Annotated in this window: 51 protein-coding genes; 25 read left to right on the top strand and 26 right to left on the bottom strand. The window is 73.8% G+C overall.

Annotation, left to right across the window (positions count from 1 at the left end):
* Nucleotides 1-105: 105 nt before the first annotated feature.
* From ACPXCB_RS00255 to ACPXCB_RS00245, 3 genes are read right to left on the bottom strand one after another with little or no spacing between them, the layout of a single operon-like run.
* Nucleotides 106-870, bottom strand: coding sequence for a succinate dehydrogenase/fumarate reductase iron-sulfur subunit (locus ACPXCB_RS00255; protein ID WP_132235856.1), 765 nt, complete (start codon nt 868-870; stop codon nt 106-108).
* A complete protein-coding gene (locus tag ACPXCB_RS00250) occupies nt 867-2,804 on the bottom strand; it encodes a fumarate reductase/succinate dehydrogenase flavoprotein subunit (protein WP_425871067.1) in 1,938 nt (645 codons plus the stop codon). Before ACPXCB_RS00250 ends, ACPXCB_RS00255 begins: the two co-directional genes overlap by 4 nt.
* Nucleotide 2,805: 1 nt before the next feature.
* Entirely contained in the window at nt 2,806-3,537 is a 732-nt protein-coding gene (locus tag ACPXCB_RS00245) for a succinate dehydrogenase cytochrome b subunit (protein WP_151456382.1), read from the bottom strand.
* 35 nt (nt 3,538-3,572) lie between these two features.
* Here ACPXCB_RS00245 and ACPXCB_RS00240 point away from each other — a divergent pair, with 35 nt between their 5' ends.
* Entirely contained in the window at nt 3,573-4,502 is a 930-nt protein-coding gene (locus ACPXCB_RS00240) for a LysR family transcriptional regulator (protein WP_425871065.1), read from the top strand.
* 143 nt (nt 4,503-4,645) lie between these two features.
* Nucleotides 4,646-5,986 (top strand): FAD-dependent oxidoreductase, encoded by a 1,341-nt coding sequence (locus ACPXCB_RS00235; protein WP_425871063.1) that lies wholly within the window; start codon nt 4,646-4,648, stop codon nt 5,984-5,986.
* On the opposite strand, the gene hrpA is transcribed toward ACPXCB_RS00235, so the two are convergent.
* Complete coding sequence (gene hrpA, locus ACPXCB_RS00230; RefSeq protein WP_425871061.1) at nt 5,953-9,975, bottom strand: ATP-dependent RNA helicase HrpA; 4,023 nt, start codon at nt 9,973-9,975, stop codon at nt 5,953-5,955. The genes ACPXCB_RS00235 and hrpA overlap by 34 nt on opposite strands.
* Before the next feature lie 174 nt (nt 9,976-10,149).
* Here hrpA and ACPXCB_RS00225 point away from each other — a divergent pair, with 174 nt between their 5' ends.
* Entirely contained in the window at nt 10,150-10,584 is a 435-nt protein-coding gene (locus ACPXCB_RS00225) for a cytidine deaminase (protein ID WP_425871059.1), read from the top strand.
* Nucleotides 10,585-10,596: 12 nt separating this feature from the next.
* Here ACPXCB_RS00225 and ACPXCB_RS00220 read toward each other — a convergent pair whose 3' ends face one another.
* Nucleotides 10,597-10,956 (bottom strand): YciI family protein, encoded by a 360-nt coding sequence (locus ACPXCB_RS00220; RefSeq protein ID WP_132235870.1) that lies wholly within the window; start codon nt 10,954-10,956, stop codon nt 10,597-10,599.
* Nucleotides 10,957-11,110: 154 nt separating this feature from the next.
* Between ACPXCB_RS00220 and ACPXCB_RS00215 the strand changes: the two genes are divergently transcribed.
* From ACPXCB_RS00215 to ACPXCB_RS00200, 4 genes are read left to right on the top strand one after another with little or no spacing between them, the layout of a single operon-like run.
* Nucleotides 11,111-12,157: a FecCD family ABC transporter permease gene (locus tag ACPXCB_RS00215; protein WP_425871057.1), complete on the top strand. Its 1,047-nt coding sequence runs from the start codon at nt 11,111-11,113 to the stop codon at nt 12,155-12,157.
* A complete protein-coding gene (locus tag ACPXCB_RS00210; RefSeq protein WP_425871055.1) occupies nt 12,154-13,245 on the top strand; it encodes a FecCD family ABC transporter permease in 1,092 nt (363 codons plus the stop codon). Before ACPXCB_RS00215 ends, ACPXCB_RS00210 begins: the two co-directional genes overlap by 4 nt.
* 25 nt (nt 13,246-13,270) lie before the next feature.
* On the top strand, nt 13,271-14,119 hold the full coding sequence (locus ACPXCB_RS00205) for an ABC transporter ATP-binding protein (protein ID WP_121395555.1): 849 nt from the start codon (nt 13,271-13,273) through the stop codon (nt 14,117-14,119).
* On the top strand, nt 14,119-15,063 hold the full coding sequence (locus ACPXCB_RS00200; RefSeq protein WP_425871053.1) for an ABC transporter substrate-binding protein: 945 nt from the start codon (nt 14,119-14,121) through the stop codon (nt 15,061-15,063). The genes ACPXCB_RS00205 and ACPXCB_RS00200 overlap by 1 nt, the downstream gene beginning before the upstream one ends.
* Nucleotides 15,064-15,085: 22 nt before the next feature.
* On the opposite strand, the gene ACPXCB_RS00195 is transcribed toward ACPXCB_RS00200, so the two are convergent.
* From ACPXCB_RS00195 to ACPXCB_RS00185, 3 genes are all read right to left on the bottom strand, one after another.
* Nucleotides 15,086-16,177, bottom strand: a complete 1,092-nt coding sequence (locus ACPXCB_RS00195) for a glycosyltransferase family 2 protein (RefSeq protein ID WP_425871051.1) — start codon at nt 16,175-16,177, stop codon at nt 15,086-15,088.
* Between the two features lie 45 nt (nt 16,178-16,222).
* Nucleotides 16,223-18,007: a hypothetical protein gene (locus tag ACPXCB_RS00190; protein WP_425871049.1), complete on the bottom strand. Its 1,785-nt coding sequence runs from the start codon at nt 18,005-18,007 to the stop codon at nt 16,223-16,225.
* Between the two features lie 151 nt (nt 18,008-18,158).
* Nucleotides 18,159-18,803, bottom strand: a complete 645-nt coding sequence (locus ACPXCB_RS00185; protein WP_425871047.1) for a hypothetical protein — start codon at nt 18,801-18,803, stop codon at nt 18,159-18,161.
* 195 nt (nt 18,804-18,998) lie between these two features.
* Here ACPXCB_RS00185 and ACPXCB_RS00180 point away from each other — a divergent pair, with 195 nt between their 5' ends.
* Entirely contained in the window at nt 18,999-19,382 is a 384-nt protein-coding gene (locus ACPXCB_RS00180; protein WP_425871045.1) for a hypothetical protein, read from the top strand.
* 438 nt (nt 19,383-19,820) lie between these two features.
* Nucleotides 19,821-21,968 carry an RNA polymerase recycling motor ATPase HelR gene (gene helR, locus ACPXCB_RS00175; RefSeq protein ID WP_425872086.1) on the top strand — a complete coding sequence of 716 codons (2,148 nt, stop codon included), beginning with the start codon at nt 19,821-19,823 and terminating at the stop codon, nt 21,966-21,968.
* 109 nt (nt 21,969-22,077) lie between these two features.
* On the opposite strand, the gene ACPXCB_RS00170 is transcribed toward helR, so the two are convergent.
* Nucleotides 22,078-24,582, bottom strand: coding sequence for a DEAD/DEAH box helicase (locus ACPXCB_RS00170; protein WP_425871044.1), 2,505 nt, complete (start codon nt 24,580-24,582; stop codon nt 22,078-22,080).
* Nucleotides 24,583-24,694: 112 nt separating this feature from the next.
* Nucleotides 24,695-25,324: a tRNA (guanosine(46)-N7)-methyltransferase TrmB gene (trmB, locus tag ACPXCB_RS00165; protein ID WP_425872084.1), complete on the bottom strand. Its 630-nt coding sequence runs from the start codon at nt 25,322-25,324 to the stop codon at nt 24,695-24,697.
* Between the two features lie 218 nt (nt 25,325-25,542).
* On the opposite strand from trmB, the gene ACPXCB_RS00160 reads away from it, so the two are divergent.
* The 4 genes from ACPXCB_RS00160 (at nt 25,543) to ACPXCB_RS00145 (ending at nt 27,927) form a co-directional block, all read left to right on the top strand.
* Nucleotides 25,543-26,163 carry a hypothetical protein gene (locus tag ACPXCB_RS00160; RefSeq protein ID WP_425871042.1) on the top strand — a complete coding sequence of 207 codons (621 nt, stop codon included), beginning with the start codon at nt 25,543-25,545 and terminating at the stop codon, nt 26,161-26,163.
* 8 nt (nt 26,164-26,171) lie between these two features.
* Nucleotides 26,172-26,828: a class F sortase gene (locus tag ACPXCB_RS00155; RefSeq protein WP_425871040.1), complete on the top strand. Its 657-nt coding sequence runs from the start codon at nt 26,172-26,174 to the stop codon at nt 26,826-26,828.
* Between the two features lie 138 nt (nt 26,829-26,966).
* Nucleotides 26,967-27,755 (top strand): Scr1 family TA system antitoxin-like transcriptional regulator, encoded by a 789-nt coding sequence (locus ACPXCB_RS00150; RefSeq protein WP_425871038.1) that lies wholly within the window; start codon nt 26,967-26,969, stop codon nt 27,753-27,755.
* Nucleotides 27,727-27,927: a DUF397 domain-containing protein gene (locus ACPXCB_RS00145; protein WP_327027596.1), complete on the top strand. Its 201-nt coding sequence runs from the start codon at nt 27,727-27,729 to the stop codon at nt 27,925-27,927. The genes ACPXCB_RS00150 and ACPXCB_RS00145 overlap by 29 nt, the downstream gene beginning before the upstream one ends.
* A 90-nt stretch (nt 27,928-28,017) precedes the next feature.
* Here the strand turns inward: ACPXCB_RS00145 and ACPXCB_RS00140 are convergent, their stop codons facing one another.
* Genes ACPXCB_RS00140 through ACPXCB_RS00130 form a run of 3 tightly spaced genes read right to left on the bottom strand, consistent with a single transcriptional unit; the run spans nt 28,018 to nt 30,116 of the window.
* Complete coding sequence (locus ACPXCB_RS00140) at nt 28,018-28,332, bottom strand: antibiotic biosynthesis monooxygenase family protein (protein ID WP_425871036.1); 315 nt, start codon at nt 28,330-28,332, stop codon at nt 28,018-28,020.
* Nucleotides 28,333-28,360: 28 nt separating this feature from the next.
* The gene (locus tag ACPXCB_RS00135) at nt 28,361-29,158 is read right to left on the bottom strand and encodes an exodeoxyribonuclease III (protein WP_425871034.1); all 798 of its coding nucleotides are present in this window, start codon (nt 29,156-29,158) and stop codon (nt 28,361-28,363) included.
* A 37-nt stretch (nt 29,159-29,195) separates the two neighbouring features.
* Nucleotides 29,196-30,116, bottom strand: coding sequence for a proteasome assembly chaperone family protein (locus tag ACPXCB_RS00130; protein ID WP_425871032.1), 921 nt, complete (start codon nt 30,114-30,116; stop codon nt 29,196-29,198).
* Nucleotides 30,117-30,533: 417 nt separating this feature from the next.
* On the opposite strand from ACPXCB_RS00130, the gene ACPXCB_RS00125 reads away from it, so the two are divergent.
* The 3 genes from ACPXCB_RS00125 (at nt 30,534) to ACPXCB_RS00115 (ending at nt 32,414) form a co-directional block, all read left to right on the top strand.
* Nucleotides 30,534-31,370 (top strand): peptidase M23, encoded by an 837-nt coding sequence (locus tag ACPXCB_RS00125; protein WP_425871030.1) that lies wholly within the window; start codon nt 30,534-30,536, stop codon nt 31,368-31,370.
* Nucleotides 31,371-31,473: 103 nt separating this feature from the next.
* Nucleotides 31,474-31,617 (top strand): hypothetical protein, encoded by a 144-nt coding sequence (locus ACPXCB_RS00120; protein ID WP_165947802.1) that lies wholly within the window; start codon nt 31,474-31,476, stop codon nt 31,615-31,617.
* A 38-nt stretch (nt 31,618-31,655) separates the two neighbouring features.
* Nucleotides 31,656-32,414 (top strand): EcsC family protein, encoded by a 759-nt coding sequence (locus ACPXCB_RS00115; RefSeq protein ID WP_425871028.1) that lies wholly within the window; start codon nt 31,656-31,658, stop codon nt 32,412-32,414.
* Between the two features lie 70 nt (nt 32,415-32,484).
* Here the strand turns inward: ACPXCB_RS00115 and ACPXCB_RS00110 are convergent, their stop codons facing one another.
* Nucleotides 32,485-33,336, bottom strand: coding sequence for a GDSL-type esterase/lipase family protein (locus ACPXCB_RS00110; protein WP_425871026.1), 852 nt, complete (start codon nt 33,334-33,336; stop codon nt 32,485-32,487).
* 200 nt (nt 33,337-33,536) lie between these two features.
* Nucleotides 33,537-34,160: an antibiotic biosynthesis monooxygenase gene (locus ACPXCB_RS00105; RefSeq protein WP_425871024.1), complete on the bottom strand. Its 624-nt coding sequence runs from the start codon at nt 34,158-34,160 to the stop codon at nt 33,537-33,539.
* A gap of 278 nt (nt 34,161-34,438) precedes the next feature.
* Here ACPXCB_RS00105 and ACPXCB_RS00100 point away from each other — a divergent pair, with 278 nt between their 5' ends.
* Genes ACPXCB_RS00100 through ACPXCB_RS00090 form a run of 3 tightly spaced genes read left to right on the top strand, consistent with a single transcriptional unit; the run spans nt 34,439 to nt 37,148 of the window.
* Nucleotides 34,439-34,702 (top strand): DUF6343 family protein, encoded by a 264-nt coding sequence (locus tag ACPXCB_RS00100; RefSeq protein WP_089001114.1) that lies wholly within the window; start codon nt 34,439-34,441, stop codon nt 34,700-34,702.
* A gap of 12 nt (nt 34,703-34,714) precedes the next feature.
* On the top strand, nt 34,715-36,127 hold the full coding sequence (locus ACPXCB_RS00095; protein ID WP_425871022.1) for an NADP-dependent succinic semialdehyde dehydrogenase: 1,413 nt from the start codon (nt 34,715-34,717) through the stop codon (nt 36,125-36,127).
* Between the two features lie 55 nt (nt 36,128-36,182).
* Nucleotides 36,183-37,148, top strand: a complete 966-nt coding sequence (locus ACPXCB_RS00090; RefSeq protein WP_425871020.1) for a TIGR03885 family FMN-dependent LLM class oxidoreductase — start codon at nt 36,183-36,185, stop codon at nt 37,146-37,148.
* Between the two features lie 46 nt (nt 37,149-37,194).
* Here ACPXCB_RS00090 and ACPXCB_RS00085 read toward each other — a convergent pair whose 3' ends face one another.
* The 4 genes from ACPXCB_RS00085 to ACPXCB_RS00070 form a co-directional block, all read right to left on the bottom strand.
* Nucleotides 37,195-37,728, bottom strand: a complete 534-nt coding sequence (locus ACPXCB_RS00085) for a GNAT family N-acetyltransferase (RefSeq protein ID WP_425871018.1) — start codon at nt 37,726-37,728, stop codon at nt 37,195-37,197.
* Between the two features lie 126 nt (nt 37,729-37,854).
* Nucleotides 37,855-38,115 carry a hypothetical protein gene (locus ACPXCB_RS00080; protein ID WP_425871016.1) on the bottom strand — a complete coding sequence of 87 codons (261 nt, stop codon included), beginning with the start codon at nt 38,113-38,115 and terminating at the stop codon, nt 37,855-37,857.
* A gap of 51 nt (nt 38,116-38,166) precedes the next feature.
* Nucleotides 38,167-39,102 (bottom strand): hypothetical protein, encoded by a 936-nt coding sequence (locus ACPXCB_RS00075; RefSeq protein WP_425871014.1) that lies wholly within the window; start codon nt 39,100-39,102, stop codon nt 38,167-38,169.
* A 209-nt stretch (nt 39,103-39,311) separates the two neighbouring features.
* Nucleotides 39,312-41,924 carry a glycoside hydrolase family 9 protein gene (locus ACPXCB_RS00070; RefSeq protein WP_425871012.1) on the bottom strand — a complete coding sequence of 871 codons (2,613 nt, stop codon included), beginning with the start codon at nt 41,922-41,924 and terminating at the stop codon, nt 39,312-39,314.
* Between the two features lie 225 nt (nt 41,925-42,149).
* On the opposite strand from ACPXCB_RS00070, the gene ACPXCB_RS00065 reads away from it, so the two are divergent.
* Nucleotides 42,150-42,875, top strand: coding sequence for a PP2C family protein-serine/threonine phosphatase (locus ACPXCB_RS00065; protein ID WP_132235916.1), 726 nt, complete (start codon nt 42,150-42,152; stop codon nt 42,873-42,875).
* A gap of 6 nt (nt 42,876-42,881) precedes the next feature.
* Here ACPXCB_RS00065 and hrpB read toward each other — a convergent pair whose 3' ends face one another.
* The 3 genes from hrpB to ACPXCB_RS00050 are packed head-to-tail and all read right to left on the bottom strand — an operon-like array spanning nt 42,882 to nt 46,514.
* Nucleotides 42,882-45,401: an ATP-dependent helicase HrpB gene (hrpB, locus tag ACPXCB_RS00060; RefSeq protein WP_425872082.1), complete on the bottom strand. Its 2,520-nt coding sequence runs from the start codon at nt 45,399-45,401 to the stop codon at nt 42,882-42,884.
* Between the two features lie 30 nt (nt 45,402-45,431).
* Nucleotides 45,432-45,632 carry a DUF397 domain-containing protein gene (locus ACPXCB_RS00055; protein ID WP_425871010.1) on the bottom strand — a complete coding sequence of 67 codons (201 nt, stop codon included), beginning with the start codon at nt 45,630-45,632 and terminating at the stop codon, nt 45,432-45,434.
* A 39-nt stretch (nt 45,633-45,671) separates the two neighbouring features.
* Entirely contained in the window at nt 45,672-46,514 is an 843-nt protein-coding gene (locus ACPXCB_RS00050; protein WP_151456261.1) for a helix-turn-helix domain-containing protein, read from the bottom strand.
* A 126-nt stretch (nt 46,515-46,640) separates the two neighbouring features.
* Between ACPXCB_RS00050 and ACPXCB_RS00045 the strand changes: the two genes are divergently transcribed.
* Genes ACPXCB_RS00045 through ACPXCB_RS00035 form a run of 3 tightly spaced genes read left to right on the top strand, consistent with a single transcriptional unit; the run spans nt 46,641 to nt 49,463 of the window.
* Nucleotides 46,641-47,282 carry a GOLPH3/VPS74 family protein gene (locus ACPXCB_RS00045; protein WP_425871008.1) on the top strand — a complete coding sequence of 214 codons (642 nt, stop codon included), beginning with the start codon at nt 46,641-46,643 and terminating at the stop codon, nt 47,280-47,282.
* A 40-nt stretch (nt 47,283-47,322) separates the two neighbouring features.
* Nucleotides 47,323-48,849, top strand: a complete 1,527-nt coding sequence (locus tag ACPXCB_RS00040; RefSeq protein ID WP_425871006.1) for an APC family permease — start codon at nt 47,323-47,325, stop codon at nt 48,847-48,849.
* On the top strand, nt 48,846-49,463 hold the full coding sequence (locus tag ACPXCB_RS00035; protein WP_425871004.1) for a GNAT family N-acetyltransferase: 618 nt from the start codon (nt 48,846-48,848) through the stop codon (nt 49,461-49,463). The genes ACPXCB_RS00040 and ACPXCB_RS00035 overlap by 4 nt, the downstream gene beginning before the upstream one ends.
* A 150-nt stretch (nt 49,464-49,613) precedes the next feature.
* On the opposite strand, the gene ACPXCB_RS00030 is transcribed toward ACPXCB_RS00035, so the two are convergent.
* Nucleotides 49,614-50,441, bottom strand: coding sequence for a SigB/SigF/SigG family RNA polymerase sigma factor (locus tag ACPXCB_RS00030; RefSeq protein ID WP_311414262.1), 828 nt, complete (start codon nt 50,439-50,441; stop codon nt 49,614-49,616).
* A 376-nt stretch (nt 50,442-50,817) separates the two neighbouring features.
* Here ACPXCB_RS00030 and ACPXCB_RS00025 point away from each other — a divergent pair, with 376 nt between their 5' ends.
* Complete coding sequence (locus ACPXCB_RS00025; protein ID WP_425871002.1) at nt 50,818-51,567, top strand: hypothetical protein; 750 nt, start codon at nt 50,818-50,820, stop codon at nt 51,565-51,567.
* 28 nt (nt 51,568-51,595) lie between these two features.
* Here ACPXCB_RS00025 and ACPXCB_RS00020 read toward each other — a convergent pair whose 3' ends face one another.
* On the bottom strand, nt 51,596-53,185 hold the full coding sequence (locus ACPXCB_RS00020; protein ID WP_425871000.1) for a phospholipase D family protein: 1,590 nt from the start codon (nt 53,183-53,185) through the stop codon (nt 51,596-51,598).
* Nucleotides 53,186-53,327: 142 nt separating this feature from the next.
* Between ACPXCB_RS00020 and ACPXCB_RS00015 the strand changes: the two genes are divergently transcribed.
* Nucleotides 53,328-53,456 (top strand): hypothetical protein, encoded by a 129-nt coding sequence (locus tag ACPXCB_RS00015; RefSeq protein WP_255474758.1) that lies wholly within the window; start codon nt 53,328-53,330, stop codon nt 53,454-53,456.
* Between the two features lie 95 nt (nt 53,457-53,551).
* On the opposite strand, the gene ACPXCB_RS00010 is transcribed toward ACPXCB_RS00015, so the two are convergent.
* Both ACPXCB_RS00010 and ACPXCB_RS00005 read right to left on the bottom strand, forming a co-directional pair.
* Nucleotides 53,552-54,538: a pirin family protein gene (locus tag ACPXCB_RS00010; protein ID WP_425870998.1), complete on the bottom strand. Its 987-nt coding sequence runs from the start codon at nt 54,536-54,538 to the stop codon at nt 53,552-53,554.
* Between the two features lie 10 nt (nt 54,539-54,548).
* Nucleotides 54,549-55,031 carry a MarR family winged helix-turn-helix transcriptional regulator gene (locus ACPXCB_RS00005; protein ID WP_425870997.1) on the bottom strand — a complete coding sequence of 161 codons (483 nt, stop codon included), beginning with the start codon at nt 55,029-55,031 and terminating at the stop codon, nt 54,549-54,551.
* Nucleotides 55,032-55,272 lie beyond the last annotated feature (241 nt).

Genomic DNA, 55,272 nt, shown 5'->3' with positions numbered 1-55,272 from the left:
CTACGGCGAGGGTCGCCGCGATCGGGCAGGTGCTACGGCGAGGGCCGCCGCGTTCGGAAGACGCGGCGGCCCTGTGCCGACCTCGCCGGCGTGAGGTGTGCGGGCTCAGGAACCGGGGGTGTTGTCGCCCCGCTTCGAGGTGGCCATCAGGAAGTCGCGGTTGAGCCGGCCGATGGTGTTCAGTGGGATGCCCTTCGGGCAGACCACGGTGCACTCGCCGGCGTTGGTGCAGCCGCCGAAGCCGGCCTCGTCGTGCGCGTCGACCATGCCGATCACCCGGGTGTAGCGCTCCGGCTGGCCCTGCGGCAGCAGCGAGAGCTGGGTGACCTTGGCGGCGGTGAAGAGCATGGCGGAGCCGTTCGGGCAGGCCGCCACGCAGGCGCCGCAGCCGATGCACTCCGCCGCCTCGAACGCGGCGTCCGCGTTGGCCTTGGCGACCGGGGTCGAGTGCGCCTCGGGGGCGCTGCCGGTCGGCGCGGTGATGTAGCCGCCGGCCGCGATGATCTTGTCGAAGGCGCCCCGGTTGACGACCAGGTCCTTGATCACCGGGAAGGCCCGGGCCCGCCACGGCTCGATGTCGATCGTCTCGCCGTCGGAGAACTGCCGCATGTGCAGTTGGCAGGCGGTGGTGCCGCGCTGCGGCCCGTGCGCGTCGCCGTTGATCATCAGGCCGCACATGCCGCAGATGCCCTCGCGGCAGTCGTGGTCGAACGCCACCGGCTCCTCGCCGGCGAGGATCAGCCGCTCGTTGAGGACGTCGAGCATCTCCAGGAACGACATGTCCGGGGAGACGTCGTCGACCTTGTAGGTCACCATCCGACCCTTGTCCTCGGGGCCGGACTGGCGCCAGATGCGCAGGGTCAGGTTCACTTGTAGCTCCGCTGCGTGGGGTGGACGTATTCGAAGTTCAGGTCTTCCTTGTGCAGCACCGAGGGCTCGCCGGTGGCGGTGAACTCCCAGGCCGCCACGTACGCGAAGCGGTCGTCGTCGCGCTCCGCCTCGCCGTCGGGCGTCTGGTGCTCGGCCCGGAAGTGACCGCCGCAGGACTCCTCGCGGTGCAGGGCGTCGATGCACATCAGCTCCGCCAGCTCGAAGAAGTCGGCCACCCGGCCGGCCTTCTCCAGCGACTGGTTGAGCCCCTCGCCGGTGCCCGGAACCCGGACCCGCTGCCAGAACTGCTCGCGCAGGGCGCGGATCTCGTCGATCGCCTTGCGCAGCCCGGCCTCGCTGCGCTCCATGCCGCAGTGCTCCCACATGATCTGGCCCAGCTCGCGGTGGAACGAGTCCACGGTCCGGTCGCCGTCGACGGCCAGCAGCCGCTGGATCCGGTCCTCGACGTCGGCGCGGGCCTGCACGGCCGCCGGGTGCGTGGCGTCGACCTTCTCGAACGGGCCGGACGCCAGGTAGTGGGCGACGGTGTTCGGCAGCACGAAGTAGCCGTCGGCCAGGCCCTGCATGAGCGCCGAGGCGCCGAGCCGGTTCGCGCCGTGGTCGGAGAAGTTGGCCTCGCCGATCACGAACAGGCCCGGGATGGACGACTGGAGGTCGTAGTCGACCCAGAGGCCGCCCATCGTGTAGTGCACGGCGGGGTAGATCCGCATCGGCACCTCGTACGGGTCCTCGCCGGTGATCCGCTCGTACATCTCGAAGAGGTTGCCGTACTTGGCCTCGATGGCCTTGCGGCCGAGCCGGTCGATCGCGTCGGAGAAGTCCAGGTAGACGCCGAGCCCCGTCTGGCCGACGCCGCGCCCCTCGTCGCAGACGTTCTTCGCGGCGCGCGACGCGATGTCGCGGGGGACCAGGTTGCCGAAGGAGGGGTAGATCCGCTCCAGGTAGTAGTCCCGCTCGTCCTCGGGGATGTCCCGCGGGCTGCGGGTGTCGCCCTTGGTCTTGGGCACCCAGACCCGGCCGTCGTTGCGCAGCGACTCGCTCATCAGGGTCAGCTTCGACTGGTGGTCGCCGGAGACCGGGATGCAGGTCGGGTGGATCTGCGTGTAGCAGGGGTTGGCGAAGTACGCGCCCTTGCGGTGGGCTCGCCAGGTGGCGGTGACGTTGCAGCCCTTGGCGTTGGTGGAGAGGTAGAAGACGTTGCCGTAGCCGCCGGAGGCGAGCACGACCGCGTCCGCGAACTCGGTGGTGATCTCGCCGGTGACCATGTCCCGGACCACGATGCCGCGGGCCTTGCCGTCGACGACGATCAGCTCCAGCATCTCGTGCCGGGTGTTCATCTCCACGTTGCCGAGGCCGATCTGCCGCTCCAGCGCCTGGTACGCGCCGAGCAGCAGCTGCTGGCCCGTCTGGCCCCGGGCGTAGAAGGTGCGCTGCACCTGCGCGCCGCCGAAGGAGCGGGTGTCCAGCAGGCCGCCGTACTCGCGGGCGAACGGGACGCCCTGGGCGACGCACTGGTCGATGATGTTGACCGAGACCTCGGCCAGCCGGTGCACGTTGGACTCCCGGGAGCGGAAGTCGCCGCCCTTGACGGTGTCGTAGAAGAGGCGGTGCACCGAGTCGCCGTCGTTGCGGTAGTTCTTGGCGGCGTTGATGCCGCCCTGCGCGGCGATGGAGTGCGCCCGGCGCGGGCTGTCCTGGTAGCAGTAGGTCTTGACCTGGTAGCCCTGCTCGCCCAGCGTGGCGGCGGCCGAGCCGCCGGCGAGGCCGGTGCCGACCACGATCACGGTCATCTTGCGGCGGTTGGCCGGGTTGACCAGCTTGGCCTCGAAGCGGCGGCGTTCCCAGCGGGTCTCGATGGGGCCGTCGGGAGCCTTGGTGTCGGCGATCGGGTCGCCCTCGGTGTAGAGATCCATGTCAGGACACCAATCCGGTGAGTACGGCGAACGGGACCGCCAGGTAGCCGGCGCAGAGCACGACGGCGAAGCCCAGGGCCACGGCTCGGGCCCGCCGCTCGCCGCGCGGGCTCTGCTGGCCGAGGCTGCGCAGCGCGCTGAACAGGCCGTGCCGCAGGTGGAAGCCGAGGGTGACGACCGCCAGGGTGTAGAAGAGCGTGACGTACCAGCGCTCCGGGGCGAAGTCGGCCACCACGTTGGCGTACGGCCGGCTCGGGTCGCCGACCGGGTTCAGCGTGCCGGTGGTGAGGTCCAGGATGTGGTAGATCACGAAGAGCAGGATGATCACGCCACCCCAGCGCATGGTGCGGGCCGCGTAGCTGCCCTGGACCTTCTTGCGGTGGGCGTACTGCACGGGGCGGGCGGCGCGGGCGCGCACGGCGAGGGCGGTCGCGGCCCAGATGTGGCCGAGCACCGCCGCCAGCAGGCCGATCCGCAGGATCCACAGGAACCACACGCCGGGCAGGATCGGGGCGCCGATCTCGCGCAGCCAGTGCGCGTAGTGGTCGAACGAGGTCGCCCCCGTGAAGATCTTCAGGTTGCCGAGCATGTGCGCGATGAGGAACAGCACCAGGATGATGCCCGTCACCGCCATGACGGCCTTCAGGCCGACGCTGGAGCGGATGGGCGACCGAGTTCTCGTGACTACCACGCGATCGACGCTAGGAGCACTTGATTCAGTCGTCCAATGCATCGAACTCGCAGTCTTGATAGCTATAGGCTATGTAGATGCAGCTCCATCAGCTGAAGTACTTCGTTGCGGTGGCGGAAGTGCGACATTTCACCCAAGCCGCCGACATCGTGGGCATCACCCAGCCCTCGTTGAGTAAGCAAGTTCACGCCCTTGAGGACGGCCTCGGCGCCCCGCTGTTCGAGCGGGTAAGGGGCAACATCACACTCACCGCGGCCGGTGAGGTGCTGCTGCCGCTGGCCAAGCGGATCCTCGCCGACGTCGACACCGCGACCCGCGAGGTGCAGGAACTGGTCGGCCTGCGCCGGGGCCGGGTCCGGCTCGGCGCCACCCCCAGCCTCGCCACCTCGCTCGCCCCGCCGGTGCTGCGCCGCTTCCGCGACGCCCACCCCACCATCGACCTGCGGGTGGAGGAGAGCGGCTCGCAGGACCTGGTCCGCGGCCTGCTCCGCGGCGACCTCGACCTGGCACTGATCATCATGCCGGCCCAGGGCACCGATCCCGGGCTGCGCGCCGACCCCATCCTGCGGGAGAGCCTGGTGGTCGCCTCGGTCGAGGAGCTGTCGGTGACCCCGGAGACCGGTCAGCTGCGCGTCGCCGACCTGCGCGACCAGCCGATGGTGATGTTCCGGGAGGGCTACGACCTGCGCGACGCCACCCTGCAGGCCTGCCGGGAGGTCGGCTTCGAGCCGACCATCGCCGTCGACGGCGGCGAGATGGACGCGGTGCTGAGCTTCGTCGAGGCCGGGCTGGGCGTCGCGCTGGTCCCCGGCATCGTGGTGGCCCGACGTCCCGGCGTGCGCGTCACCCGGCTGGCCCCACCCGGCGTCCGGCGGACCATCGCGGTCGCCCGGCGCCGCGACGTGGTGCCCACCCACGCCGGCCGGGAGCTGCGCCGGATACTGCTGGACTACGTCCGCGACGCCACCACCGGCGGGGACCTGCCGCCGGGCGTCGAGCCCCTCTGACGCCGCCGCCCGCGCGCCCGGCCGCACTGGTCCCACGCCGCCGGACCGCGCCGGTCCCAGGCCGCCCGGCCGCGCCATCCGACGCCGCCAGGTGCGCACGACGGAAGACGACCGGGCCCCGCCGGCCTGCCTACGCTGCCCGCATGGCAACGGGCAGCGCCGTGGTGATCGGCGCGAGCATGGGCGGGCTGCTGACCGCCTGCGCACTCACCGAGGCGTACGAGCGGGTCACCCTCGTGGACCGTGACCTGCTGCCCGAGCAGGCGGAGAGCCGCCGGGGCGTACCGCAGGGGCGGCAGTTGCACGTCCTGCTGACCCGGGGCCGGCAGGCGTTCGAGGAGCTGCTGCCCGGGATCTCGGCGGAGCTCAGCGCGCGGGGCGTACCCACGGTCGACCTGCACGAGCAGGTCCACTGGTACAACAACGGCCACCGGATGCGGCGCGCGCCGTCCCCGCTGTTCGCCCTCGGGGTCAGCCGGCCGCTGCTGGAGCAGGTCGTCCGGGAGCGGGTGGCCGCCCTGCCCGGGGTGCGGATCGTGGCGGGCTGCGAGGTGGAGGGGCTGACCACCACCCTCGACCGGGGGCGGGTCACCGGCGTACGGCTGCGCCTCCGCGACGGGGACCCGACCACCGTCGCCGCCGACCTCGTCGTCGACGCCGGCGGCCGGGGCACCCGCAGCCCGGTGTGGCTGGCAGAGTTGGGCTACCGGCCGGCGCCGGAGGAGCGGGTCAAGGTCGGCGTCACCTACCTCACCCGCACCTACCGGCGGGAGCCGCACCACCTGGAGGGGCTGCTCGGCGCGCTCACCAACGCCGTGCCCGGCCAGCCCCGGGGCGGCATCGTCGCCGTGCAGGAGCAGGGCCGGTTCGCGGTGGCGCTCAGCGGCATGCTCGGCGAGGAGCCGCCGGCCGACGACGAGGGGATGACCGCCTTCGCCGAGACCCTCGCCGCCCCGCAGATCGCCGACCTGCTGCGTACGGCGCAGCCGGAGAGCCCACCGGCGACGATGAAGTTCCCGGCCAGCGTGCGGCGGCGCTACGAGCGGCTGCGCCGCTTCCCGGCGGGCTACCTGGTGGTGGCCGACGCCGTGTGCAGCTTCAACCCGGTCTACGGGCAGGGCATGACGGTGGCCGCGCTGGAGGCCCTGCTGCTGCGCCGACTGCTGCGGCGGCCGTCCGACCGGCTCGCCCGGCGGTTCTTCCGGGGCGCGGCCCGGCTGATCGACGGGCCGTGGTCCATCGCGGTCGGCACCGACCTGCGCTTCCCCGAGGTGCCCGGCCGCCGCTCGCCGCGGGTACGCCTGGTCAACGCGTACGTGGGCCGGCTGCACGAGGCGGCGACCCGGGACCCGGCGCTGGGCGCGGCGTTCCTGCGGGTGGTGAACCTCGTCGACCCGCCGACGCGGCTGCTCTCCCCGCCGGTGCTGTTCCGGGTGCTGCGCGGGTCGCCCTACCTGCCCTCGGCCTCGTCCATCGCCCGGTAGATCCGCTGCTCCGACACCGGGTACGGGGTGCCCAGCGCCTGGGCGAAGACGTTCACCCGCAGCTCCTCGACCATCCAGCGGATCTGCCGGACGGCCGTCGACTGCCGGCGCCCCGGCGGTAGCGCGGCGAGCATCTCCTGGTACTCCTTCTGCACCACCGCGACCCGGTCCTGCTGCTGCTTGTCGCGCTGCGGGTTGCCGGGCAGCCGGTCCAGCCGCCGCTCGATCGCGGTGAGGTAGCGCAGCAGGTCGGGCAGGCGCGCGTACCCGGTCTCGGTGACGAACCCCTTGTGCACCAGGCCGTTCAGCTGGGCCCGGATGTCGGCCAGCGCGGCCACCACCGCCAGGTTCCGCGTGGCGCCGAGGCGCTGCTCGACCGCGTACGCGGCGGCGAGCACCCGGCGCACCCGGTCCATGATCTCGACCACGGTGTCCACCAGGTCGGCCCGGACCTTGTCCCGCAGGGCGGCGAAGCCCTCGGCGTCCCAGGCCGGGCCGCCCGCGTCGCCGATCAGCTTGTCGATGGCCGCCCCGGCCGCGTCGGAGATCAGCTCCTGCACGCCGCCGTGCGGGTTGCGGCTCAGCGCCAGCTTCGCCTCGTTGGACAGCCGCCCCTGAAGGAACTTCGCCGGTGACGGCACGGTCAGCCGCAGCAGCCGCCGCGTGCCCGCCCAGTGCGCGGCCTCCTGCTCGGCCGGCGAGTCGAAGACCTTCACCCCGACCGTGTCGCCCTCGTCGACCAGGGCCGGGTACGCGGTCACCGCGTAGCCGGAGCGGACCTGCTCGATGGTGCGCGGCAGCGTGCCGATGCTCCACTCGCGCAGCCCGGTACGGGCCACGTCGGGTGCGGCGGCGGCCACGACCTGGCGTACCTCCGCCTTGAGTTGGCGTTGCAGGGTCGGCAGGTCCTTGCCCTCGGCGACCGGCTTGTTCTCCTCGTCGAGCACCCGGAAGCGGACCCGCAGGTGCGGCGGCAGCTTCTCCGGCTCCCACGCGTCCCGGGGCACGGTGACGCCGGTCATCCGGCGCAGCTGCCGGGTCAGCGCGTCCAGCAGCGGCTCCTCGCCGGCGGGCATCGCGGCGAGCGCCGCGCGCGCGTAGTCCGGCACCGGGACGAAGTTGCGGCGCACCGCCTTGGGCAGCGAGCGGATCAGCGCGATCACCAACTCCTCGCGCAGCCCGGGCACCTGCCAGTCGAAGCTCTCCGCCGGCACCTGGTTGAGCAGGGGCAGCGGGATGTCGACGGTCACGCCGTCGGTCGGGGTGCCCGGCTCGAACCGGTAGGTCAGCGGCAGGGTCACCCCGTCGGCGGACCACTCGTCGGGGTAGTCGGCCTCGTCCACGCCGGTGCGGCCGGCGTTGACCAGCAGCTCCCGGGTGAAGGTGAGCAGGTCGGGCTGCTCCCGGCGGGTCTTCTTCCACCAGGCGTCGAAGTGCCGCCCGGAGACCACGTCGGCCGGGACGCGCGCGTCGTAGAAGTCGAAGACGGTCTGGTCGTCGACGAGGATGTCGCGGCGCCGGGCGCGGTGCTCCAGCTCCTCGATCTCCGCCAGCAGCCGCTGGTTGTCGGCCCAGAAGTGGTGGTGGGTCTGCCAGTCGCCCTCGACGAGGGCGTGCCGGATGAACAGCTCCCGGGACAGCGCCGGGTCGATCCGGCCGAAGTTGACCTTGCGCGAGGTGACCAGCGGGATGCCGTAGAGGGTCACCTTCTCGTAGGCCATCACGGCCGCCTGCTTCTTCTCCCAGTGCGGCTCGCTGTAGCTGCGCTTGACCAGGTGCTGGGCCAGCGGTTCGACCCACTCGGGCTCGACCCGGCCGGCGACCCGGCCCCAGAGGCGGGAGGTCTCCACCAGCTCGGCCGCCATCACCCAGCGCGGCGGTTTCTTGAACAGCGCCGAGCCGGGGAAGAGCGCGAACTTCGCGCCCCGGGCGCCCAGGTACTCGTGCTTCTGCGCGTCCTTGAGCCCGACGTGCGACAGCAGGCCGGCCAGCAGCGACTGGTGCACCTTCGGGGTGTCGATCTCCTCCGGCAGGTCCGCGCCGCCCCGGCGCCCGCCGCCGCCGTCGGCCGGTCGCCCACCAGCCTGTTCGGTGGTACGCCTCAACTGGCTGACGATGTCCTGCCACTCGCGTACCCGCAGGTAGTTGAGGTATTCGGCCTTGCACATCCGCCGGAACGCGCTGGAGGAGAGTTCGCGCTGCTGCTCGCGCAGGTGCCGCCACAGGTTGAGCAGCGACACGAAGTCCGACTCGCGGTCGGTGAACCGGGCGTGCGCCTGGTCGGCCTGGGCCTGCTTGTCGGCGGGCCGCTCGCGGGGGTCCTGGATGGACAGCGCGGCGGCGATCACCATCACCTCGGTGGCGCAGCCGTTGCGCTCGCCCTCGACGACCATCCGGGCCAGCCGCGGGTCGACGGGGAGCTGGGCCAGCCGCCGGCCCAGCGGGGTGAGCCGCTTCGCCGGGTCGGCCTCGGCCGGGTCCAGCGCGCCGAGCTCGTGCAGCAGGTTGACGCCGTCGGCGACGTTGCGCCGGTCCGGCGGCTCGATGAACGGGAACGCGGCGATGTCGCCGAGCCCGATGGAGGTCATCTGGAGGATGACCGAGGCGAGGTTGGTGCGCAGGATCTCCGGGTCGGTGAACTCCGGGCGGGACAGGAAGTCCTGCTCGTCGTAGAGGCGGATGCAGATGCCGTCCGAGGTGCGCCCGCAGCGCCCCTTGCGCTGGTTGGCCGACGCCTGCGAGACCGGCTCGATCGGCAGCCGCTGCACCTTGAGCCGGCTGCTGTAGCGGGAGATGCGGGCCGCGCCCGGGTCCACCACGTACTTGATGCCGGGCACGGTGAGCGAGGTCTCCGCGACGTTGGTGGCGAGCACCACCCGGCGCCCGGCGTGCGGGGCGAAGACCCGGTGCTGCTCGGCGGTGGAGAGCCGGGCGTACAGCGGCAGGATCTCGGTGCCGCGCAGCGCCGGCTTCTTCTCCACCAGCTTGCCCAGCGCGTCCGCGGTGTCGCGGATCTCCCGCTCGCCGCTGAGGAAGACCAGGACGTCGCCGGGGCCCTCGGCGGCCAGTTCCTCGACGGCGTCGCCGATGGCCTGGACCTGGTCGCGGACGTTCTCCTCGTCCTCCCCGTCGTCCTCGCCCTCGGCCACCTCGACCAGCGGCCGGTAACGCACCTCGACCGGGTACGTGCGCCCGGAGACCTCGACCACCGGCGCCGGTACGCCCTCGGGCTCGTCGGCGGTGGGCGGCCCCGCGAAGTGCCGGGCGAACCGCTCGGTCTCGATGGTCGCCGAGGTGATGATCACCTTGAGGTCGGGGCGGCGGGGGAGGAGCTGCCGGAGGTAGCCGAGGATGAAGTCGATGTTGAGGCTGCGCTCGTGCGCCTCGTCGATGATCAGCGTGTCGTACTGGCGCAGCATCCGGTCGGTCTGCAACTCGGCGAGCAGGATGCCGTCGGTCATCAGCTTGACCAGGCTGCGGTCGCTCACCTGGTCGCTGAAGCGCACCTTGTAGCCGACCACGTCGCCCAGCTCGGTGCCGAGTTCCTCGGCGATCCGGTCCGCCACCGTACGCGCGGCCAGGCGGCGCGGCTGGGTGTGCCCGATCAGCCCGGTGATCCCGCGCCCCAGCTCCAGGCAGATCTTCGGCAGCTGGGTGGTCTTGCCGGAGCCGGTCTCGCCGGCCACGATCACCACCTGGTGGTCGCGGATCGCGGCGGCGATGTCGTCCTTGCGTTCGCTGACCGGCAGCTGGGCCGGATAGGTGACCACCGGCACGGCGGCGCGCCGACCCGCCAGCACCGCCTCGGCCCGCGCCACGTCGGCGGCGATCTCGTCGAGCGCCGACTCCCGGCGCTGCGGGTCGCGCAGCCGGCGTACCCCGTCCAGGCGCCGTTGCAGGCGGCGCTGGTCGCGGAACATCAGGGGACGGAGGCGGCGGTGCAGCTCGCGGACGGGGTCGGTCGCGGCGGGTGCGGCTGGATTCTGCATGTCGTCGCCAAGGATAGGCAGCCGACGGCCGGACCGCCCCCGGGTTACCGCCGCCCCGCCCCGGTCCGCCCGCGCGCACGCCCCTCGGCGGCGCCCGTCAGGGCAAGCGCGGCGGTGCCGCCTCGGACTAGAGTGGGGCGCCGACCGACCTTGGCCGCAAGGGATGGGATGACGATGCGGGACACCGACCGGGCCCTGGTGCAGGCCGCCACGGCGGTCGCCAAGCTGCGCTGCCGCAGCGACAACCACACGGTCGCCGCCGCCGCGCGGACCACCGACGGCCGGGTCTTCACCGGGGTCAACGTCTACCACTTCACCGGTGGGCCCTGCGCGGAGGTGGTCGCGGTCGGCGCCGCCGCCACCCAGGGCGTCACCGAGTTGGAGACGATCGTCGCGGTGGGCGACCGGGGGCGCGGGGTGATCCCGCCCTGCGGGCGCTGCCGGCAGGTGCTGCGCGACTACTTCCCCACCGTCCGGGTCATCGTCGGGCCGATGGACGCGCTGCGCGTGGTGCACGTCGCCGAACTGCTGCCGGAGACGTACGTCTGGGCCGACCAGCAGCTCGACGGGCCCGCCGGCCCGGTCCCCGCGCCGCGACCGGCCGACTGACGTCCCGGGCCGTCAGTCGCCGGCGGCGGCCGCCAGGATCGACCGGGGCATCGGCACGCTCTCGAAGCGCACGATGCCCTCCGGCACCATCCAGCTCATCACCTGCACGCCCAGCCGCCCCGCCCGCACGGCCGGGTCGTTGTGGTAGAGCTCTCGGGCCTCCTGCGGGGAGATGGAGAGCACGACGAACCCGCGCAGCCGCTCGTCGTCGGCGTCGACGAAGGGCCCCGCGGCCAGGACGAGCCCCTGTTCCACCAGCCCCGCGTGGTGGGCCAGGTGGGCGTCCTGCAACCGGTCGGCCGCGTCCAGCGGTAGCTGCGGCGCGTCCGTCGGCCGGCTCAGGAGCACCACGGTGTGCTGGTCGAATCGCATGCCCACAACCCTAGGGCGGCCGGGGCCGGCGCCCGACCGGATCCGGCGCTGTCCGCCCTGCTCAGCGCCGCCCGGATCGACGACGGCGAGTTAGGCCCGGCCAGGGCGTTCCGCTACGGTAAGGCGACCCTAAGCCCGAACGTGCAGGAGCCTCGTGACCACCCTCGCCACCCGACCGGCTTCGGCCGGCGCCCCACCCCGGGCGCGTGGGGGCCGCCGGCTCGCGGTCACGGTCGCCGCCGCGCTGGTGCTGTTGCTGGCCGTGCTGGCAAGCTTCGCGCTCGGCAGCCGGGCGCTGGCCGTCGACGAGGTGTGGCGGGCGCTGGTCGCCCCGGACGGCGGCGAGGCCGCCACCATCGTGCGGGAACTGCGGATGCCGCGCACCGCGCTGGGCCTCGCCGTCGGGCTGGCGCTCGCCGTCGCCGGCGTCCTCTTCCAGGCCCTCACCCGCAACCCGCTTGCCGAACCGCGGATCCTCGGCATCAGCGCCGGCGCCTCGTTCGGCGTGGTGCTGGCCATCTCCGTCTTCGGCGTGAGCACGCTGGCCGGGTACGTCTGGTTCGGCATCGCGGGTGCGCTCGGGGCCGGCGTGCTGGTCTTCGCCGTCGCGGCCAAGGCCCGCGAGGGCGCCAGCCCGGTCACCCTCGCGCTGGTCGGCGCGGCCCTCGACGCCAGTCTCGCCTCCGTGGTGTACGCGCTGCTCAGCATCGACGCCCGCACCTTCGAGGAGTACCGCTTCTGGGTGGTCGGCGGGCTGACCGGCCGGGACCTCACGGTGGCCGCCCAGGTGGTGCCGTTCGTGCTCGCCGGGCTGGTCCTGGCCGCTCTCGTCGCCCGGGGCCTGGACGCGCTCGCCCTCGGCGACGACGTGGCCCGGGGCCTCGGGCACCGGATCGGGCTGGTCCGGCTCGGCGGCGGCGTCGCCGCGGTGCTGCTCACCGGGGCGGCCGTCGCCGCCGCCGGGCCGATCGCGTTCGTCGGGCTCGCGGTGCCGCATCTGGCCCGCGCCCTGGTCGGCGCCGACCACCGCTGGACCCTCGCGGTCTCGGCGCTGCTCGGGCCCGCGCTGCTGCTCGGCGCCGACGTCGTCGGGCGGCTCGTCGCGCCGCCCGGGGAGGTGCCCGCAGGCATCGTCACCGCGCTGATCGGTGCCCCGCTGCTGGCCTTCCTGGTGCGCCGCGCGAAGGTCGTGACGGCGTGAGCGCCCCCGCTGCCCCCGCCGCCGGGCGGCCGGCGGGCCGTCCCCGGGTGGGCGTCACCGCGCTGCCGGGGCGGTCGCTCGTGCGGATCGGCCCGGTCAGCGTGCAGGTCCGCCGCCGCTCCGTGCTGGTCGCCGCCGCGCTGGTCGTGCTGCTGCTCGCCGCAGGGGTGCTCAGCCTCTCCCTGGGCACCCCGTACGTCGCCCCGGCCGACGTGCTGCGCGCCCTCTCCGGCGCCGGCACCCCGTACGACCTGGTGGTCCTCGACCTGCGACTGCCCCGGCTGGTGCTGGCCGCGGTGGCCGGCGCGGCCTTCGGGGTGGCCGGCACGCTGATCCAGAGCGTGGCCCGCAACCCGCTCGCCAGCCCCGACGTCGTCGGCATCACCCAGGGCGCCGGTCTCGCCGCGACGGTGGCCCTGACGACCGGCGCCGCGGCGGTGCTCGTGGCGCCGGCGGCGCTGCTCGGCGGGCTGGTCGCCGCCGCGCTGCTGTTCCTCCTCGGCGCCCGGCACGGGCTGGCCGCCCAGCGGTTCGTGCTCGCCGGCGTGGCGGTCGCCTTCGCGCTGCGGGCCCTGACCGAGGTCGTCCTGCTCACCGCCGACCCGATCGACGGGCTGCGCGCGCAGATCTGGCTGATCGGCACGCTCGCCGGCAAGGGCTGGAACGAGAGCCTGTGGATCGTCCTCACCCTGGCCGCGCTCCTGCCGGTGCTGGCCTGGGCCGGCTGGGCGCTGAACAGCACCGCCCTGGACGACGACACCGCCCGGGGGATCGGCCTGCGCCCGGTGGCCCGCCGGGTCGGCCTCGCCGGCACCGGGGTGCTGGCCGCCGCGATGGTCACCGCGCAGGTGGGCGCGGTGGACTTCGTGGCCCTCGTCGCCCCCCAGCTGGCCCGCCGGCTGGTCCGCGCCGAGCGCCCGCCGCTGCTCTGCGCCGCGTTGCTCGGGGCCCTGCTGCTGGTGCTGGCCGACCTGGGCGGTCGGCGGCTGTTCGCCCCCACCCAGCTGCCCGCCGGGGTGCTGACCGCCGCCATCGGCGGCCCGTACCTGATCTTCCTGCTGCTCCGCGGCCGGCGGCGACCCTCGTGATGTCCCACCCTGGCAAGGAGGCGTGATGCTCTCCACCCGCGACCTGGTCGCCGGCTACGACGAGCGGACCGTGCTGGACGGGCTCGACCTGGAGCTGCCCGGCGACGCGTTCACGGTGATCGTCGGGCCGAACGCCTGCGGCAAGTCCACCCTGCTGCGCACCATGGCCCGCCTGCTCACGCCTCGGCGCGGCGCCGTGCTGCTGGACGGCACCGCCATTCGGGACCTGCCGACCCGCGAGGTCGCCCGCCGCCTCGGCGTGCTGCCGCAGAGCCCGCTGGTGCCCGAGGGGGTGACCGTCGCCGACCTGGTCGGCCGGGGCCGGCAGCCGTACCAGCGGTGGTGGCGGCAGTGGTCGGAGTCCGACGGGGCCGCCGTCGACCGGGCCATGGCGCTCGCCGACGTGACGGCGCTGGCGGACCGGCCGGTCGACACCCTCTCCGGCGGTCAGCGGCAGCGGGTCTGGATCGCCATGACCCTCGCCCAGGACACCGAGGCGCTGCTGCTGGACGAGCCCACCACCTTCCTCGACCTCGCCCACCAGGTGGAGGTGCTGGACCTGCTGCACCGGCTGCGCGTCGAGCGGGGCCGTACGGTCGTCGCCGTACTGCACGACCTCAACCAGGCCGCCCGGTACGCCGACCACCTGATCGCCATGCGCTCCGGCGCCGTGGTGGCCGCCGGGCCGCCCCGGGAGATCCTCACCGCCGACCTGGTCCGCGACGTCTTCGGCCTCGACTGCGTGGTCGTGCCCTGCCCGGTGACCGGGGCGCCCCTGGTGGTGCCCGCGCTCACCAGTCCCTCCCTGACCCGCCTGCCCGCCGGGAACGCGGCGACGCCGCTGACCGGCTCGCACCCTTCGAAAGGAATCTGATGCGTCGTCTCGCCGCCACCCTCACCGTGGCGCTGGCCCTCGGTGTCGGTCTCACCGCCTGCGGTGAGAGCGACCCGGTCGCCGACACCACCACCGGACAGACCCGGGAGATCGTCCACGCCATGGGCACCACCAAGGTGCCGGTGGAGCCCAAGCGGGTCGTCGTGCTCGACACAGACAAGATCGACACAGCCCTGACACTCGGCGTCACACCGGTCGGCGCCGCCACCGCCGGCGAGGCGCGGAGCTGGCCGACCTACTTCGGCGAGGAGAAGCTCGCCGGCATCAAGGAGGTCGGGGTGCTCACCGAGCCCGACCTGGAGGCCATCAACGCCCTCAAGCCGGACCTGATCCTGGGCAGCAAGTTCCGCCAGGAGAAGTTCTACGACGAGCTGGCCGCCATCGCGCCGACCGTCTTCACCGAGAAGGTCGGCATCACCTGGAAGGAGAACTTCCTCTTCGACGGTGCGGCGCTCGGCAAGGAGCAGCAGGCCAAGGACCTGCTGGCCGCGTACGAGACGCGGGCCCGGGAGTTCGGCGGCAAGCTCGGCGACGCCGCCACCCGCAAGGTCTCCATCGTCCGCTTCATGCCGACCGAGATCCGGGTGTACGGGCCGGACTCGTTCTCCGGCATCGTCATCGGCGACACCGGCCTGGGCCGCCCCGAGCGCCAGCAGCTCACCGGCAAGGAGGACCGGCGGATGGACCGGGTCAGCCCGGAGCGCATCGGCGAGGTCGACGGCGACGTCATCTTCGTCACCGCGTACGGCGAGAAGGCCGCCGCCGAGCAGGCCAAGGTCACCGGCGGGACGCTCTGGAAGGGGCTGTCGGCGGTCAAGGCCGGCAAGTCGCACGTCGTCTCCGACGAGATCTGGATGACCGGCATCGGCATCGGCGCCGCCAACAAGATCCTCGACGACCTGGCGAAGTACCTGACCGCCTGACCCGTGTCGCGCGCGGCAGCCGCTACGGCTGCCGCGCGTCACCCGTCACGGACTCGCCGGCGGCGCGCCGCAGCGAGCGGTACCGGGAGGGGTCCTCGCGGGCCGGCCCGCCCTGCCGGACCCGCTCGGCCGGGTGCACCGCCGGCTGGTCCGGCACCCGGGGCGTCTCCCCGTCCTGCGTGACCAGGTCCTCGGTCTCCTGGACCAGGTAGTGCGGCCGACGCTTGGTCTCGTAGTAGATCCGGCCGATGTACTCCCCGATCACGCCCAGGATCGTCATCTGGATGCCGCCGAGACCGATCACGCTGACGATGATGGTGGTGTAGCCGGGAACGTCGATTCCCTTGCTGACGGCGTCGGCGACCACCCAGGCCATGTAGACCACCGCGATCAGGGTGAGGAACAGGCCGCCGTAGATCGCCAGCCGCAGCGGCCGGTTGTTGAACGACAGCAGCCCGTCGAACGCGTAGTTGAACAGCTTGCCGAACGTCCACCTGCTCCGGCCCGACTGCCGGGTCTCGTTGCGGTGCGCGACCACCACCGTCCGGAAGCCGATCCAGGAGAACAGCCCCTTGGAGAAGCGGTTGTACTCCGGCATCGCCAGCACCGCGTCCACCGCCAGCCGGGACAGCAGCCGGAAGTCACCCGCCCCGTCCAGCAGCCGCACGTCGATCCACCAGTTGACCACCCGGTAGAAGGAGCGCGAGGCCAGCATCCGGACGAGGCGGTCGCCACGCCGGTCCCGGCGCGCGATCACCTGGTCGAAACCCTGCCGGTACAACGCCACCATGTCGGGCAGCAGCCGGGGCGGATGCTGGAGGTCGGCGTCCATGATGACCACCGCGTCGCCGGTGGCCCGCTCCAGCCCGGCCAGCATCGCCGCCTCCTTGCCGAAGTTCCGGCTCAGCGACGTGTAGCGCACGGCGGGATCGGCGGCGGCGAGCCGGCGCAGCGCCACGAGGGTGCCGTCGGAGCTGCCGTCGTCGACGTAGACCACCTCGATGTCGACGTCGGTCAGCTCCGCGACCGCGGCGGTCACCGCCGTGTGCAGGCGCTCCACCGAGGCCTCCTCGTTGAAGCAGGGCACCACCAGCGACAGGCGCACCTGCGTCACCCCGCCCGGCCGGCGCCCGAGGACGCCCGCCCCGCGCCGCCCCGCTCAGAGGCGGTAGACCAGCACACCATCGATCTCCTCCCGGGTGATGCCGAGCCCGTCGATCGGCCGGTCCGCGATGCCCTCCCAGGGCGTCCCGGCGGTCCAGCCCGGCAGGGCCACCACGGACCGCACCCCGATGCCCCGCAGGTACGCCACGCTGCCCGCATCGGGGAAGGTGGGCGTCGCGGCCCGGGTCTGCGCCTGGGTGACCGGCTCGAACCCGCCTAGCCCGTTCGTGACCCGGGGGAACCCGTCCGTCGTCCACAACATGAAGATCAGGTCGACCGCGCCGCCGGCGGGCAGCACCAGCATCGGTTCCGCCGCCGTACGCATCGCGGCCGGTGGCGTCGGCACCACCGGATGCGGCGTCCGGTTGACCCCCTCCAGCCCGACCAGGGCCAGCGGCACCAGCAGGAGCACCGGTGCCAGGAGCCTGGCCCAGCCCCGGGACGCCCACCGCCGCACCGCCGTGGCGAACACCGTCACCGTGCCCGCCGCCAGCACCGCCAGCAGCAGGCTCGTCCAGTGCATCATCCGGCCCGGCGTCCGCAGCGCGTCCCAGCCCGGCAGGTGATTCGACAGCGTCAGGTAGCCCGGATCGCCGTCGCCGCCGAGGGTGACGCCCAGGCCGAGCAGCACCGTGCCGAGCACGCCGAGCGCCAGCGCGACCCGGTGTCGGGCCGGATAGACCGAGACGAACAGCCCCGCCGCGGCCAGCGCGAGCAGGACCATCCCGGGCAGCAGCGCCATCTCCGGCGGCCAGGGCAGTTGTTCCCGCGCCGCCGCGTGCCGCTCGCCCCACCACCACGAGTCCGCCGGGGCGGTGACGAAGCCGATCAGCGGCGGCGAGAACATCTCCGTCCAGGCCAACGACCGTTCGGCCTGCGGGTTGAGGTCGACGACCTTCAGGTAGACCAGGCCCAGCAGGAGCGTCACCGTGCCGAAGACGGCGCCACCGGCCACGTCGGCGACCAGCAGCCGCCGGCCGAACGCGGGTCGTCGCCCGCGCCGCCACCAGGACCAGCCGTAGCCGCCGGCCCCGACCAGCACCGCGGCCAGCAGGAAGTAGACCAGCGGCAGCCCGATGCCGAAGCCCAGGCTGATCTGCCAGGCGGCGACGAGCCAGCCCGCGAGGGCCCAGCCCGGTCGCCGTCGCTCCGGCCGGTAGCCGTGCCGCAGCGACCAGCCGTGGCCGCGCGCCAGCATCGCCAGGCACAACGCGATCCCGCCGCTGGACAGGATGTTCAGGTGGCCGGAGTGCGCCAGCCGCCAGGGCGCGTACGCCCACGCGACCCCGGCGACCGCCCCGCCCAGCCGCCCCGCCCCGAGCTGCCGGGCCAGCGCGTACGCCCCGACGAAGGCCAACGCGTGCAGCAGCACGTACATCACGTTGTAGCGGACCACGGCGGCCTCGAAGCCCGAGCCGAGCATCCCGAACGGGGCGTACCCGAGCAGGGTGTCGCTGTAGGCGTACGTGTAGGTCTCGGGGAAGAACGTGTTCGAGTGCCAGAGGCCGGCCGGGTTGTTGAGCACGGCGTGCCCGGCCCAGGCCATCTGCCACGCCTGCAACGTGGGGTCGCCGATGTCGCCAGGGATGGTGCTCGCCGGATGTCGCATCGTCGGCCAGGTCAGCACCACCGCCAGCAGCAGCCCGCCGAGCACCGCCAGCGTCCATTCGTGGCGCAGCCAACCCCACCGGTCCCGTCGGCCGGGGTCCCCGGGGGCGGGGACCTGGTCGTGGTCGGCGATTTCGGCGGACGGACGGGCGTCCGTGGACCCGGTGGTCATGAAGATAGATGATTCACGATGGTGGCTGCCATGTCGATCCGCCGCCCGGGATATGGGCTTTCGCGCGTGTCCGCCGACCCGCCCGCGACGCCCGGCCCGGCCACGTCGGCCGGACCGGGCGAGCGGGATCGGGTGGGTGGGTGGGAAGGGATCAGGCGGCGGTGGCCCAGATGGCCCGGAAGGCCGCCGCCTCGCCGGCCAGCCAGCGCTCGATCTGCTCCGGGCGGGCGTCGGTGGGCATGCGGTGGGCCTCGCCACGGCGGACGTCGACCAGGACCGGCTCGGCGTGCGGGAGCACCGCGTCCATGTGCCGGGCCATCAGGTGCAGGGTGGCGAGCGTCGCCTCCTCGCTGGGCGGCGCCTCGTCGAAGTGCAGTCGGACGGCCTCGACGCGACCGTCGGCGTGCCGTACGCCGAACTGGGGGTTGACCTTGACGGGCAGGTCGCCCAGCATCGCGAGCGCGTCGCGGGTCTGGGCGAGGTCGACGGCCCCCGGCTCGCCGAGGGAACGCAGCCAGGTCGTCGCGCCGGGGACGAGGGCCTGGTAGAGCGGTCGCCAGCGGGGCTTGACCACGTCGACCACCTGGTCGAGGTGGGTGCCGCCGGTGTGGAAGGCGATGTCGGCCTTGAGCGCCTTGACGAACTGGCCGTGCGGGTTGAAGCCGGAGCGGCTGGCCCGCTGCTTGCGCAGGCCCCCGACGAAGGTGGCCTTCGTCGGGCCGATGCGGTCGACGTAGCGGGTGAAGCCGAGCAGGGTCGCGTAGGGGGTGGGTGGGGCGGAGGCGGGCGTGCTCACGGGCGTCCTCCCAGGTCAGGACCTCGATTAGTACACACATTCTAATCGACGGGTGTGACATCTCCCAGGGTTCGCGGGGACTCTCTCGCCCCGGTCCGTCGATGGCCGACCGGCACCGGCCATCGGGGCGCGGGGGAGCGCGGGACACGCGGGGAGGTGGGGTGCCGTGGGCCGGTGCTCGGCTACGGTGAGCCGATGCAGCGGCTCACCGATGAGACGGTCCTGGCAGTCGGCAGGCTGACGTTGGCCGCGGCCGAACTCGAGTACTTCCTCGCGCGGATCGTGGCGGACCAGGCAGGCGACGATCCGGCGACCGTCTTCGCGGTCCCCGGAGATTCCCTGCTGGCCGCACGCGACCTGGTCCGGTTCGCCGCCGCGGACCGCCACGACGAGTTCAGCAGGCTGCTCGACTCCGCGGAGCTGTATCTGACGCAGAGCCAGAAAGCCGTTCGGGCGCTGTGGTCGGAGCACGGCCGGGTGGACGCGGTGACGTTCGACGAGATCACCGGCCTACTGCTGCGCTGCCGGGACCGACTGCAGGAACTCTTCGACGACGTGGTTCGCGTACCCAGCGCATAGCTGCCGCCCGAGGGCGGGCGCCCGGGAGGCCCCGACGCGCACGCGGGAGATCCGCGCCGACGGGCCGCGCCGAGGTGCGCCCGCTGCCGCCCTGTGCGGTGCCCATCTTTGTGCGGCGCCGATTCCGAAAGGTCTTCCGCGCCCCGGAAAGAAACACTCCGCCCGGAAAGAAACAATGGGAAAGGGAGTGTGGCCACCCCTTTCCCTTCTAAGGGTATATCGCACCCGGGGGCTTGCGGCAAGACCCGGTCCGTGCCGCAGAATCACCCGGCCGAGGCCGCGAGCTGCGGAAACGGGGCCAGCGAAAGCGTGGGTCGCCGTCGACGTACGGCCGAATGGAAACGTCGAGCCGATGGCCGGACGCCCGGTGCGCGCGTGCGGCGCACGGCATCGCGGGCCAGGAGCCGGAACGAGAGTGGAGTTGCTGACGTGGATCGCCTGACGACCAGCGTGTTCGAACTCCCCGACCACCTCGCCGCCAAGGCCGATCCGATGCTGATCGCCGCCGACGAGCAGCACTTCGCGGCCGTCGCGGGGAGCATCGAGCGGACGAGCACCGAGCTGTCCGACCGCCTCGACGCCGAGCGCCGGGCCCCCGGTGGCAAGGGCCGGCAGGCGGTGGACCGGGACATGGAGGTCCGTCGGCTGGCCGCCCGCCTGCGGACACTGCGCCGCTTCGGCGTGGACCTGTGCCTCGGCCGCATGGTCGGCGCCGACGATCCCACGCCCGTGTACGTCGGACGGCGCGGCCTCACCGACGGGGCGGGCGGGCGGCTGCTGCTCGACTGGCGTTCCCCCGCGGCCGAGCCGTTCTTCGCGGCGACCCACGCCAACCCGATGGGCCTGGCGAGCCGCCGCAGGTACCGCTGGACGCGCGGCCGGATCACCGACTACTGGGACGAGGTGTTCACCCCGGACGCCCTTGAGGGGCACGCCGCCGCGCTCGACGACCAGTCCGCCTTCATCGCCAGCCTGGGCGCCAGCCGGTCGCCCCGGATGCGCGACGTGCTCGGCACGATCCAGGCCGACCAGGACGCCATCATCCGCGCGGGGTCGAGCGGGGCGCTCGTCGTGGACGGCGGTCCCGGCACCGGCAAGACCGTCGTCGCGCTGCACCGCACGGCGTACCTGCTCTACGCCGACCCGCGCCTCGGTCACCGCCGTGGCGGCGTGCTGTTCGTCGGGCCGCACCAGCCCTACCTGGCGTACGTCTCCGACGTGCTGCCCAGCCTGGGGGAGGAGGAGGTGCAGACCTGCACTCTGCGCGACCTCGTACCCGAGGGGGCCTCGGCGAGCGTCGAGACCGACCCGGAGGTGGCCCGCCTGAAGTCGTCGGCGGAGATGGTGAAGGCGATCGAGTCGGCCGTCAGGTTCTACGAGGAGCCGCCGAGCGCACCGATGACGGTCAGCACGGACGAGGCCGACATCCGGCTGCGCGCCGCCGACTGGGCCGAGGCGTTCGAGGCGCCGGGGCCCGGTACGCCCCACAACGAGGCGCGCGACGAGGTCTGGGAGGAGCTGCTCACGATCCTGGTGGAGAAGTACGACGGCGACGAGCCCGACGACGTGGTCCGCGCCTCGCTGCTGCGCAACCGGGAGCTGCGGACGGCGTTCAACCGGGCCTGGCCGCTGATCGAGGCGACCGACCTCGTCGGCGACCTGTGGTCGGTGCCCGCCTACCTGCGCCGGTGCGCTCCCTGGCTCAGCCCCGACGAGGTCCGCACGTTGCAGCGCCGCGACGCCGGGGTGTGGACGGTGTCCGACCTGCCGCTGTTGGACGCGGCACGGCAGCGGCTCGGCGACGCGGAGGCGTCCGGGCGCAGGCGCCGGCAGGAGGCCGTCGTCGCCGTCGAACGCGCGCGCATGGCCGCCGTCGTCGACGACCTGATCGAGGCCGACGCCTACGACGACGGCGAGGGCGTGCTGTCGAGCCTGCGCCAGCTGGACCTCCAGGACGCCCTGGTCGACGAGACCGTCCTGCCCCACGTGGAGCCGGACCTGCTCGCCGGACCGTTCGCCCACATCGTGGTGGACGAGGCCCAGGAGCTGACCGACGCCGAGTGGCAGATGCTGCTGTCGCGCTGCCCGTCGGGGAGCTTCACCATCGTCGGGGACCGCGCCCAGGCCCGGCGCGGGTTCACCGAGTCGTGGCGGGAACGGCTGGAGCGCATCGGGCTCGACCGGATCACCGTGACCTCCCTGACCGTCAACTACCGGACGCCGGAGGAGGTCATGGCGGAGGCCGAGCCCGTCATCCGGGCCGTGCTCCCCGACGCCAACGTGCCGACCTCCATCCGCGGCGGCGGCGCTCCCGTCGTACGCGGATCCGCCGCCGATCGGGACTCGATCCTCGACACCTGGCTCGCCGCCCACGCCGAGGGGACCGCCTGCGTCATCGGCGACCCCACGTTCCGGGCGACGTCCCGCGTCCGGTCGCTGACCCCGGAGCTGGTGAAGGGGCTCGAGTTCGACCTGGTCGTCCTCGTCGACCCGGAGGCGTTCGGCGCAGGCGTCGAGGGAGCGGTCGACCGCTACGTCGCGATGACCCGGGCGACCCGGCAGCTCGTCGTCCTCACCACCTCCTGACGACGCGCCCGCGGCGCGTCCCGGCACGCGGCGGGCGCCGGGACGCGCGGCGTCAGCGGAGCACCGCGGTGGGGCCGGCCGGAGCCGGCCCCCACGGTCGCGGCGAGGGCTAGAGCTGGCCGACCGAGGTGATCCGGACGACCGCCGCGCCCGCCTCGTCGGAGGCCGCGAGGTCGATCTCGGCGCTGATCCCCCAGTCGTGGTCGTCCTCGGGGTCGTCGAGGATCTGCCGGACCGTCCACCGCTCCCGGCCCTGCTCGATCATGAGCAGCGCCGGGCCGCGCGCGTCCGGCCCCACCCCGATCGAGTCGTACGCCTCGAAGTACGGCTCCAGCGCGTCGGCCCAGGCGTCCGCGTCCCAGCCCGACGCGGCGTCCAGCTCGCCGAGGTCGTACCAGCGGCGCAGCGCGGCCAGCTCGACCCGGCGGAACAGGGCGTTGCGTACCAGCACCCGGAAGGCCCGGGCGTTGCGGGTGACCGCCGGTACGCGGTCGTCCAGCGCCTCGGCCGCCTCGGCGGCGTCGGTGGGGTTGCGCAGCCGCTCCCACTCGTCGATGAGGCTGGAGTCGACCTGCCGGACCAGTTCGCCGAGCCACTCGATGAGGTCGACGAGCTCCTCGGTCTTGGCGTCCTCGGGCACCGTCTGGCGCAGCGTCTTGTACGCGTCGGCGAGGTAGCGCAGGACCAGGCCCTCCGACCGGGTCAGCCCGTAGAACTGCACGTACTCGGTGAAGGTCATCGCCCGCTCGTACATGTCCCGGACGACGGACTTGGGGGAGAGCTGGTGGTCGGCCACCCACGGGTGCCCCTGCCGGTACATCTCGTACGCCGAGTCGAGCAGCTCCGCGAGGGGCTTCGGGTGGGTCACCCCGTCGAGGAGTTCGAGGCGGGCCTCGTACTCGATGCCCTCGGCCTTCATCGCGGCGACCGCCTCGCCGCGCGCCTTGAACTGCTGCGCGGAGAGCACCTGGCGCGGGTCGTCCAGGATCGACTCGACCACCGAGAGCACGTCGAGGGCGTACGCGGGGGACTCGACGTCGAGCAGCTCGATCGTGGCCAGCGCCAGCGGCGAGAGCGGCTGGTTGAGGGCGAAGTCGAGCTGGAGGTCGACGGTGAGGCGGACCCTCCGGCCGGTCTCGTCGGGCTCGTCGAGCTGCTCGACGACCCCGCCCGCGCGCAGCGCCCGGTAGATGGCGATGGCCCGCCGGATGTGCCGGCGCTGGGCGGGGCGGTCCTCGTGGTTGTCGGTGAGCAGGTGCCGCATCGCGGCGAACGCGTCGCCGGGGCGGCCGATGACGTTGAGCAGCATCGAGTGGCTGACCTGGAAGCTGGAGGTGAGCGGCTCCGGCTCAGCTTCGACCAGGCGGTCGAAGGTGGGCCTGCCCCAGCCGATCGAGCCCTCCGGCGGCTTCTTGCGCACCACCTTGCGCCGCTTCTTCGGGTCGTCGCCGGCCTTGGCGAGCGCCTTCTCGTTGTCGATGACGTGCTCGGGGGCCTGCACGACGACCCGGCCGACGGTGTCGAAACCGGCCCGCCCGGCGCGGCCGGCGATCTGGTGGAACTCGCGGGCCTTGAGCAGCCGGGTGCGCACCCCGTCGTACTTGGACAGGCCGGTGAAGAGCACGGTGCGGATCGGCACGTTGATGCCGACGCCGAGGGTGTCGGTGCCGCAGATGACCTTGAGCAGGCCGGCCTGGGCGAGGGTCTCGACGAGGCGGCGGTACTTGGGCAGCATCCCGGCGTGGTGCACGCCGATGCCGTGCCGGACCAGCCGGGACAGGGTCTTGCCGAACCCGGAGGTGAACCGGAAGTTCCCGATCGCGGTGGCGATCATGTCCTTCTCGGCGCGGGTACAGACGTTGACGCTCATCAGCGCTTGGGCGCGTTCCAGGGCGGCGGCCTGGGTGAAGTGCACGACGTAGACGGGTGCCTGCTTCGTCTCCAGCAGCTCTTCCAGCGTCTCGTGCAGCGGCGTCATCGCGTACGAGAAGATCAGCGGGACCGGCCGCTCGGCGGAGCGGACGACGGCGGTGGGCCGGTTGGTCCGCCGCGTCAGGTCGTCGACGAAGCGGGTGGTGTCGCCCAGCGTGGCGGACATCAGGACGAACTGGGCCTGCGGCAGCTCGATGATCGGCACCTGCCACGCCCAGCCCCGGTCCGGCTCGGCGTAGAAGTGGAACTCGTCCATGACCACCTGGCCGACGTCGGCGCGCTCGCCCTCGCGCAGCGCCAGGTTGGCCAGAATCTCGGCGGTGCAGCAGATGATCGGCGCGTCGGCGTTCACGCTGGCGTCGCCGGTCAGCATGCCCACGTTGTCGGCGCCGAAGACCTCGCAGAGGGCGAAGAACTTCTCCGACACCAGCGCCTTGATCGGGGCGGTGTAGAAGGTCGTCCGGTCGTCGGCCAGGGCCGCGAAGTGCGCCGCGATCGCGACCAGGCTCTTGCCGGAGCCGGTCGGCGTATTCATGATCACGTTTGCGCCGGAGACGATCTCGATGACCGCCTCCTCCTGGTGGGGGTAGAGGTCGAGGCCGCGCTCCTTCGCCCAGCCGGCGAACGCGTCGAAGAGGGTGTCGGGGTCGGCGCTTGTCGGCAGCGCGGCGGTGAGCGTCATAGCGCGTCCATGGTGCCTGGGTCATGCCCCCGAACGCCAACCGGCTCCGCGCGCCCGAGGTGTGAGGAAGGGCCCCCTGTACAACGGAATCCGTTGACAGGGGGCCTTCCTTTCACGACCGGCGGTGGATCAGGTCGAAGATCGGGCGACCCGCCCGCAGGGCCCGGCGCTCGAACTTGGTGACCGGGCGGTGGGCGGGGCGGGGCGCGAAGCCGTCGTGCGCGTCGATTAGCCCCGGGTCGGCGTCCAGGGTCTGGCGCATCGCCTCGGCGTACTCGGCCCAGTCGGTCGCGCAGTGCAGGGTGCCGCCGGGCGCCAGCCGGGAGCGCAGCAGCGCGACGTGGGCCGGCTGGATGATCCGCCGCTTGTGGTGCCGGGACTTGGGCCAGGGGTCGGGGAAGAAGACGTGCACCGCGTCCAGCGACGCCTCCGGCAGGCCCGCGACCAGGTCCAGGGCGTCGCCCTGCGCCACCCGTACGTTGCGCAGGCCGTGCCGGTCCACCAGGTCCAGCAGGTTGGCGATCCCGGGCGTGTGCACCTCGACCGCCAGATAGTCTCGATCGGGGTCGGCGGCGGCCATCTCGGCCGTGGTGTCGCCCATCCCGGAACCGATCTCCAGCACCAGCGGGGCCCGCCGGCCGAACAGGCCGGCCAGGTCCACCGGCGTGCCGGGCCGCTCCGGCACGTGCAGGCCGTAGACCGGCCAGAGCCGGTCGAGGGCGTCCGTCTGGCGGCTGCTCATCCGGCCACGGCGCGGATGGAAGGTCCGGATCGGTCGGGCGGCGGCGGGCGCGGGGACCGCGGCGGGGGAGTCGGTGGAGGTCACAACGACCCGAGGGTACGCGACGACCACGCCGAATCGGATGTGATGTTCGCCCGGGGATGAGAGGATCCATCCCGTACGGCAGACGGGTGTCTGGTATTGCCCGGCACTGCCCCAACGCGCCGGGAGGGGGCGTCGTGTCGGTGCACCGCGGCGGTGTGGCGCTGGCGATCGTGACCGTGGTCGCCGGTCCCCTGCTCGCTGCCGCGCCGGCCCTGGCCGCCCAGCCGCCCACCGCCGTGCCCAGTGTCGCCCTGCCGCCCAGCGTCGCTCTGCCCTCCACCGCTCTGCCGGCCAACGTCGCTCTGCTGGCCCGGGCGGGCGCGCCCCAGCCGGGACCGCCGGGGCCGCGCGTCTTCGTCGAGGTCAGCCCGAGCACCGTCGAGCCCGGCTTCCTGGTGGGGATCCGGGCCAGCTGCCAGGACAACTCGGCCCCCGCCACCGTGGTCTCGGACGCCTTCGGCCGGGTGCAGGTGCAGCCGCAGCACGGCACGCTGACCGCCGCGCCGATGGTGCGGGAGCGCACCCGGCCCGGCAACTACCGGATCAAGCTGGAGTGCCGCGACGGCGAGACCGCCTCGACCATGCTCCAGGTCGTCAAGGCCGTGAAGCCCAGTCGCGGCCCGGCGACCGGGTTCGGCGGCGGCGCCGGTGGCGTCACGGGCGGGCTGCTGCTTCCGGGTGGCCTTGCGCTGATCGTGACCGGCATCGTGCTCGCGGTCCGGGCGGCGCGCCGCCCGCGTACAGCCCGACGCTGAGCCCGGTCATGGTTTCCGCACCCGCCTCGCAGTCGGCCCGGCCGCCCGGACGCCGCCCCTGGTCGGTGCCACTGGCGGTGGTGCTGGTGCTGGCCGGGGTCTTCGCCACCGGCGCGGGCCTGGGGCGCACCGCCGGGCCGTTCGACTGGGCCGCCGGCGGGGGACAGGACCGGCCGGCCCGCAGCGAGAACGGCGCGCTGACGGCCAGCCGGCCGGTGCGCCTGTCGATTCCCTCGATCGAGGTGTCCGCCCCGGTGGCCCCCGTCAGCCAGGCCCGGGACGGCTCCATCGCCGTCCCGCCGCTGGAGCGGGCCGACGAGACCGGCTGGTACGACCGGGGCCCCACCCCGGGCGAGCCGGGCCCGTCGGTCATCGTCGGGCACGTGGACACCAAGCGCGGCCCGTCGGTCTTCTACGACCTGCACAAGCTGCGCCCGGGCGACACCGTCGAGGTGGCCCGGGCGGACGGATCGGTCGTGGTGTTCCGGGTCGACTCCGTGGAGCACTTCCCCAAGGAGCGGCTGCCGGCGGAGCGGGTCTACGGCGACGAGGGCCCCGCGGGTCTGCGCCTGATCACCTGCGGCGGCGACTGGCTCGGCGGCCGGACGGGTTACGCCGACAACATCATCGCCTTCGCCACCCTGCTCTCCTCCCGCAACCCCTGAGCGCAGGCTCCCACTCACGCTCGTTGCCGGACTGGGTGCCCATGCGGCCCGGACACACCCGCCAGACAGTTGTCAACTCATCACGCTGTGTAGCAGGATGAACTGAAGGTGTGGCGGAATGTCCGGAGAGGGCGCTGGATGAACTATGCGGTGATCGAGGCGATGACTGCGGCGGGCCTCACTGCCGACAACCTCGCAGCCGAGATAGGCGTTGATCCGAAGACGGCGGCCCGGTGGGCAAACCCGGGACATATTCCGCAGTCTCGTCACCGGGCGAAGGTCGCTAATCTTCTCGGCCGCGAAGTGCTGGATCTCTGGCCAGGCATCTTGAAGCGGCGGGAACCGGTGTGGCTCCGACAGTGGGTGGACTGGGAACGCGCAGCGGTCGCGCTCAAGTGGTTCGAGCTGGCCTGGGTGCCGGGTCTGTTCCAGACCAAGGCGTACGCGCAAGCGACGTTGGCCGGTGAGCCCTTGTCCACCAGCGAGCTGGATGAGCTGGTGGAGGCGCGTCTGAATCGACAAGCCGTGCTGCACCGCGAGCGGCCACCGCTGCTGATCGCAGTCATGGACGAAGCGGTCCTCTGGCGAGCCGTCGACGGTGATCGAGAACTGATGCGCGAACAGTGCGAACACCTCGCGGCGTGCGCGCGGCTGCCTTCCGTGCAGGTATATGTGGTTCCTTCGTCCGTGGGGATGTATCCGGGTCTCGGCGGGCCGCTGATTCTCGCCGAGCTACCCGAGGGCGAACAGGTCGCCCATGTCGACAGCCAGGCGCGAGCAGAGGTCATTTCCGAGACCGTGGACGTTGCTAAGCTCGTTGTCCGGTGGGAACGAATTCGGGGCGAAGCCCTCTCGCGGGCGCAGTCACTAGACCTCATCACGAAAGCAGCAGAGCATCATGGATCTGGCCGGCGCGCAGTGGCGTAAGAGCACGAAGAGCGGAAACAACGGCGGATCGTGCGTCGAGGTCGCGGACAACCTTCGCGATCACGTGCTGGTTCGCGATACGAAGGATCGCGATGGCGCAACCCTCATTTTCGGTCGGGACGCGTGGCGCGGTTTCGTGACATTGGCGAAGGAGATCGGCCCGGTCGGCTGACTGCGGCGGCATGAACATGCCCCCGGCGAAATGCCGGGGGGATGTTCTGGTTTGTGGGCCGCCTGGGACCGTGTCGCCTCCCGCGACGGGTCAGGGGCGGGGTGGGACCTGCTGGACGACCTCAAACTCCAGCAGGCTCGCGCCGGAGGCGACCGGGGGACGCTTCTCGCCCGTCCCGGCGTGGGCGGCGCGCGACGGGCCGGCGGCCCACGCCTGGTACGCCTCTTCGCTCTCCCAGCGGGTGTACACGAAGTAGCGGTTCTCCCCGGCCACCGGGCGCAGCAGTTCGAAGCCGAGGAAGCCGGGGGAGTTCTCCACGGCCCCGGCCCGCGCGGCGAACCGCTTCTCCAGTTCCTCGCCCGCGCCGGGAGGGACGTCGATCGCGTTGATCTTCACGACTGCCATGGCTCCACCCTAGCGACGAGTCCGGGGCTCAGAACGACTCGACGGCCGGAACCAGGTCGGCGTCGACCACGATCGGCGCGTGGTCGGAGGGGCCCTTGCCCTTGCGCGCCTCCCGGTCCACGTACGCGGAGCGGACCGCCCGGGCGAACGACGCCGAGGCGTACACGAGGTCGATCCGCATGCCCTTGTTCTGGTGGAACATGCCGGCCCGGTAGTCCCAGTAGGTGAACGGGTGCGGGCCCTTCATCGGCGTGGGGACCACGTCGGCGAGCCCGAGGTCGCGCAGCGCCGCGAGGGCCGCCCGCTCCGCCGGGGTGACGTGCGTGGAGTGGGTGAACAGCGCCGGGTCCCAGACGTCGGCGTCGGTGGGCGCCACGTTGAAGTCGCCGCAGACCGCCAGCGGCAGGCCGCCGGTCAGCTCCGCCTCGACCGCGTCCCGCAGCGCCGCGAACCAGGCGAGCTTGTACGCGTAGTGCGGGTCGTCCGGGGCCCGGCCGTTCGGCACGTACACCGACCAGACCCGGACCCCGTCGCAGGTCGCCGAGATGGCCCGGGCCTCGGGATCGGGGAAGCCCGGTTCGCCGGGGAACCCCACCGTGACGTCGGCCAGGCCGACCCGGGACAGGATCGCCACCCCGTTCCACCGGCCGTCGCTGTGGCTGGCCACCGTGTAGCCCAGCTCGCCCACCTCGGCCACCGGGAAGGCGCCGTCCGGGCACTTCGTCTCCTGGAGGCAGACGACGTCGGGCCCCGTGCCCGCCAACCAGTCCAGCAGCCGGGGCAGGCGGGCCTTCACCGAGTTCACGTTCCAGGTCGCCAGGCGCATGTGACCAGCCTGCCCCATCCCCGCCCGTGTCGCCGGTTCAGCTGCCCGGGGTGTCGCCCGGGCGGGTCTGCTCGGCCAGGAACCGCTCCAGTTCGGCACCCAGCTCGTCGGCGGTGGGCAGCGGCCCGGCCTCGGCGGCCAGCAGGTTCCGCTCGCCCCGGCCGCGCGCGAACGCGTCGTACTGCTCCTCGAGGGCCTGCACCAGCTGGGCGGCGTCGTCGGTCTGGGCGACCTGCCGGTCGATCTCCACCCGGACCACCTCGGCCGCCGAACGCAGCCCGTCGCGGGGCAGTAGCAGCCCGGTGCTGCGGGACACGGAGGCGAGCAGGACCTCGGCGGCGGCCGGGTACTCCGTCTGCGCCACGTAGTGCGGCACGTGGGCGGCGAAGCCGAGGGCGTCACGGCCCAGCTCACCGAGGCGGTACTCCAGCAGGTGCCCGACGCTGCCCGGCACCTGCACCCGCTGCAACCACGGCTCGTAGCCGGCGATCAGCTCGCGGCGGGTGGCGTGTGCGGTCACCCCGGCGGGCCGGGTGTGCGGCACGGCCATCGGGATCGAGTTGAGCCCGACGGTGAGCCGGACGTCCAGTCGCGCGGAGATGCCGGCCACCGCGGCCACGAAGCGCTCCCACTGCAGGTCCGGCTCCGGGCCGGTGAGCAGCAGGAAGGGGGTCTCGTCGTCGTCGCGGAGCAGGTGCAGCTCCAGCGCCGGGGCGTCGTACGCCTCCCAGTGGTCCTCGACGAAGGTCATCACCGGGCGGCGCGAGCGGTAGTCGAAGAGCTGGTCGACGTCGAACCGCGCGATCGGGCGGGCGTCCAGGGAGGTGAGCAGCTGCTCCCTGGCCAGTCGGGTGGCGCTGCCGGCGTCGACGAAGCCGGTGAGGGTCTGGATCAGGACCGGCTGACCGAGGTCGGGCAGATCGTCGGTGAGCTCGTAGAGCTCGTGTGGGTCGAGCACCGGTGCGGACCTCCCTGGTCGTGCGTACGGGTCGCCGCGCGACGGCACCCGGTTCGGGGAACGTACCCGCCATCCTCGTGCATTCCTCGCCGCGCCCCGCCGCGGGTCGTCACCTGCCCGGTAATCGGGCGTATGCCCGCAAGCCCACCGGCGGACGAGGAACGCTGACCGTCAGGACGACCAGGCTATCGGTCGAACGGGCGAGTTTGGGGATCATGGGCCGAGCTGCGGGGGTTTGTCCGTGTTCCGGTCGCGCAGGGGCGGGCCGGGGCGACCCGGAGGTCTGACCGGTCCGCGAGGTCCGTCCCCCGGGCTGCCCGGGGCGGCAGGGGCGTCCACCCGGCCCAACCCATATCGTGAGGAAAGCCACGAGATCACCCCGGGTGATCGGTGGGTGGGCCTGCCTAGCCTCGGCTGATGCGTGACAACCGCACCCTCGACGACCAGATCGCCCCCGGTGACCCGGTTGACCGTTCGAACGATACCCCCTCGTACGTTCGGTCAGCAGCCCTCCGCGCCGCCGGGGCGTACGCCCACCTGCTGACGCGCGGGCCCGCCCGGGCCCGGATCGCCCTCGCCACCGGCGTGCTGTGCTGCCTCGGCCTGACCGCCGTCGCCCAGGGCGCGCGGGACGACTCCGCCGACCCGGCCCCCGCCGCCGCCCCCTCCGCGCTCGCCGAGCGCGCCGAGCCGGACCCGGCCTCCCGCAAGGTGGAACGCGTCGCCGCCTCCGCCAGCCCGACCCGCGCCGCCGACCCGGACACCACCACTCCGGCACCGAAGAAGACCACCCGCAAGCCGGTCGACCCCGCCCCGGTCGTCGGGCTCGACGACGCCCAGATGGAGAACGCCGAGGAGATCGTGCGGACCGGGCGCGAGATGGGGATGCCCCGGCGCGCGCTGGTCATCGCGGTCGCCACCGCGATGCAGGAGAGCAACCTCTACAACGTCGCCAGCGGGGTGCTCCCGGAGTCCCGCGAGTACCCGCACCAGGGCATCGGGTGGGACCACGACTCGGTCGGGCTGTTCCAGCAGCGCTCCAGCAGCGGCTGGGGCGAGGTCGGTGAGCTGATGGACCCGGAGTTCGCCACCCGGCAGTTCCTCTCGGCGCTGGCGCGGGTGCCGGGCTGGCAGCAGATGCGGCTCACCGACGCCGCCCAGGCGGTGCAGATCTCCGCCTACCCGGAGCACTACGCCAAGCACGAGTGGCGCGCCACCAAGGTCGTCGCGGCGTGCCTGGAGGCCGGGCAGTAGGCTTTCACCAACCACAGTGGACGGTTGCGGTTCGCGCATCCGGGGTACATGTGTTGTCGCTCCGAGGTACACATGGAACAGGCACCACCGACTGGAGGACGACATGTCACTGATGCAGCGGATCAGCACCTTCCTGCGCTCGCCCAAGGGTCAGCAGATGGTCGACCGTGGCCGTCGCGAGCTGGCCAAGCCCGGCACCCAGCAGAAGCTCCGGGGTCTCGCGGCCAAGCTCCAGAACCGCCGCTGACCCGTCACCGCCGACCTCTCCGACCCCCGGGAGACCCTGTGACCGATCCCGCGCCCGCCGACGACCAGCACGTCGCCGGAGGACCTCAGCCGCCCGCCGTGGTTCCGGCACCGACGCAGGAGGCCACCGAGGCGCCGCCGCTGAAGCTCTGGGACCGGATGCGGGAGGACCCGCAGTACGCCCCGGAGCACCTCGCCCTGGAGGCCGTACGCCGGCTGGGGCCGGAGGCGGCGCAGTGGGCCGCGCGGGCGCGGGCCGAGCAGCCCGGCGTCTCCGCCGAGGCCCTGGCGGAGCAGGCGGTACGCAAGTTCGTCAACCACGCCCGGCTCTCCGGGGCGGTATCGGGCGCGGCCGGGCTGCCGGGTGCCGTGATCGACGTGGGGATCCTGGCCTGGACGCAGGCCCGGATGGTGCTGCACGTCGCCGCCGCGTACGGGGTCGACCCGCTGCACGGCGACCGGGCCACCGACCTGCTGGTGTTGCAGAAGGTGCACAAGGCCGCCGAGAGCGCCCGGCTCGCGCTCGGGGTGGCCGCCGGCCGGGAGCGCGCCGGGGCCCTCTTCGGCAGCGGTGGGCAGAACCCGCTCGGCAAGGTCATGCTGCGCCTGGGCGTGCGACTGGCCCAGATGGCCGGGGTGCGCGCGGCGAAGCGGGTCTTCGCCAAGGTGGTGCCCGGCGCGGCGATCGTGCTCGGCACCTGGGCCAACTCGTCGGCCACCAAGGATCTCGCCGCGCGCTCCCACGCCCTCTACCGCCAGCACGGCGGACCGACCGTCCCCGGGCCCCGTCGGCCCTGACGCCGGCCGCCACCCGCCCGTCCCGCCGCCCGTCCGCCCGCCCCTGGAGGCGTGCGGTCGGCCGGCAGGGTCAGGAGCCGAGGCCCGAGGCGCGCCACGCCACGTCGGCCAGCCGGTCCTGTCCTGCGGCGTTGGGGTGGAACCAGTCCAGCGGGTTGACCAGCTCCAGGTCGAACCGCACCCGGTGCACCGCCCCGCCGTCGTGCCGGCAGCGCGAGCCGTACGCCTTGCAGGCGGCGGCGAGCTGGGCGTTGTAGTCGGCGATGCGCTCCCGCACGGCCGCCCGGCGGGCCCGGTCGAGCGGGTCCGTCGAGGTGGGATTGGCCAGCAGCGCCGGGCAGACGCCCCGCTTCCAGGCCCGTACCGCCCGCGCGTCGGTGTGCCCGACCTCCCAGAGCCGGTGCAGGTTCGGCACGCTCACCACCAGCACCCGGGCCTTCGGCCGCCCCTGCCGCAGCACCCGCAGGCCGCGGTCCACCTCGGCGCGGAACTGCTTCACCGGGGTCATCGCCTCGATGCCGCCCCGGCACACGTCGTTGGCGCCGATCAGCACGGTGACGTGATCGACGCGGTCGCGTACCGCCCGCTGGGCCTGCCCCTCCAGCGACGACGCGCGGGCCCCGGGGCTGGCGTGGTTGTAGGCCTTGCCCCGGATCGCCGGGTTCCGGTCGAGCAGCCGCCGGTAGAGACTGTCGACGCGCAGCCCGTCGCCGGTGGACCAGGAGTTGCGCTCGCACGAGACGAGCACCAGGCAGGAGCCGAAGCCGGTGCTGATCGAGTCGCCGAGGGCCGCGATGCCGCCGGGCGAGCCGGGCGACGGCGTCTCCCGTGGCGGGCGGGAGCCGGGCTTCCCACCGCCCTCGCAGGCGAGCGCGACCAGCGCCAGCAGACAGGCGGCCACGGTGACCCAGCGTCGAGGCATACCATCCCCAGTCCCGCACGGAGAGCGACAGCGCGGTAACTCTAAGCGCGGCCCCGGCGGGGCAACCCGCCGCTGTCGACAATGCGGCAGACGGCTGTTCCGGCGCGGCTTCGCATGCTAGCGGATCGATACGTCGAGCGGGGGCCAGCGAGGCGGACGGGGTCAGCGCGCCAGGTGGAGGCCGGTGGGCCGGGCGGGGGTCAGCGCGCCAGGCGGGGGTCGGCGCGCCAGGGCGCGGGCTGGCCGTGCAGCCACCAGTGCAGGGTCCGGGTGATCCGGGGCAGCACCAGGTAGGTCATCAGCGGGGTCAGCGTGAGGGTCATCATCAGCACCCGGGCGGCCAGCGGCACGTCCGGGAGGAAACGGCTGGTGAGCAGCGTCGCGGTCAGGCTGAGCGGGAAGAACGCCAGCCAGATCGTCACCGCCTGCTTCCAGCGCGGTGGGGAGGGCGGCGGGACCGTCGGCTCGGCGCTGACCGGCACGGTCCGCGCCACGTGCTCCGGCGGCGGGTCGAACCAGCCCTCGACGCCGGTACGCCGCTGGACCCGCGTGTGCTCGACGATGCCCTGCGCCGAGGAGAGCCACCAGTGCCGCTGCGGGGACTCCTCCCAGCGGCGCAGCGTGTCGTGGTCGGCGAAGCGGTAGATGATGTGCCACTCCCCGGAGCCGGGCGCGCTGCGTACCCAGCCGGACCCGAGGAACCCCGGGAACGCCTCGGCCAGCGCCGTGCCGGCCCGCATCCAGGCCACCATCTCGCTGGTCCGGGCGGGGTCGGTGCGCCGGGCGACGGCGACGGTCACCGGCAGCGCGTGGGTCATCGTCATACCGGCCATCCTCTCCGCTCGGAGCCGGTTCGACAGGCTCACGGGCCGCCGGTGTAACGCACCCCACCAGCGGGGTGACGCGGCCCACCGCGAGGGCCGACGCGGCAGGACCGGCGGGGCCGGCGCGGTCCGACGCGAGGGCCGACGTGGCAGGACATGCGGGGCCGGCGCGGTTCACCGGCGGGGTGGCGGCCGGCCAACCCGCGCGGGGGACGAGGGGGAGCCCGGGGCCCACCCGCCGGGCGGTTAACCGGGTCGATCGGGGGTAGGTCGGTGAGATGACGAGATCGCAGCCCCGGCGCGCCCGTGGCACGGTCGGCCACGCCTACAGCGCGCTCAACATGCGGCTCCTGCTCGCCGGGTTCGGTCTGGTCACCATGACCGTCTTCGCGGTGCTGGCGTTCAACGCCGACCTGGTGTGGCTCGGGGTCCTCTGCGTGGTCTTCGCGGTGGTCGCCGTGGTCGACCTGATCATCATCCAGCGGCGCCGCGCCGCCCGCCGCCGGGAGGAACCGGGAGCCCGCCACTCACTCTTCGAGTGACAGGAGTACGAGATGCCCATCGCGAGCACCAATCCCGCCACGGGACAGACGCTCAAGTCCTACGACCCGATGTCGCCGGAGCAGATCGACGCCGCGATCGAGCGGGCCGACCTGGCGTACCGCCAGCTGCGTGGCACCACCGTCGACCAGCGCGGGCGCTGGCTGAACGCGGCGGCCGACCTGCTGGAGGCCGAGCGCGACGAGATCGCCCGGCTGATGACCACCGAGATGGGCAAGACGTACGCCTCGGCCCAGGCGGAGGTCACCAAGTGCGCCGCCGCCTGCCGCTTCTACGCGGCGAAGGCGGCCGAGTTCCTCGCCGACGAGCCCGCCGACGCGGGAGCGGTCAAGGCCACCCGCGCCTTCGTCCGCTACCAGCCGATCGGGCCGGTGCTCGCGGTGATGCCCTGGAACTTCCCGCTGTGGCAGGTGCTGCGCTTCGCCGCGCCGGCCCTGATGGCCGGCAACACCGGCCTGCTCAAGCACGCCTCCAACGTGCCGCAGACCGCGCTGCTGCTGGAGGACCTGTTCCGGCGCGCCGGCTTCCCCGAGGGGGCGTTCACCACCCTGCTGGTCGGCTCCGCCGAGGTCGACCGGGTGCTCAGCGACCCGCGCGTGCGCGCGGCGACGCTGACGGGCAGCGAGGGCGCCGGCCGGTCGATCGCCCAGATCGCCGGCCGGGAGCTGAAGAAGACCGTGCTGGAGCTCGGCGGCAGCGACCCGTTCGTGGTGATGCCGTCGGCGGACCTGGACCGGGCCGCCGAGGTCGCCACCACCGCCCGCTGCCAGAACAACGGCCAGTCCTGCATCGCCGCCAAGCGGTTCGTCGTGCACGCCGACGTCTTCGACGCCTTCGCCGAGAGGTTCGCCGCGAACATGTCGGCCCTGCGGGTCGGCGACCCGATGGACCCCGACACCGACGTCGGCCCGCTGGCCAGCGAGGGCGGGCGCGACGAGATCCACGCCCAGGTGCGGGACGCGATCGACAAGGGCGCCACCGTGCTCTGCGGCGGCGAGCCGCCCGCCGGCCCCGGTTGGTTCTACCCGCCGACCGTCGTCACCGACCTGAGGCCGGAGATGCGGATGTGGTCCGAGGAGGTCTTCGGGCCGGTCGCGGGCCTCTACCGGGTGTCGTCGTACGAGGAGGCGATCGAGGTGGCGAACGGCACCTCCTTCGGCCTGGGGTCCAACGCCTGGACCCGGGACCCGGAGGAGCAGGAGCGCTTCGCCGTCGACCTCGACGCCGGGAACGTCTTCGTCAACGGGATGACCACGTCCTACCCGGAACTGCCCTTCGGCGGGGTGAAGAACTCCGGCTACGGCCGCGAGCTCTCCGCGCTCGGCATGCGGGAGTTCTGCAACACCAAGACCGTCTGGGTGGGCGAGGGGGCCGCCTCGGCCGGCGCCGGGGCGCACGCGGAGTAGCCCCGCCCGGCTCCGTCGGCGTAGCCGGACGCCGTCGTGGGTACGGAGTGACGCCATGACGGTGTTCGGCTTCCACGCGTCCCACGAGCAGATCCATCCCCGCGCCCTGCTGGAGGCGGTGATCCACGCCGAGCGGGCCGGCTTCGACGCCGCCATGTCCTCGGACCACTTCGCGCCCTGGAGCGAGCGGCAGGGCCAGTCCGGCTTCGCCTGGTCCTGGCTCGGCGCCGCGCTCCAGGCGACCGACCTGCCGTTCGGGGTGGTCAACGCCCCCGGGCAGCGCTACCACCCGGCGATCATCGCCCAGGCGATCGGCACCCTCGGCGCGATGTACCCGGGCCGGTTCTGGGCCGCCCTCGGCACCGGCGAGGCGAGCAACGAGCACATCACCGGCGACGACTGGCCGCGCAAGGACGTCCGCACCGCCCGGCTGCGCGAGTGCGTGGACGTGATCCGCGCGCTGCTGGCCGGCGAGGAGGTCAGCCACGACGGCCTGGTCCGGGTGGACCGCGCGAAGCTGTGGACCCGGCCGGAGCAGCCGCCGGCGCTCATCGGGGCGGCGGTCAGCGTGGCCACCGCCCGCTGGTGCGCCGAGTGGGCGGACGGGCTGATCACCGTGAACGCCCCGACCGCGCACCTGCGGGAGATGATCGACGCGTACCGGGACGCCGGCGGGCGCGGCCCGCTGCACCTCCAGGTGCACGTGAGCTGGGCGCCGGAGCAGGCCGAGGCCGAGCGGCTCGCGTACGACCAGTGGCGCAGCAACGTCTTCGCGCCGCCGGTCTGCTGGGACCTGGAGACCCCGGAGCACTTCGACGTGGTCTCGCAGGACGTGCCGATGGAGAAGGTCCACGACGTCGTGAACGTCTCCGCCGACCTCGGCCGGCACGTCGGCTGGCTGGAGGAGTACCTGGAGCTGGGCTTCGACCAGATCGCCCTGCACCACGTCGGGCAGGAGCAGCGGGACTTCATCGACGCGTTCGGCGCCGAGGTGCTGCCGAAGCTGCGCAGCGCCGGCTGAGCGGTGCTGGGCTGAGCGGTGCTGGGCTGAGCCGCGCCGGCCCGGGTCAGGGCAGGCGGCGGACGAGGACTTGCCCGGGCCACGGGTCGCGGCCGGGGCGCTCGACCGTGAACGGGTCGGTGGCGGTGAAGCCCTGCCGCTCGTACCACCGGACCAGCGCGCCGTCGTCGCCCGCGTAGCAGTCCACCCGCAGCAGGCCGAGCCCGCGCTCCCGGGCCAGCTCCGCGGCGTGCGCCAGCAGCCGGCCGCCGACGCCCGACCCGGCGTGCGCGCGGTCGGTGACCAGCAGGTTCACGTACAGCTCGGGTTCGGTGGCAGGTGGCACGTACTCGGTCGCCGTCCCGACCACCAGTGCGCCGACCGGCCGGTCGCCGAGCGTCGCCAGCCACAGCCCGCCGCCGCTCGCCCAGGCCTCGGCCTGCGCGATCCGTCGCGGGTCGGTCGAGGCCGCTTCGGTGCCCCACTGGCCGGTGCGGCCCCGCGCCGTCAGCCAGGCAATGGCGTCGTCGAACAGCCGCAGCACGGCGGGCACGTCGGTGGGACCGCCGGGCCGCAGATCGGGGCTTCGCTGGTCGGTCATGACGGACATGTTGCTACAACCAGGCGCCTCGGTGTGCCCGGCCGGGGCGGCGGTCTCCCCGCGCTCGTGCTGTCGAGCTGATGTCGTAGACGATGCACCGCTCCGGGCGGCAGCTACGCCGGGAGGTCAGGGCGTCCCGCCCGAGTCGCCGGAGCTGGCGGTGCCCATCGTGCTGGGATCCCCGCCGTACCCTTCGCCGCGGAGGCTGCCCCGCCCACGGCGCCGGCCGTCCCGGCGGGATTGCCGGATCGCCTTGCGCGCCGCCGTCAACGCCGCGTCCCGCCCGCCGGGCGGCGACGCCCGCCCCCTCCGCAGCGCCAGCACGACCAGGGTGACGGCGACGGCCGTCACCGCGATCCCGGCCAGGATCCACCCCGTCGCATCCATGGCCATGATGGTAGGCGGGCTCCGCCAGGCATCGATGCGGTCTGATCGTGGTCAGGGTGCCGCCGGGCCCCGGCCCCCGGCGAGCGCGGCGATTTTCTCCGTCGCCAGGCAGGAGGTCAGGCAGCGTTCCTTGGCGTCGCTGGTCATCCTGGCGGTCCAGTCCGTGAAGCCGCCGTCGCCGAGTTCGACCTCGTCGGCGCCGTCGCCGGCGGTGATCCGCAGCGCCGCGTCGACGTAGTAGCCCCGGCCGCGCCGGCGCTCCGGCTCGTCCACCAGCGGTACGCCCGCGGGGCCCAGCGCCGGCCGGACGGTGTCGGCGATCCGTTCGCCGACGACGGGGCTGTCCAGCACGGTCAGGCGCACCCGGGCCGCCGCCGACGGCGGCAGCAGGGTGGCGAGCACCGTGCGCCAGTACGCGAGGTGCTGGGTGAGCAGCCGCGCCTCGGTGCGCCCCGAGCCGGTGTCGCGGGCGCTGGAGACCAGCGTGAAGAGGCGGAAGTGCGCCGACCAGGTCGGCCCGAAGTCCTGCGCCCGCAGCACCCGGTGGCAGGCGGCCAGGTGCACGGTGCCGTCGGCTGGCTGTTCCTGGCGGCGTACCGCGGCCTCGATCGCGAGCGCGTTGGTGGGGTCGCTGAGCACCTCGGTGGCGCGAAAGGTGGTGACGATGCGGTTCTGGCTCATCGGCGTGACGACCGAGCAGGTGCCGAGCGGCGCGACGGGGGAGAGGTCGACGCCGGCGAACTCCGCCGGGAGCAGTTCCCACAGGCGGGCCTCGACGGCGGCCAGCGCGCGGGGGTCGGCCGCCGCCGGCCGGGTGAAGCGGTCCGTGCGCCAGCGGCGGACCAGGTCCGCGGGGCGGACCGCCGCCGCCCGGTCCCGGGCCACCGCCAGCAGCAGCGTGCGCAGGTCCGCCGGGCTCAGGCCGGCCAGGGCACTCCGGGTGCCGTCGGGCAGTCGCGACCAGACCCGCCGCTGCGCGTCGTCCATGCCGGCCACCCTGTCGTACGCCCCGCCCGCCGTCCACCGGATTTGGCGGCTGCCGGCCGCACGGCCCGCGTCGCGGCCGGACCCGGTGGTGGCCTCCCCCGGGGACCGGAGGAGGCCACCCATGCGGGCGGCGCGCTCGTCACCTGGGACGATCCGGGCCGGTGCGGTCGAGGCGACGGATCGCCGGGGCGCACCGGACCACGGGTCGGTCAGGAGAGCGCGCAGGCCGCGCCGTTGACGGTGATCAGGCCGGGTGCCGGGTTGGCGCCGCCGCCGGTCACCGCGTTGAAGCCGAAGGTGACGGTGCCGCCCGGGGCGATCCTGGCGTTGTACGACTCGTTCTTCGCGGTGACCGTGGCCCCCGCCTGGGTCGCCTTCGCCAGCCAGGCCTCGCGTACCTTCTGGTCGCCGGTGAAGGCGAAGCGGGCCGCCCAGCCGTCGATCGCGCTGGTGCCGGTGTTGCGGATGGTCACCTGGGCGGTGAACCCGGTGCCGCCCTGCCAGGTGCCGTAGTTGGTGTACGTGGCGGAGCAGGTGGGCGCCGGCACCGCCTTCGAGTCGCCCTGGTCGGCCAGGAACGAGGCGATCCAGGCCAGCGCCGAGTTCCAGTTGATGGCCACCTCGTTGGTCGCGTACGAGTTGATGTCGTCGACGTAGCAGAACATCGGCTTGCAGCCGGCGAGCAGCTTGGCGGCGAACGGGTCCTGGAGCGCGGCGTTCGGGCCGCCGGCCAGCGAGCCGGCGGGCGGCTTCGGCAGGTCGGGGTCGAGCTGGTGGCCGAAGATCCGGCTGTGCTGGTTCTCGGCCGCGTGCTCGCCCCACCCGGTCACGTACGAGATGTTCAGGGCGTTGCGGCCGAGGACGTAGTCCATCGCCTGCACCGCGCCGTCGCGGTACTTCGCGTCCCGGGTCAGGTCGAAGGCGGTGGCCAGCACGATCGCGTTGTTGATGAGGTTGCTGTTGCCGCCCCAGAAGTAGCTGTCCGGGTCGCCGGGCATCGGCAGCCCGTACGCCTGCCGGCCCGCCTCGGCGAGGTGGGCGTCGGCGGCGGCGGTGACCGAGGCGCGTACGCGGGCCAGGTCGGCGGCCGGCAGCCCGTTCGGCACGGTGGCCAGGTCGAGCCGGCCCAGCGCGGCGACGCCCTGCCAGCCGAAGCCGCGCGGGTCGAACACGTTCCCGGTGTGGTGCGGCGACGCGGTCAGGTCCGCCAGGTACGGCTGCTCCCCGGTGGTCAGGAAGAGCTCGGCGGCGGCCCAGTAGAACTCGTCGGTGACGTTCGTGTCGTCGTACGCGCCGCCGCCGGTGCTGTCGGCGGGGCTGGCGTACCGCGTCGGGTTGGCCCTGGCGGCGGCGTAGGCCGTCTTCGCCGCCGTGCCGCAGCGCGTCGCGAAGGCCGCGTCGTAGGGGGCGAAGAGCCGCGCGCACTGGGCGGCGACGGCGGCCAGGTTGAGGGTGGCGGCGGTCGACGGCGGGTGCAGCTCGCGCTGCTCGGGGTCGTCGTGCGGGGCGAGGGGCAGCCCGGTCCAGTTCCGGTCGTGGATCTTGTGGTGGGCCATCCCGGCGAGCGGCTTGCCGGCCGGCACCTGCATGCGCAGCAGGAACTCCAGCTCCCAGCGGGCCTCGTCGAGCACGTCCGGTACGCCGTTGCCGCGCTCGGGCACCCGCAGCGTGCTGTCGCCGAGGGCCGCGCCGTGCCCGGCGGTGGCGGCCGTGCGGGTCCGCTCGAAGGTGTTCAGCAGCTGGTAGGTGGCGATGCCGCCGTTGACCACGTACTTGCCGTGGTCGCCGGCGTCGTACCAGCCGCCGCGCACGTCGAGGGAGTAGTCGCAGACGCCCGGCTGGCAGGGCACGGAGGTGTCGCCCTTGTTGGGCGCCACGTCGAGGTGCCCGGCCGGGCGGGCGTACTCCGCGCCGATCAGGTCGCCGTCGATGGCGATGCCGCTGCGCTGGGCGTAGAAGAACTGGAGGGAGTCGGCGCGCAGCCGGTCGTAGAGGGTGCCGGAGATGTCGAAGGGGTGGCTGGTCTCGCCGTCGACGGTCAGGGTCAGCCCCGCCCCCGGGGTCCGGTACGACGAGAAGTCGAGCGTCTGCACGTTCTGCCCGGAGGCGGCGTCGACGCCGCGCGGGGTGGTGCTGCCGCTGGCCAGGACGGTGCCGGCGGCGGAGCGGAGCTGCCAGGGCAGGGCGTCGGTCGCCGACGTGACCACGGTGGCGTTCTTCGGCCCGCCGGGCAGGTAGCCGATCTGGTTGACCCGCACCCGTGGCCCGGTGTCGGGCACGTACGGCGCGGGCGGGTCGCCGCCGCGCAGCGAGACGTCGTCGAGGCAGACGGTCTGCTCGGCCGCGCTGCCGCCGACCTGGAAGATCAGTTGGGCGGCCGGGTTGCCCTCGGGCACCGTGAACGTCTTCTCGAAGCGCTGGGCGGTGCCGCCAGCGGTGGCGTCGACGCTGGCGTACGTGGTGTAGGGGGTGGTGCCCAGTTGCAGGACGGCCTTGACGGCGGCGCCGGGGGTGGCGGAGACGTCGAAGCCGAGCGTGTACTCGGCCCCGGCGACCAGCGGCACGCCGTCCTGGCCGATGCCGGCGTCCCACGGGTTGGCCAGGCCGCCGGGCACGGTGGCGCAGAGCCGGCCGTCAGTGACCGCGAGCGGGCCGGTGCCGTAGGAGAACCAGGGGGACACGCCGGCGCTGAAGTCGCCGTTGTCGATCTGCTCGGGGGCGTCGGGGGGCGGTTCGGCGTGGGCGGTGCCGGCGGTGGCTCCGGTCAGGGCGAGGGCGGTCGCGGTCGCGAGCAGCGCGAGGCGACGTCGGGATGGCGTCACGGGTGTCCTTCCGGACGACTACGGGGACGGGGATGGCGATGGTGACCTGGGAGCGCTCCCAGGTCCTGTCGATGGTTCCAGTGCCTCCGCACCCTGTCAATCGATCCGGCTGGATGGCGTGAATCCGCCCGACGGGCCCCGGGGACAGTGAGATTCGCCGCGCGACGCGCCGAGGTCCTGATCTCCTAGAGACAACTGAGCCCTCCGCCTGGCAGGCTGCCACCCATGACCCTGAAGCTGCGCTCCGTGGGAACGAGCGACCGTGGGCTGATCCGCAGCGGAAACCAGGACGCCCTGCACGCCGGCACCTGGCTCGTCGCCGTCGCCGACGGCATGGGCGGCATGGCGGCTGGCGACCTGGCCAGCGCGATCGCCATCGACGCGGTCGCTCCGCTGGACGTGGAGACCCCGGAGCACGCGCTGGTGGCCGCACTGCAGAGCGGCATCCAGCTCGCCACCGAGCGGATCCACCAGGCGGTCGCCGAGGATCCGGAGCGGCAGGGCATGGGCACCACGCTGACCGCCCTGCTCTTCGCCCGGACGGGCAGCTGCCTGGCCCTCGCCCACGTCGGCGACTCCCGCGCCTACCTGTTCCGCGAAGGCGTGCTCAAGCAGATCACCCGCGACGACACGTTCGTGCAGATGCTCGTCGACCAGGGGGTGATCACCGCCGACCAGGCCAGCAGCCACCCCCGCCGGGCCGTGGTCACCCAGGCGTTGCAGGGCGAGGAGGTCTCCCCGGCGTACGCGACGATGGTGCCGTGGGCCGGGGACCGCTGGCTGCTGTGCAGCGACGGGCTGTCCAACGTCGTCCGCCCGGACACTCTCGCCGAGGTGCTCGCGGAGCACCCCGACCGCGCGGACTGCGCCCGCCGGCTCATCGACCTGGCGCTGCGCGCCGGCGGGCCGGACAACGTCACGGTGGTCGTCGCCGACGTCGTGCAGGAGTGAGCCCGGTCAGCGCCGGCGCGGGGTGACGCGCCGGGTGGGCGGGGCCGTGGTCGGGTCCTCCGGCCACGGGTGGCGCGGGTAGCGCCCGCGCAGCTCCCCGCGTACCTGCGGATAGCCGGTGCGCCAGAAGGAGGCGAGGTCGGCGGTGACCGCCACCGGCCGCCCGGCGGGCGAGAGCAGGTGCAGCAGCACCGGCACCCGGCCGTCGGCGATCCGCGGCGCGTCCCGCCAGCCGAAGGTCTCCTGGAGCTTCACCGCGAGCACCGGCGCCGCCGGGTCGGCGTAGTCGAGCCGGATCCGCGACCCGCTCGGCACCGCGATCCGCTCCGGCGCCACCTCGTCCAGCCGGGCCGCCAGCGCCCACGGCAGCAGCCGGCGCAGCGCCCCGGCCACGTCGAGGCGGGCCAGGTCGGCGCGGCGGCGGGCGCGGGCCAGCTCCGGGCCCAGCCAGGCGGGCGCGTCGGCGAGCAGCGCCTCGTCGCCCACGTCGGGCCAGTCGCCGCCGAGCGACTGCCGGCAGAACGCCAGCCGCTCGCGCAGCGCCCGCGCCGCCGGGGTCCAGGTCAGCAGACCGAGGCCGGTACGACGCAGGCCGGTCAGCAGGGCCCGCGCCACCTCCGCCGGGTCGGGCCGGGCGAGCGGCCGCTCGACCAGCTCGATCGCGCCCAGCCGCAGCACCTCCCGGGCCACCACGTCCTCGCCGGCCCAGCCGACCTCCCGCTCGGTGCGCAGCAGCGGCCCGCCCGCCTCCCGGGCGGTCGCCTCGTCGAGCGGGGTGGCCAGCCGCACCCGGGCGGTCGGCGCGCCGGGGCGGCGGTCCGCCACCGCGACCGCCAGCCAGTCGGCGCCGGCCAGCCCCGACCCGGGCGCCAGCTCCGCCGCGGTCCCGCCGCTCATCAGGTACGCCGAGCCGCCCGGCCGCCGCACCCGGGCCAGCCGCTCCGGGTGGGCCAGCCCGACCAGCAGCCCGGCGGCCAGGTCGTCGGTCAACCGGCCCCGGTCAGGCCGTCCCGCCGGGGCGTCGGGCAGGGCGGCGCGCAGTCGGCGTACCTCCGAACGCCAGCGGGCGGTGGCACCCGGGTCCGCGCCCGCGCGCAGCCGGCGCCACGCGGCGGTCAGGTCGTCGCCCGGCCCGGCGGCGGTGTCCTCGGCGAGCAGCGCCACGACCTCCGCCGCCCGGTCCGCCCCCACCCGGGCGGCCCCGTCGAGCAGCGCCCGGGCCAGCCGGGGGTGCGCCCCGACCGCAGCGATCGCCCGGCCCCGGTCGGTGATCCGCCCGGCGGCGTCGAGCGCGCCGATGGTGGTGAGGGTGTCGCGGGCCACCGCCATCGACGCCGCCGGGGGCAGGTCGGGCAGGGCCAGCCCGGCGCCGTCCGGCGAGCCCCAGGCGGCCAGCTCCAGGGCGAAACCGGTCAGGTCGGCGGTCGCGATCTCCGGCTCCGGCTGCGCGGCCAGCCGCTCGTGGGTCGCCGCCGACCAGCAGCGGTAGACGTGCCCGGGCGCCTCCCGGCCCGCGCGGCCGGCCCGCTGGGTGGCCGCCGCCCGGGACACGCCGACGGTGACCAGGGCGCCCAGGCCACGGGCCAGGTCCATCCGGGCGACCCGGGACAGCCCGGCGTCCACCACCACCCGGACGCCCGGCACGGTCAGGCTGCTCTCCGCCACCGCCGTCGCCAGCACCACCCGCCGCCGGTCGGCCGGGCGCAGCGCCGCGTCCTGGTCGGCGCCGCGCTGCCGGCCGTGCAGCGGCAGGACGGCGACCGCGTCGCGCAGGTCCGCCAGCCGGCCCGCGACGGCACCGATCTCGCCGGCCCCGGGCAGGAAGACCAGCACGTCACCGTCGCACTCGCGCAGGGCCCGGCGCACCGTCGCCGCGACGTGGTCGAGCAGGCCCCGGTCGACCGGGCCGGCCCCCGGCGCGGCCACCGGCCGGGGTGGCGGCGCCCAGATCCGGGTCACCGGGTGCAGGGCCGAGGACGCCCGGACGATCGGCGCGGGAGCGGCCCCGCCACCGAGCAGCGCGGCGAAGCGGTCCGCCTCGGGGGTGGCCGACATCGCCAGCAGCCAGAGGTCGGGGCGCAGCGCGGCCCGGGCCTCCACCGCGAACGCGAGCGCCAGGTCGGCGTCGAGCTGCCGCTCGTGGCACTCGTCGAGCAGCACGGCGCCGGTGCCGGCCAGCTCGGGATCGCGGTGCAGCCGCCGCACCAGCAGCCCGGTGGTGACCACCTCGACGCGGGTCCGCGGTCCGCTGCGGCGCTCGCCGCGCACGGCGTACCCGATCCGCTCGCCGAGCGGCTCGCCGAGCAGCGCGGCCATCCGGCGCGCCGCCGCGCGGGCCGCCACCCGGCGCGGCTGGGCGACCAGCACGCGACCGGTGACCTCGTCGGCCACGGCCAGCGGGGCGAGGGTCGTCTTGCCGGTGCCGGGCGGGGCGACCAGCACCCCGGCGCCGGCGCCGCGCAGCGCCGCGACCAGTTCCGGCAGCACCGGGCGCACGGGCAGGTCGAGGGGCACGTCGGAGAGCACGGCCCAGTCTCGCACCGCCCGGGGAGCGGCTCAGTCGGGGCGTACCCCGTCGACGCCGGTGACGAAGGCGCGCCAGGCCGACGCCGGGAAGGCCAGCACGGGGCCGGGCCGGTCCTTGCTGTCCCGGACGGCGATCCGGTCCCCGGCGGCGGCGACCTCCACGCAGTTGCCGTTGCCCACGCTGCGGCTGCTGGTGCGCCACTGGGCGCGGGTCAGGTCGAGCGCGCTCATCGCGGTACCCCCGTCTGTGCCGGCGCGCCGCGTCAACGGTCACGCAAAGTGACGAGAAGCTTCCGTCAGGCGGGTCAGGGACGCCTCCGGGCCGAGTGCCATGCGGCACATCTCCTCGTGCACAAGGCTATACCCGCGCACCTGTCCGGCCTCCTCCAGAGCCAGCCCCATCGTGAGGTTTTCCAGGTAAACCACGGCCGCGTCGGCGGTGTCGGCGAACGTCAGCACGACGTACGGCGCGTTCATCGCCGGGTGGCCGCCTGCGGAGAACGGAAGTACCTGGAGAGTCACGTTCGGTAGTTGAGAGACCTTCGCGAGATGGGCCATCTGGTCGGCCATCACGGCGTTGCCGCCGACCGGGCGGCAGAGCACCGCCTCGTTGAGCACCACGGACAACTCGACCGGATTGTCGCGGTGCAGCACGTTCTGCCGATGCAGCCGCGCGGCGACCTTGCGCTCGATCCCGTCCTCGCCCGCGGTGCGCCGGAAGACCTCCCGCGCGTACGCCTCGGTCTGCAACAGCCCGGGCACCGCCTCGACCTCGTACGTGCGCAGGCTCGCCGCCTCCGCCTCCAGCCCGACGTAGAACTCGAACCACTCCGGCAGGACGTCGCTGTACTTCTGCCACCAGCCGCGCTGCTGCGCTCCGCGGGCGATCTCGATGAGCGCCTCGGCGTCGGCCCCGGTCACCTCGTACAGCGCCAGCGCGGCCCGGACGTCGCGCGGCTTGATGCCGATCTGGGCGTTCTCGATGCGGGACAGGTTGCTCTTGGACATGTCCAGTTGCCGGGCGGCGACGTCCAGGGTCATGCCCGCGCGTTCGCGCAACTGGCGGAGTTCCCGGGCGATGCGGCGGCGGCGGACGGTGGGGCTCGCGGTCACCCTCCGAGTCTGTCACGGCAAGATCCGCAGGTGGGCCCAGCACGGAGTGCAACTTCCATAAACGGGAGTTGCGTTGCAGTCACGGCCGGTGCATCCTTGCCCGGTTGCGAACACTGTGGACAACCCGTGCGGGAGGACCGGTTGCTCATCGCCGACGAGTTCTTCCTGATCACCCACAACGACAGTCGGGGCAAGGCGAAGCTGCACCCGACGGCGACCGGCCTCGGCCTCGCCGGCGGGCTGCTCGGTGAACTTGTCCTTCGTGGACACGTCACCGTCTCCGCCGGGCTCGTCACGGTGCTCGACCGTCGCCCGCCGGCGGACGCACTGGCGCACACCGTGCTCGACCAGCTGATCGGCGAGACGCAGCAGCACCCGGTGCGTACCTGGCTGAGCTTCCTGGCGCAGACCGCCACCTCCTCGGTGGGCGAGCGGCTGGTCAGAGCGGGAGTGCTGCGCCGGCAGGAGAACCGGCGGCTGCTGCGCACCACCGTCAGCTACCTGCCGATCGACCTCAACGCGGTGGCCTGGCCGGCCACCCGGCTGCGCGCCCTGCTCGACCGGCCGGAACCGCCGAGCGTGCCCGACGGGACGCTGCTGGGGCTGGTCGTCGCCGCCGGGCTGAGCCGCGAGGTGCTGTGGAGCGCCGGCCCCCGGGCGCACCACCGGCTGGGCGTGCTCGTCCCGGCACTGCCCCCGCCGCTGCGGGAACTCGTGGCGCACACCGAGGCCGCCGTCGGCGCCGCCGTGCTGCGCGGCGTCGGCTGACGCCCTCCACCCTTCCCTCCCCTCGAACCGGAGTCCGCGTATGTCGACACCAACGCTCGACCGACCGAGCAACGTCTCCGAGGCCCTGGCCCGTGGCCGGCTCGGCGTGCCGTCGGTGATCTTCTTCGTCCTCTCCGCCGCCGCCCCGCTGACCGTCGTGGCCGGCGTCGTCACCACCGGCTACGGGGTCGTCGGGGTGCTCGGCATCCCGCTGGCCTTCCTGACGGTGGCCGCGGTGCTCGCCCTCTTCTCCATCGGGTACGTGGCGATGGCCCGGCGGATGGCCAACGCCGGCGCGTTCTACGCCTACGTCGCCCGTGGGCTGGGCCGCCCGGCCGGCGTCGGCGCCGCCTGGGTGGCGCTGATCGCGTACAACGCCCTCCAGGTGGGGCTCTACGGCACCATCGGCGCCGCCGCGGAACCGGTACTGGGCCGCCTGTTCGGGGTGGCCCCGGCGTGGTGGGTCGTGGCGCTGGTCGCCTGGGCGACGGTCGGCGTGCTCGGTCTGCTCCGTATCGACCTGAACGGCCTGGTGCTGGCGGCGCTGCTGGTCGCCGAGATGGTGGTGATCGTGGTCTTCGACCTCGGGCAGCTGACCCACCCGGCCGGCGGGGACGTCAGCTTCGCCGCGCTGTCACCGGAGAACCTCGTCGTGCCCGGCGCCGGCGCGGTGCTGGTGCTGGCCATCCTGGGCTTCGTGGGCTTCGAGTCCGCCGTGGTGTTCAGCGAGGAGAGCAAGGACCCGCGCCGGACGGTGCGGTTGGCCACCTATCTCTCCATCGCCATCATCGCGGGGATCTACGCGCTGTCGTCGTGGAGCATGACCGTCGCCGTCGGGCCGGACCGGATCGCCGCCGAGGCGGGCGAGCAGAGCATCGGACTCATCTTCAACCTGGCCGAGGCGCACCTCGGGGGCACCGCCGTCACCATCGGCCAGGCGCTCTTCCTGACCTCGGTGCTCGCCGCGATGATCTCCTTCCACAACACCACCGCCCGGTACACGTTCGCGCTCGGCCGGGAGCGGGTGCTGCCGGCCGTGTTCGGGCAGACCTCGCCGCGCACCGGCTCGCCCCGGGCCGCCTCCCTCGCACAGAGCGCGCTCGGCCTCGTGGTGATCCTGCTCTACGCGCTCAACGGCTGGGACCCGGTGGTGCAGTTGTTCTACTGGGTCGGCACCGCCGGGGGCTTCGGGGTGCTGCTGCTGATCGCCACCACCTCGGTCGCGGTGATCGCCTTCTTCGCCCGCAACGGGGTGGACGAGACGCTGTGGCGGCGCGCGGTCGCCCCCGGCCTCGCCGCCGTGGCCCTGGCCGTGATCGTCCTGCTCGCGGTGGTCAACTTCGCCGACCTGCTCGGGGTGGCCCCGGACTCGCCCCTGCGCTGGGCGGTCCCGGCGGTCTACCCGGTCGCCGCGCTGCTCGGCCTGCTGTGGGCGCTGGTGCTGCGCGGCAGCCGCCCCGACACGTACGCCCGGATCGGGCTGGGCGCGGAGAGCGTGGCGGTGACGGCGCCGCCGGCCGGGCACCTCGGCGGGCCCGTCCCGAGCGGGACGGCGGCGCGGCGGTGAGCGGGGTGCGCATCGAGCGGCTTGGGCCGCGGGAGACGTCGCTGGTGGCCGGCCGGATCGCCGAGGCGTTCATGGCCCTCGACGCGCCCCGGTGGCTGGTGCCCGACGCCGGGCGGCGGCAGTCCGTGCTGGCCGGCAACTTCGCGATCCTGGTGGACCACGCGATGCGGTACGGCCTCGTCCACGCGACCGCGGACCGGGCGGGGGTCGCGGTCTGGTTCCCCTCGGTGGGCGACCCGGCCCCGCCGCCGGAGGACTACGACGCCCGGCTGGCCGCGGCCTGCGGGGAGTGGACCGACCGGTTCGCGCACCTGGACAAGCTCTTCGAGGCCCACCACCCGCACCCCGACCACCACCACCTGGCGTTCCTCGCCGTCGCACCGGACCGGCAGGGGCAGGGGCTGGGCAGCGCGCTGCTGCGGCACCACCACGCCGTCCTCGACGCCGAGGGGGTGCCCGGTTACCTGGAGGCGGCCAGCGAGACCGGCCGCGACCTGTACGCGCGACACGGCTACCAGGTCGCCGAGCCCTTCCACCTGCCCGACGGCACGCCGTTCTGGCCGATGTGGCGGGAGCCCGCCCGCGCAGCGACGGGGGCCGGGCAGCCCGCCTGAACGACGGCGCCCTGTGCCACCCGCCCGAGCGGCGCCGCCCGGGTCACCCCCTGCGGGAGGGTGACCCGGGCGTCGTGCCGCGGTGGCTGCGCGCCCGCCCCCGGACACGGCGATGGCCGGGCCCGCCGGCCCGGCCATCGCCCACCACCCCTAGTACGTGCCGTCGAGCTGCCCCCGCAGCTTGGTGAGCGCGCGGGCCAGCAGCCGGGACACGTGCATCTGCGAGACGCCGATCTGCTCGGCGATCTGCGACTGCGTCAGGTTGCCGTAGAACCGCAGCGTGAGGATCTTCTGCTCCCGCTCGTCGAGCGTGGCCAGCGCCGGGCCGAGGGCGACCCGCAGCTCGGCCAGCTCGAACTCGCCGTCCACGCCGCCGAGCATGTCGCCCAGCTCGGTCGCGCGGTCGCCGTCGCCGGTCGGGGTGGAGAGCGAGACCGCGTTGTACGCGCGGGCGCCCTCCAGGCCCTCCAGGACCTCTTCCTCGGTGAGCTTGAGGTGGGCGGCGATGTCGGCGACCGTGGGCGAACGGCCCAGGGTCTGCAACAGCGAGCTGTTGGCGTCGGAGATGGCCAGCCGCAGCTCCTGGAGCCGGCGGGGGACCCGGATGTCCCAGGTGCGGTCGCGGAAGTGCCGCTTGAGCTCACCGATGATGGTGGGGATCGCGTAGCCGGCGAAGTCGACACCGCGGGACGGGTCGAACTTGTCGATCGCCTTGATCAGGCCGACGGCGGCGGTCTGGGCCAGGTCGTCGGTGGGCTCGCCCCGGCCGCTGTAGCGGTGGGCGAGGTGGTTGGCGAGCGGCAGCCAGGCCTCGATCGCCTTGTCGCGCAGTGCGGCGCGGGACGGGTGGCCGGCCGGCAGCGCGGCCATCGCGTTGAGCAGGTCCGCGGCGCTGTCGGTGAGCGCACGCGGGTCGAGCTTCTGGGCGGTGCTCGGCGCTGTCGTGGTCGCCGGCTCGCTGATCGTTGGCGCGGTCATGGGTGGTCCTCCCTGCACCTCGTCCGCGGATGAAAGACGTGACGCTTAGGTTTAAGTTCAGATGTCCGTTCGGAAGTCACCTTAGCCCGATCGGTCCGCCGAAATCTAGCCGAAAGTACGATGTACTTAAGTCATTTCCTGGCATGAAATGCGCGAGTCGGGCAAAACGTCCTTGGATTGTGAGCCGGCTTACGTCGGGCGTACGGTCAGCCGGCCCCGCCGGACATCGACGAAGCCGCATCCGGGCGGCCCGGACCGGCCGGCCGAGCGGTCCCGGTCCCCCCGGATGACCGGCGCCGAATGTCGGCTTTCCGTCGTTGTCCCATCCACAGGACGGGCCGTAGCGTGCGGGTACCTGCCCCGCTCCGGAGGTGCCGTGCTCGACCCCGCCGCTCCCCATCTCGTCGTCAACAGCCGCACGCTCTGCTTCGGCTGGCTGCCGGCGGACCCGGACGCGGTCGCGGCGCTGGTCCCGGCCGGGCTGCGCCCGTCGCCGGACCGGCTGGTCTTCATGAACCAGTACGTGGTCGACGACGAGAGCCAGACCTCCGGCTTCGGCGCGTACTCGCTGACCTATCTCGGGGTGGCGCTGGCCGGGGTGGACGCGCCAGGCGGGAGCAACCGCGGCGGCTGGTGGACGCACTACGTGACCTGTAGCGCACGGGTCCGCACCTACGCCGTCGCGCGGGGGGCGCCTGCCGCCGTGGGCCGCACCCGCGTCGAGCGACACGGCGGGGACATCGTCGCCGAGACGGAGATCGACGGCGTACCGGTGATCCGCGCCCGCTGCCAGGTGGGCGAGACGGGCCGGGCGATCAGCAGCGGCCACCACCGCTACTTCACGGCCCGCGACGGGCAGCTGCTCAGCGCCGTGTACCCGTTCGTCGCCGAACCGGTCGACCCGTTCGTGATCGAGTCGGTGGAGTTCCTGGAGCCGGCCCACCCGGTCTACGCGCTCCGCCCGGAGAACCCCCTGACCATCGGGTTCGGCTTCTACTCCCCGCGCGCCTCGTTCGCCTACCCCGGCGGGCTGACGGTGCACGCCGCCGCCGACGACGCCAGCGCCGGCGCCGACGAGGCCGAGCCCGCCCGCGGCCGGGCCGACGCCCTCTTCGTACCCGCCTGACGGTTTACCCCGTGCCGGGCCGGAGCGCTCACCACGTGCCCGCCCGACGGGCCCGCAGCGGCCGGCCGTCGGGGTCGTAGACCAGCCGGTACGCCGGCAGCGCCCAGGCCCGGGTGTACCAGGGCAGCCGTTCCGCCCGGTGCGGCAGCAGCCGGCCCGGTGGCCGGGGGCCGGCCTGCCCCGCGTCGTACCACCGTTGCAGCGCGTCGGCGGCGGCGCTGATCGCCGCCACGGCGTCGGCCGGGTCGATCAGGTCGGCATCCTCGCCGCCGTCGGGGTCGCGCTCCAGGTGCTCGCGCCACAGCCGCAGCCGCAGCTCCCGGGCGAAGACCCGGGCACCGTCGCCGAGGCCGGCCGGGTCGGTCGGCGCCCGGTCGTCCCGGGTGTCGTCCAGCACCGCGCAGGACAGCTCGCTGTCGTGCGTCCAGGACCGGCGGTTGAAGTTGTCGCTGCCCACGCTGGCCCACACGTCGTCGACCACGCACACCTTGGCGTGCACGTAGACCGGGGTGCCCGCGTGGTTCTCCACGTCGAGCACGTGCACCCGATCGGGGGCCGCCCGCTCGCAGAGCGACAGCGCCTGCTCGCGGCCCACCGTGTTGGGCGGCAGCGCCAGCCGGCCGTCCACGTCCGGGAACCGGGGGACCACGGCGACCAGATGCAGGTCGGGATTCTCCCGCAGCGCCCGGGCGAACAGGTCGGCCACCTCGCTGGACCACAGGTACTGGTCCTCCAGGTAGATCAGCCGCCGGGCCCGCCGGACCGCCTTGGTATAGCCGCGGGCCACCGTGCGCTCGCCGTCGGGGGCGAAGGAGTAGCGGGGCCGGACCGCCGGGTAGGTGCGCAGCACCTGGACGTCGTGCGGGCCGCAGGGCGGCGGGTCGGCCGGCTGCGGCGGCAACGGGTCGGGCCGCAGGTCCGCGCCGCGCAGCCGGTCGCGCAGGTAGGCGAGGGGGTTCTCCGAGTCCAGCGGCATCGGGTCGGTCCACCGCTCCCGGAAGGTGGTGTCCAGCGCGCCCACCACCGGCCCCCGCACCGCGAGCTGCACGTCGTGCCAGGGCGGGTGGTCGCCGTAGCGGGTGGACATCTGCACCGCCTGCGGGTCGCCCCGGTGCGCGGCGTCGTCGCGGCGGCTGTGGCACAGGTCGATCCCGCCGGCGAAGGCGACGTCTCGTTCCGGCGCGCGGAGGCGCCGCAGCACCACCAGCTTCTGGTGGTGCGAGCCGCCCCGGCGGACCCGCTGGTCGAGCAGCACCTCGCCGCCGGCGGCGGAGACCGTCTCGCTCAGGTTGCGGTTCTCCGCCTCGCTGTAGGCCAGGAGGTCGAGGTGGGAGCGCCAGATCAGGCCCTTGACCACCACGCCCCGCTGCGCGGCGCGCGCGAAGAGCTGCGCCACGGTCGGCCCGTCCGGGCGCAACCGCTGGTCCGGGTCACCCCGCCAGTCGGTGAAGAAGAGGTGGTCGCCGGCCTCCAGCGTCTGCACCTCGTCGACCAGCCGGTCGAAGTACGCGGCTCCGTGAATTAACGGCTCGGCGAGGTTTCCGCTGCTCCAGACGGGTAACTCTGACACCGGGTTGGCGCGTTCGGCTTCGCTCAGGAACCAGTTGCGTGGTGCCACCGTTCCAGCCCCCCGAGGTCGACAACGTCCTCACGGTAGGACCCGTGTCGCGGGTCCGCATCCCGGCCGGCACTCCGGTGACCGGTCGGACGGCCCCCGACAGCCCGCCCGATCACGACGCGAACACCGAGGAGGCAACACCATGCCCGGCGAGACGACGAACCCCGTGACCGAGTACCGCGAGCAGGCGGTCGAAAGCGAGCGGGGCGCGCTGGTGACGGTGTTGCTCATGGTGATCCTGGGAGTCGCGGGCATCTTCGCCGTCTCCTGACGCCACGTCCCGACGCGCCGGTGGGCGCCATGTGCTGACGCGCCGGTGGGCGCCACCCGGTCGTGCCGGGGGCGCCCACCGCCCGCGCGTGGGATTCAGGGCCTCGGTGCCTCGCCGTCGGTGTGCGGCAGCCGCTCGGCGGGGACGACACCGAGCCGGCCGGCCTTGAAGTCCTCGAACGCCTGGAGCAGCTCGTCGCGGGTGTTCATGACGAACGGGCCGTAGTGCGCCACCGGCTCCCGGATCGGCTCGCCGCCCATGATGTAGAGGTCCAGCGTCGGGGTGTGGCCGTCCTGGCTGGCGTCCGCGGCGAAGGTCAGCGCGTCGCCGGGGCCGTGCACGGCGAGCTGGCCCGTGTGCACCGGCCGCCCGTCGGTGCCCACCGTGCCCCGCCCGCCCAGCACGTAGACCAGGGCGTTGAAGTCCGGCCGCCACGGCAGGTCGACGCGGGCGCCCGGCTGCACGGTGACGTGCGTGATGGTGATCGGGGTGTGGGTGGAGCCCGGCCCCCGGTGCCCGGCGATCTCGCCGGCGATCACCCGGATCAGCGCGCCGCCGTCGGGCGTGGTCAGCAGGGCCGCCTCCCGGCCTCGGATGTCCTGGTAGCGGGGCGGGTTCATCTTCGCCGCCCGGGGCAGGTTGACCCAGAGCTGGGTGCCGTGGAACAGCCCGCCACTCATGACGAGGTGCTCCGGCGGCGCCTCGATGTGCAGCAGCCCGCTCGCGGCCGTCATCCACTGGGTGTCGCCGTTGGTGATCGTGCCGCCGCCACCCTGCGAGTCCTGGTGGTCCATGATCCCGTCGATCATGTAGGTCACCGTCTCGAAGCCGCGGTGCGGGTGCCAGGCCGTGCCCCTGGGCTCGCCCGGGGCGTAGTCCACCTCGCCCATCTGGTCCAGGTGGATGAACGGGTCCAGCTCACTCACCGGAACACCGGCGAACGCCCGGCGGACCGGGAACCCCTCGCCCTCGTAGCCGCTGGGCGCGGTGGTCAGCCGGCGGACCGGCCGGAACGCGGTGGACTCGTCGAGCTTGGGCAGGCGGGGCAGGACGAGCACGTTGTCGACGGTGATGGCGGGCATCGGGGGCTCCTCAGCTGTGCGGGTGGGCGGTCGACGCGTCGCGGTCCGCGCGCAGGCGCCGGCCGAGTCGCTCGAAGATCCGGGTGAGGCAGGCGACCTCGGCGTCGTCGAGGTCGTCCATCAGGTGGGCGCGCACCGACCGCAGGTGGTGCGGGGCGGCCTCGCGCAGGGCCAGCAGCCCGGCGGCGGTGAGCACGGCCTCGCTGCCGCGGCGGTCGTCGGGACAGGACTCCCGGGCGACCAGGCCGCGCCGCTGCATGGTGGTGATCTGGTACGTCAGCCGGCTGGGCGAGAAGACCAGGCGGCTCGCCAGCTCCCCCATCCGCAGTCGCTGGCCCGGCGCCTCGGAGAGCAGGACGAGCACGTGGTAGTCGGCGAAGGTGAGCGCGCTCTCGGCGCGCAGGTCGTCCTCCAGCCGCGTGTAGAGCCGCTGGCTCGCCTCGATGTAGGCGCGCCAGGCGGCGAGTCGGGCACTGTCCAGGCTCTCGGTCACGCCATGACAGTAGCACTCTTTCAAAATTTAACTAGTGCCCCGTGAGTGCGGTCACCCGCGACGCGGCGGTGCTGTTCAGATTTGAAGGATGCTCCCGGGCCGGGCCGGGGCGGGGTCGCCGCCGGCCCGGACCAGCCGGCGCCGGCGGCCCCCGGGGGCGGACACCGGGTACCCGACGAGGGGGGGGCCGGGGCGGTCGCGGCCGGCGGGGGACCCCCGCGGGAGCCTCAGCGGGCGGGCG

The sequence above is a fragment of the Micromonospora sp. DT62 genome, assembly GCF_049847285.1.
GTDB classification, from domain to species: Bacteria; Actinomycetota; Actinomycetes; order Mycobacteriales; family Micromonosporaceae; genus Micromonospora; species Micromonospora reichwaldensis.
Note: the sequence above shows the minus strand (reverse complement) of the source record. Positions and strands in the feature narration are given on the sequence as shown.

Coding starts and splice junctions, on each gene's coding strand:
- ACPXCB_RS00250 (WP_425871067.1), bottom strand. CDS start 2,804: ATGGATCTCTACACCGAGGGCGACCCGATCGCCGACACCAAGGCTCCC.
- ACPXCB_RS00245 (WP_151456382.1), bottom strand. CDS start 3,537: ATGCATTGGACGACTGAATCAAGTGCTCCTAGCGTCGATCGCGTGGTA.
- ACPXCB_RS00240 (WP_425871065.1), top strand. CDS start 3,573: ATGCAGCTCCATCAGCTGAAGTACTTCGTTGCGGTGGCGGAAGTGCGA.
- ACPXCB_RS00235 (WP_425871063.1), top strand. CDS start 4,646: ATGGCAACGGGCAGCGCCGTGGTGATCGGCGCGAGCATGGGCGGGCTG.
- hrpA (WP_425871061.1), bottom strand. CDS start 9,975: ATGCAGAATCCAGCCGCACCCGCCGCGACCGACCCCGTCCGCGAGCTG.
- ACPXCB_RS00225 (WP_425871059.1), top strand. CDS start 10,150: ATGCGGGACACCGACCGGGCCCTGGTGCAGGCCGCCACGGCGGTCGCC.
- ACPXCB_RS00220 (WP_132235870.1), bottom strand. CDS start 10,956: ATGCGATTCGACCAGCACACCGTGGTGCTCCTGAGCCGGCCGACGGAC.
- ACPXCB_RS00205 (WP_121395555.1), top strand. CDS start 13,271: ATGCTCTCCACCCGCGACCTGGTCGCCGGCTACGACGAGCGGACCGTG.
- ACPXCB_RS00200 (WP_425871053.1), top strand. CDS start 14,119: ATGCGTCGTCTCGCCGCCACCCTCACCGTGGCGCTGGCCCTCGGTGTC.
- ACPXCB_RS00190 (WP_425871049.1), bottom strand. CDS start 18,007: ATGACCACCGGGTCCACGGACGCCCGTCCGTCCGCCGAAATCGCCGAC.
- ACPXCB_RS00180 (WP_425871045.1), top strand. CDS start 18,999: ATGCAGCGGCTCACCGATGAGACGGTCCTGGCAGTCGGCAGGCTGACG.
- ACPXCB_RS00170 (WP_425871044.1), bottom strand. CDS start 24,582: ATGACGCTCACCGCCGCGCTGCCGACAAGCGCCGACCCCGACACCCTC.
- trmB (WP_425872084.1), bottom strand. CDS start 25,324: ATGAGCAGCCGCCAGACGGACGCCCTCGACCGGCTCTGGCCGGTCTAC.
- ACPXCB_RS00155 (WP_425871040.1), top strand. CDS start 26,172: ATGGTTTCCGCACCCGCCTCGCAGTCGGCCCGGCCGCCCGGACGCCGC.
- ACPXCB_RS00150 (WP_425871038.1), top strand. CDS start 26,967: ATGAACTATGCGGTGATCGAGGCGATGACTGCGGCGGGCCTCACTGCC.
- ACPXCB_RS00145 (WP_327027596.1), top strand. CDS start 27,727: ATGGATCTGGCCGGCGCGCAGTGGCGTAAGAGCACGAAGAGCGGAAAC.
- ACPXCB_RS00140 (WP_425871036.1), bottom strand. CDS start 28,332: ATGGCAGTCGTGAAGATCAACGCGATCGACGTCCCTCCCGGCGCGGGC.
- ACPXCB_RS00135 (WP_425871034.1), bottom strand. CDS start 29,158: ATGCGCCTGGCGACCTGGAACGTGAACTCGGTGAAGGCCCGCCTGCCC.
- ACPXCB_RS00125 (WP_425871030.1), top strand. CDS start 30,534: ATGCGTGACAACCGCACCCTCGACGACCAGATCGCCCCCGGTGACCCG.
- ACPXCB_RS00120 (WP_165947802.1), top strand. CDS start 31,474: ATGTCACTGATGCAGCGGATCAGCACCTTCCTGCGCTCGCCCAAGGGT.
- ACPXCB_RS00110 (WP_425871026.1), bottom strand. CDS start 33,336: ATGCCTCGACGCTGGGTCACCGTGGCCGCCTGTCTGCTGGCGCTGGTC.
- ACPXCB_RS00105 (WP_425871024.1), bottom strand. CDS start 34,160: ATGACGATGACCCACGCGCTGCCGGTGACCGTCGCCGTCGCCCGGCGC.
- ACPXCB_RS00100 (WP_089001114.1), top strand. CDS start 34,439: ATGACGAGATCGCAGCCCCGGCGCGCCCGTGGCACGGTCGGCCACGCC.
- ACPXCB_RS00095 (WP_425871022.1), top strand. CDS start 34,715: ATGCCCATCGCGAGCACCAATCCCGCCACGGGACAGACGCTCAAGTCC.
- ACPXCB_RS00090 (WP_425871020.1), top strand. CDS start 36,183: ATGACGGTGTTCGGCTTCCACGCGTCCCACGAGCAGATCCATCCCCGC.
- ACPXCB_RS00085 (WP_425871018.1), bottom strand. CDS start 37,728: ATGACCGACCAGCGAAGCCCCGATCTGCGGCCCGGCGGTCCCACCGAC.
- ACPXCB_RS00080 (WP_425871016.1), bottom strand. CDS start 38,115: ATGGATGCGACGGGGTGGATCCTGGCCGGGATCGCGGTGACGGCCGTC.
- ACPXCB_RS00075 (WP_425871014.1), bottom strand. CDS start 39,102: ATGGACGACGCGCAGCGGCGGGTCTGGTCGCGACTGCCCGACGGCACC.
- ACPXCB_RS00065 (WP_132235916.1), top strand. CDS start 42,150: ATGACCCTGAAGCTGCGCTCCGTGGGAACGAGCGACCGTGGGCTGATC.
- ACPXCB_RS00055 (WP_425871010.1), bottom strand. CDS start 45,632: ATGAGCGCGCTCGACCTGACCCGCGCCCAGTGGCGCACCAGCAGCCGC.
- ACPXCB_RS00040 (WP_425871006.1), top strand. CDS start 47,323: ATGTCGACACCAACGCTCGACCGACCGAGCAACGTCTCCGAGGCCCTG.
- ACPXCB_RS00030 (WP_311414262.1), bottom strand. CDS start 50,441: ATGACCGCGCCAACGATCAGCGAGCCGGCGACCACGACAGCGCCGAGC.
- ACPXCB_RS00015 (WP_255474758.1), top strand. CDS start 53,328: ATGCCCGGCGAGACGACGAACCCCGTGACCGAGTACCGCGAGCAGGCG.
- ACPXCB_RS00010 (WP_425870998.1), bottom strand. CDS start 54,538: ATGCCCGCCATCACCGTCGACAACGTGCTCGTCCTGCCCCGCCTGCCC.